Genomic DNA, 57,671 nt, shown 5'->3' on the forward strand with positions numbered 1-57,671 from the left:
GTCCGAGGTTGCTTTTGGTTCCATTGCCCGATGGGATACAACTTCCATTATGATCGCTGTTATCGGATTCCTCTTGCTCGCTGCTGCATACTATGGTCTTCGATCGGGGATACAGCGCTGGGCACAGCGTTCTTGAAGTAGGCTTGTTTATTAATAAGGAAGAACATAGACAAAAAACAGTTCTATACCAGAGGTAGCTGGTAGAAGAACTGTTTTTTCGTTTTTTTTAATAGATTATAAATGCTTGGAAATGACCTCTTCCAGTCCTTGGGCGACCGAATGTGCACCCCGTGCAAGATGTCTCTCATAGAGATGCAGACGAACAAAGCTCTCATCCGTACCCATCGCTTCGGAGAAAATGCCACCGAGCCCACGTGAGCGGCGGTCAATCTGAAGCAGCAGTTCCAGTGAATCTCCCATCGGATAGAACAGTACTTCCAGCTCATCCAGATAGCCGCGGAACTTGCTCGTTGGCACGAATTCAAATTCCTGTACAAATGGAAGATTGCCACCAAGCTTTGGAGCATAGTCGTTGGTCACTTCACGTAACTTAAAACCAAGGAGAGCAATTGCATCAAGCACGGTATTCATATCTTTGGTAGGAACGACGTGTAGTCTATCCCGGTCTGAAGGGTCCATGGCACTTGAAATATCGAGACCGGTCTCAACCCATACCTCTGCACGGTGCAGTGTAATCGGAAGATTTTCGGGCAGATCAAATGAGAAGGATTTCTCCAGTTTGGCTCCAGGTTGTAATAGGAACCCTTCTGTGAGCAGGTATTTGGCTACAACGGCCGTTTCATTTACTTTTCGATCATTGTGCTCCCGTATGTAATGGGTTTTGATCGTAAGGTAGATTCGTTCTACATTCTGTTCCACTTCTCCGCCCTCGATGTACACGATCCCCGAGATGATTCCTCCAGGCGTAACCTCAGGTGTATGTAATTCCGTATTTACTTTGGCTGCTCCAACACCTACACTGGCTAACATTTTCTTGAAAAAAGACATTTGCTCAACCTCCACATCCTATTTGTCTATCCAAGGGGAAAATACGACTTCGAGCTTAATACGGCGCCTGTGAGAAAAGCGTTTCAAATTTTAACAAGCAATATGTTGTGAATAAATAAACTTTTTTGATAGAGAAAAAGTTAACAAGTGAAACAGGAGAATCGGATTGTCCGTGTCGAATATTGTTTAATATGGGATTTTCTTCTGGGGGGATATCTATTGGGTATGGAATGGTATGACATGATTGCACGGCGTAACGGCGGATACAAGGGAAGAGCTGTATTTACCCTGGAAGGCCATTCGGCAGAAGATGTGTTTGAAGCGGGCTTGATGCAACAGCTGCCTCAGTATAAATCTGTGCTCGATGCGGGTTGTGGTCATGGTGAATTTACATTAAAAATGTCGGCCTATACCAGTCATATTACGGGTTTCGACAACTCGAAGGAACTGCTGTGCATTGCCCAGGCTGGGCTTGATGCCAGTGACGTTCACAATGTGAAATTTGTCTACGCCACAACCAAAACGGATATGCCGTTCGAAGACGAACAGTTCGACCTGATCTATGACCGCAGAGGCCCTACGTCCATTATTGAACATGGGAGATTACTGCGAAAGGGTGGCGTGATCTTTGGTATTCATACCGATGTAAGCAAGGTACGAGAAAGATTGCAAACGAATCAGTATGAAAACATCGAGATTGAGGAATTCAATGAGGCCATGATGGTTTTCCCTGATGAAAAAGAGTTCGCTATCTTTCTTTCCGATATCCCCGGCAACCCGGATTACACACGGCCGGAGTTCCATGAACAGCTGCAAGTGAAGCTGAAGGAAAATCAGATGGATGGAAGACTTGCTGTGCGTGAGCATAAATATATCTGGAAGGCCGTAAGGGGTTAAAGAAAGATTATACAATTACAATTGTCTGCCTTTGAATGTATAGATCTGGAGGATGGGAAAGGACCTGAGCTGGGTCTCAGGAGAGCCCCTAGAGATTATTAAGGAGTATGCAGAGTGATGCTAATCTATCCATGGAATGAAATTACGGTACGTTTGCTGGATAAAAAAGATGAGCAATACCTTGTTCAATGGTTGTCTGATCCTGAAGTACTTCAATATTACGAGGGTCGTGATCGGCCGCATGATCTGAATATGGTCAAAGAGCACTTTTATAGGCAAGACGACGCTGCATATCGTTGCATGGTTGAATACGAGGGTAAACCTATTGGCTATATCCAGTTCTATGAACTGGAGGAAGAAGAACGGAATGAGTATGGTTATGGAGACACAGATGAAATTATCTATGGAACAGATCAATTTATTGGAGAGGCTTCTTACTGGAACCGCGGTATTGGCACACAACTAGTACAATCAATGTTGGCCTATCTGGTCAACGAAAAGCAAACCCGGAAAGTGGTCATGGACCCGCAATCGTGGAACGAACGAGCCATATCCTGTTACGAGAAGTGTGGTTTCAGGAAGGTTAGACTGCTAAAAGAACATGAGCTGCATGAAGGACAGATGAGGGACTGCTGGTTAATGGAGTATGCCCCATAGGCAACACTCTATAGTACATTGAACCATCTTAACGAGGAGGAATGAGCCATGGATTTCAGATACCCGATTGGACCATTTGAACATACAGGCGAGGTTACATCGGCGCAGCGGAAACAGTGGATTGAGGATATTGCCGAGTTGCCGGAGCGCGCCCGCGAAGCGGTCAAAGGACTGAGTGAAGATCAATTAAGGTTGCCCTACCGGGAAGGTGGCTGGATGCTCAAACAGGTCATACACCATATGGCAGATAGCCACATGAACAGCATGGTTCGTTTCAAGCTGGCATTGACGGAGGATAGTCCTACGATAAGACCATATTACGAAGAACGGTGGGCTGAATTAAGTGATTCGCGGGAGCTGGATGTTGAGTTTTCCCTGCAAATTCTGGATGCGCTGCATCGTCGGTGGGTAGCGTTATTAAACACATTAACAGATGCAGATTATGCCAAAACCTTTTATCATCCCGCATCCAAAGAAACGACCAGACTGGATTATAATCTGGGCGTATACGCCTGGCATGGAAGACACCATGTTGCCCATATAACCTCGCTTAGAAGCAGGTTGGGAATCTAGCATTGAGATAAATAACTTATTAAGGAGAATACATCGATGAACATACGTATCCGGCTTTTGGATGAGAGCGATCCGGTTGTAATTTCGCAGGCATTTCAGGAACAGGGCTGGGCCAAATCGGCAGAGCAGTATATTCAATATCTTGCAGAACAGCAGAATGGTGAACGGGTAACTTTGGTAGCGGAGCTTAATGGAGTTTTTGCCGGTTACGTGAATGTATTATGGAATTCCTGTTATCCGTCGTTCAGGAAACAGGGCATTCCGGAAATTAATGATTTCAATGTGCTGATCAAGTATCAGCGTCAGGGAATTGGATCACGTTTGATGGACCGGGCAGAGGAAGTTATTCAGGAACGTACTGATACTGCCGGGATTGGTGTCGGGGTATTCTCCGACTATGGTAATGCTCAAATTCTATATGCCCGTCGTGGATATATTCCGGATGGTCAGGGTATTCACAAGCATGATCGTTATCTAAAGTGGGGCGATGAAACGATCATTGATGACGATGTGGTCCTGTATCTAACGAAGAAGTTAAGCTGATCGAACCCTAATGAAAATGACCAAAACGACGTTCAGAAGATAGAGGATTTCTTTCTTCTGAACGTCGTTTTTTGAAATTTAAATAGGCTATTTTCAGCTCGGGTCATACAAGAAAAATAGAGTTATATTGGATGAAAATGTTATAATGGAGGGTAGTAGATTTAGCGCAAAAAACGTGATGCTGCGGACGATTTAAAGGGAAAGAGATCGATACATAAGAGGGAATATACAGGACATTTTGTATGAATTCGAGGAGGAATGTGGTTATGGAGAAGACGATTAAAAACGTCCAGGATCTATATGATATGCTTGATGCCGAGTTCAGATCAGCAAAGCAATTTTGGGAGCCGTTCTATGAAGATCGGAACCGACCGATTCCCTTTTTTCCAAACAAGCCGGATGAAAATCTGGTAGCGCATGTGCACTCAGGAATCCTGACAGGCGGCAAAGCATTGGAGCTAGGTTGTGGCCCGGGAAGAAATGCATTATATCTAACGCGTCATGGTTATAAGGTAGATGCTTATGATCTTTCGGAGACAGCCATTGCCTGGGCGAAGGAAAGAGCGGCAGAAGAACAGCTTTCAGTGAATTTTGAATGCAAATCGGTATTTGAACTCGGGCCTCAGGAAGAGTATGATCTGGTCTATGACTCGGGTTGTCTTCACCATTTGCTACCCCATCAGCGTATTCCTTACATACAGATGATTAACAACGCACTTAAGCCTGGAGGATATTTTGGGATGACCTGCTTTGCGCCGGGGTTTGGCGGTCAAGGTGGACCGGAAATTGTAATGGACGATTGGCAGGTATACCGTGAGAAGTCGATGAAAGGCGGTCTGGCCTTCACGGAGGAAAAGCTTCGCTATTTGCTTGAAGATCCGTTTGAATGTGTTGAACTGCGCCCAATGCGGGAAACCGAACAGGCTGAAACTAATTTTGGCTTGCCCATCCTATGGGTGACGTTGTGGAGAAAACCCAACGCGCAGCCCTGAATTCATAGGGTTCGTAAATTTGATGTTTAACCAATCTTGCACGGAGTGAGAGAAAGGAAGGTAGCATATGGGGAACAGGCACTTTATCATTACAGGTACATCCAAAGGAATAGGCAAACAGCTGGCGGAACTGCTATTGGAAAAGGGAGATTATATCTACGGCATTGCTCGTGGAACGTCTGACTTGGAGGATGCTTATGAGCGTTATAAGCATATTCAGTTTGATCTTTCAGATATCCATAGCATCGACGATCTTGTCTCAAGTATATTGGAACAGATTCCGCCGCAAGAAGTTGAATTCATCGGGCTCATTAACAATGCAGCCATGCTTGAGCCGTTGAAGCCGATCGATCAGTGCATCGCAGAGGAAATCAGCCAACAGCTGGATATCAGCTTGGCGGCGCCCATGATCTTGACTTCCTCCTTTATAAAGCAGACCAGTCACCTGAACGCACGGCGGAAAATTGTCAATGTATCGTCCGGGTCAGGAAGTTATCCGGCACCTTCAATGGCATCTTACTGTACCTCCAAAGCTGGAATGATCATGTTCACCCAATGTGTAGCGATGGAACAATCCGGGCAACCAAATCCCGTTGAAGTGATTGCATTCGATCCGGGGATGGTGGATACGGAGCTACAGGCTGTGGCAAGAAGCAAAAGTGCAGAGGGATTTGCGTTGTCCGAAGTATTCGGTCAGGTCTATGAAGCAGGCCAATTAAGATCGCCACAGGATGTCGCAAAGCAACTGATCGAACGGATGGAAGAATTCAGTGATCCAAGCAAGGTTCTGCACACCATGGAGGGATAACCAGATATACTAATTTGCGCTCCACATGGTCCAGAATTCTATAGATGAATCTGGAGTATGTGATTTGTTTGAGCTCTGACAACGTAGTGAGAAAGAATTATTTTATTTGGTTCGACAATTTTGATTATTCTATAAGCAGCGAAAGTAGTGGAGGGGACGAAATCGATTCTGAAGAAACGGAGTGGTCGCCTTTATCCCCGGATTTTCCCCATTTGAAAGGTGAAATAAAAAAATCCGGGGATAACAGCGATCGGAAGAACGATTCGTATCCGTAACGGTTATTTTGCTCTACTTTTTACAGTTTAATCAGCTCAAGAAGAACAGAAACGTGGTGAAAGTATATGTTTAAAATTATGCTCATTGAAGACGACGAGTCGTTATTCAGTGAAATCAAAGAACGGCTATCCCAGTGGTCCTATGACGTGTATGGCGTGCAGGATTTTGGCAAAGTGATGCAGGAATACAGTGTTATTCAGCCACAGCTGGTCATTATTGATATTCAGCTTCCCCAGTATGACGGATTTCATTGGTGTCGGATGATCCGCGCTCATTCCAATGTGCCGATTATCTTTTTGTCCTCACGGGATCATCCTACGGATATGGTTATGTCGATGCACCTGGGTGCAGATGATTTTATCCAGAAGCCCTTCCATTTCGATGTGCTGATTGCCAAAATCCAGGCGACTCTGCGGAGGGTATACAATTACAATACAGAGCGGATTGAGCTGCGCACATGGCGCGGGGCGACCATTGAATATGTGAAAAATACACTCACCCATAGCAATGAATCTGTCCTTTTGACCAAAAATGAAATGTTCATTCTCAAAGTGCTGATAGAGCACAAAAATCAGATTGTGACTCGGGAAGATCTGATTCGCAGCTTGTGGGATCATGAACATTTTGTGAGTGACAACACGCTGACGGTTAACGTTAATCGACTTCGCAAAAAGCTGGAGCCTTTAGGTCTGGATGGCTATATCGAAACCAAGGTAGGGCAGGGCTATATGGCAACAGAAGAGGCGGAAACATGATTGCCAAATACATACGGGAAAAGCTCAGCTGGCTATTGTTGCTAATAAGTATACAGCTCATCATTTTATTTGTAGCCTATATCGACACGTCCATTCCATTCCGATCTGTAGCCTATATCGTCGTGTTGAATGTGGTGGTATGCATTGTTTTTATGTGGGCGAGATATCCAAGAGAGACCCGTTTCTATAAAAGATTAACCACCTGGGATCATACGTATGATCTGGGGGATTTGGATATCGCTGAAAGCCCATATGAACGGATTGTGCACGACGCGGTGACATCCCAGACGGAGCGTTATCGGAAGGAGTCTTCGTCTCATTTCATTTTGCTGGAGCAGGAGAAGGATGAGATGTTGGCCTGGATTCATGAGGTGAAAACGCCCCTAACCGCGCTGCAATTGATGATTGAGCGTATGCCGGATGACAAACTTCAGGGCCAAATGACGTATGAATGGCTGCGCATTCACCAACTGCTCGATCAGCAGCTTCACCAGAAGCGTATTCCATTTATGCATAATGATTTGTTTGTCGAAGAAACGGAGCTTGAACCGATTTTGAATGGCGAAATTAGAGCCTTGAAGTCATGGTGCATCTCCAAAGGTATTGGCTTCGATATGTCTTTGTATGTGACAAAGGTGCTGACGGACAGCAAATGGTTAGGCTTCATCCTACGGCAGTTGCTCAGCAATGCGGTGAAATATAGTCATTCCTCTGATATTGTTATTGAAAGCAGAGAGCAGGAAGGGCATCTTATACTGACGATTCAGGATTATGGACGAGGCATTGAGGCCCACGATTTACCGCGTATCTTTGATAAAGGCTTCACTTCAACGCAAGGCAGGCTGGAGGGAACCGCAACGGGAATGGGTTTGTATTTGACCAGACAGGTGGCACAAACACTTCATATAGACATTAAGGTACAATCTGCTCCCGGAGAGGGTACAGTCGTCAAACTGATCTTCCCGCGAAAGAATGACATGATCCACCTCGCAGGCGTGTGACAACATTGTCACATGCTTTTTGGTTTTGTTCGGTGAATCGCACGATAAATCGGAGCATCCAGCCTATGATAGAGATATACCAAAGAGGAGTGAGTGGGATATGTGGATACTGGAAGCCAAAAAAATTCATAAAGTCTACGGCAATAAACTAAATAAACAGGAAGTCCTTAAGGGGATTGATCTCGGCGTAAGTAAAGGGGAATTTGTTGGAATTATGGGACCTTCGGGTTCGGGGAAAACGACGCTGCTTAACGTTCTGTCCTCCATCGATCGGGTAAGTCAGGGCACCATTGACATTGAGGGTCAGGAGTTCACGGGAATGAAGGAGAAGCAGCTTGCTGAATTCCGTAAACACCATCTCGGTTTTATTTTTCAGGAGTATAACCTACTGGATACGCTCACGGTGAAGGAGAATGTGCTACTGCCGCTCTCCATTACGAGTATCCCGAAGCATGAAGCACACCTGAAGTTTGAACAAATCGCCCGTGAACTGGGCATATATGAGCTGAAAGACAAATATCCCTCCGAGATTTCGGGTGGACAGAAGCAGCGGACTTCAGCTGCGCGTGCGTTTGTACATGATCCAAGCATTATTTTCGCTGATGAGCCAACAGGTGCACTTGATTCCAAATCGGCTTCGGACTTGCTTGGCAAATTGAGTGATATGAACAGCAAGCATCAGGCCACCATTATTATGGTTACCCATGATCCGTTTGCTGCGAGTTATTGCAGCAGGGTGATTTTTATCCGGGACGGTCAGATCTATACCCAATTAAATAAAGGAGACGAGTCCCGGCAATCCTTCTTCAACGATATTATCAAAACTCAGGGCGTGTTGGGTGGTGTTCAGCCATGAGTCTGAGTTACATCATCTTTCGCAATCTGAGGAAAAACCTGAAGAATTATTACCTGTACGTCTTTGCTTTGATTTTTAGTGTGGCTCTGTATTTTTCCTTTGTAACGTTACAGTATGATCCCTCCATGGATGAGGTTGCTGAATCTACGAAAGGAGCGGCTGCGATAGGCGCCTCCTCCGTGTTATTGATCGTGATTGTGGGTGTTTTTCTGCTTTATGCCAATACGATCTTTATCAAGCGACGTAGTAAGGAGATTGGTTTGTTTCAGCTGATCGGACTCACGAAGGGAAGAATTTTTGGCATCTTGAGTGCGGAGAATTGTATTCTCTACTTCGGCTCTATGGTGATTGGTATTGTGATTGGGTTTCTCGGTTCCAAGCTGATATTGATGATTTTGTTCAAAATTATTGGTGTTGAAGCGATTACGAAGCTGTATTTCTCACCAATGGCACTGGTACAGACGCTTATTGTATTTGCGGCATTGTACCTGCTTATCATGCTGATGAATTACACCTTTATCCGGGCACAGAGTATCCTTTCGCTCTTTCGGGTGTCTTCTACAACGGAGCAGCAAGTGCAGAAGTTGTCTGTGGGGCAGATACTGATGGGCATCTTAGGTGTTGCCCTGATCGGTTTTGGATACGCTTTGTCTGCACGATTGTTCAGTGGCGAGGCGTTGGATATGCAGCAGTTAATGTACACGATGATTTTAATTCTGTTCTCGGTCATTCTGGGGACCTATCTGTTCTATAAAGGTTCCGTCAGTTTTCTCTTTAATCTGATTCGCAAAAGTAAAAAAGGCTACCTCTCCATTAACGAGGTGTTGTCGTTATCCTCCATCATGTTTCGTATGAAGTCGAATGCCTTGCTGCTGACCATTATTACTACGGTATCAGCACTCGCCATAGGCATGTTGTCGCTCAGTTACATTTCCTATTATTCAGCAGAGGCGCAAGCCAAGGAAAGTCTGCCGGAAGATTTTTCATTTGCTCAGGCTGATGTGAAAAATCGTTTTGTAGCCGAGTTGGATAACAAACAAATCCAATATGAAGAAAAGCATAGACAACCTTTGTATATTGAAATTGATGCACATCAGGTGATGGATGATTCCCTGACGGATGAACTATTGTCCAGTAGTGTAGTTAGTGACAATATGGTGGATAACATCGACTTGAAACCAGGTGAAGTGGTCTTTATGGGGTATGGCAATGTTATTCAGCAGTTAATTTCAATTCAGGATGAAGGACCCATCGTTCTGCACGGGTTGAAGCATGGCATTGACCAGCAACTGATTGGAACCACCAAACAGGGAGTTCTTCCCGTATACTATACCAAGGGTACACCCGTAGCGGTTGTAGATGAATCGGTTTATGCTGAGCTCGCGCAGGATCTTGATCCGAAACTTCAGAAAGGACCGACCGATTATTACGGTGTGCACATTACAGATCCAGGACAAGACGAGAATGCGTATGCCATTTTTGCAGAATTGCAATTAGAGGCCCCAAGTTTCTCCCAGATTGAATTCAGAAATAACCAGCGTACCACTATGGGCCTAATCATGTTCATTGTTGGTTTCCTGGGTCTAACCTTCCTGATTACATCGGGTTGCATTCTCTATTTCAAACAAATGAATGAGAGCGAAGAAGAGAAATCGAACTATACGATTCTGCGAAAACTTGGATTTACTCAAGGCAATCTGTTACGTGGGATTCAGTTCAAGCAGTTGTTTAATTTCGGCATCCCGCTTGTCGTGGGTCTGAGCCATAGTTATTTTGCCGTGAAATCAGGCTGGTTCTTTTTCGGTACAGAACTGGTCACACCTACGGTAATCGTCATGATTGTATATACGTTGTTATATTCGATCTTCGGCCTGTTGTCCATATGGTATTACAAACGCGTGATCAAGGAATCGTTGTAGATCAGAGAATTAGAAAAAGAGGAATACATTAAAGAATTCGGACGAAGGGGCAACTGTATGAAATACAGTCTGTCCTTTCTTTTTTGTGCAGGCTATGTTAAATCTTGTAGTTTATCAAAATCATTTTATTGTTTTTGCTATTTCAATTAATGTTTGGTGATCGTATAAGGGTTCAAGATTATTATTTTTTCCTGAAATAAGTGAGTAAGTTAGACCCTCATTTCTCCAATAAATGGCGTTAACATGTTCGTCTCCTTGGTCCCAGGTTTGCGAACCGTCAGCTAATTTTAGTCCTTTTTTCCCATTCGGAGGCGTATTAGCCTTTGAGTTTGTCATCATAAGGATCAGGCTCAATCCTTCATCGGTATTTTCATACGTGATTTCTACGGCATCATATGTACCATTGGTATCTAAAATTCTTGCTGATTTTTGATCAACTTGGAAAGGAACGGACGGCTGTTTCATTTCAAACGGGATATTAGCTTCCGCATCTTCAATTGATATTTCAACTGGAGGACTCCAATCTGAATGATTAGTCGGTTGATTACTTTCCGCGTTTTGTGAGCCGTTCACAGGTTGTTTCCCCATCAGACATCTTTTTTTTTTGGATTATTCAATTATTAACACAAAATTTTAACAAAGCCTTTTGTGAAAAAAAGGAGGATGGCGCAAGGGTGGAGAAATCACAACATATGGAGTGAAGAAGAGGGAGGTTTCCCATGAATCTGGCTAACAAAATCACCTTGGCGAGAATGGCATTGATTCCTTTGTTTATGTTGTGCTTCGTCCCGTTGCCGTCCTGGATTCAGGAGTCGAGTGAGCTTATTCGTTTTCTGGATCAGCATGGTCTGGTGATTGGAGTTATTATTTTTGCACTGGCTGCGGGGACGGATAAGCTGGATGGCTACGTGGCTAGAAAATATAATCAGATTACAAAACTGGGGAAATTACTTGATCCACTGGCGGATAAACTGTTGATCTCGGCTGCGCTGATCATGATGGTTCAGGTGGATATGATCGGTTCATGGATAGCTGTTATCATTATAGGGCGAGAAATTGTTATTACGGCCCTTCGTATGGTTGCTACTGAACAGGGAATTGCCCTGGCTGCTGATCGATATGGCAAGATCAAAATGGTACTGCAGGTGGCTGCTATCATGGCTATATTATTGAATAATGTTCCGTTCAGTTTGCTGACAGATGTGCGAGTTGATATGATTTTATTATGGCTAGCGGCAGGAGTTACGCTGTTATCGGGATTGAACTACATCTTAGTGAATTATAGATTACTGAAATAAAGACAGCCTACGAAATCTAACGGAAAGAGGAACTAATCTCATGTTATCGATTCATAAAGCAGAGTATCAACACAAATCAACATTGCGCAATCTGATGGAATTGTACAAATATGATTTTACTGAATATGACCCGGAGGACGTCAACGAAAACGGGTTATACGAATATGTGTACCTGGACCATTATTGGACAGAAGCGGGCAGGCATCCTTTTTTGTTCCGGGTAGAAGGAAAATTGGCCGGATTCGCATTGATTCGTGAAATCGAGAGTGAACAGGGAACGAGCATTTGGGAAATGGCAGAATTTTTTGTAATGAAAAAATTCAGAAAGATGGGCATCGGCGCGCAAGCCGCCATTCAGGTGTTCAATCTTTTTCCCGGGACATGGAAAGTAGCGGAGATGGAGACGAATGAGCCCGCTCAGATTTTCTGGCGTAAGGTCATTGCACGTTATACCCATAATAATTACGAAGAGGTTAGAGAGCCAGGGTGGGATGGACCCATTCAAATATTTACCATGGAGTAATAACGAGAAGGAGGAGAAGAGGATGTCCCAATTAAACATCAATCCAAGTACTTCAGAGGATTCAGAATATGTTCGCCAGCAACTCATTGCTTTTAATGCAGCTCATGTGAGCGAGGAATTAAGGCATCGTTACGAAGAATTGAATTTCAACATCAAAAATGAGGCTGGCGATATTGTTGCAGGTGTGCTCAGTACACTTTGCTGGAACTGGTTGGAGGTTGACATTCTTTGGGTGGATGCAGAGCAACGGCAACATGGTTACGGTTCCCAATTGCTACGTGAGGTTGAACGCATTGCGCGCGAGAAATCCTGTGATTTCATCCAACTAAATACGTTCTCGTATCAGGCACCGGATTTTTACAAGAAGCATGGCTACCAATTGATCGCAACGATCGAGAATGCACCGACAGGACACAGCCATTATTATTTTAAGAAGGACCTAACTTAAGACAGCATATGTGAAATAGGAGAAAAATCAGGAGGGTCATTATGGTTACCATTAAAGCAATTGAACTTGAAGATTTACCGGCGTTAAGCCAGTTATACAACGAATTGATGGGTAGACCGACCAATGAAGAGCAGATGCAGAAGATGTTCCACTATATCCAGCAAAATGGACACTACTATGTGCTCGGTGCATTTTATAACGGCGAACTGGCCGGATCGGTTATGGGCATTGAATGTATGGATCTGGCTGGTCAGTGCAACCCCTTCATGGTTGTGGAGAATGTGATTGTATCCGATCAGGTACGCAGGCAAGGCATCGGTCAGAAGCTTATGCTTCAGATTGAGTATATTGCGAGAGATCTTGGATGTGAATACATGATTCTGGTGTCTGGCGATCAGCGCAAGGAGGCTCATATTTTCTATGAAAAGCTGGGCTTTAAGGATGAGAAAGTTCAGGGTTACCGGAAGCATTTTAATTAATCCATATAGCACGGAAAATTTCTAGTAGGTAGAAGGAGTACTTATGAAGCAGGGCGAATAAGGCATAGTCTTGAAAGAATTGAACTAATATATGAGGGAGGCACTCTCGTGTTCAAAAAATGGGCTAATGTCTTGATGATTCTGAGTTTAGTATTCGCTGTATGCTCCCCAACATCCTATGCCGCTGCCAAAACGGTTAAAGTGACCGTGACGCTTGTCAGTGCTGAGCTGGTAGAGAACAATTCCGTCGGTAATGAATGGGCCATTGGGGCAAGTGTGAACGGAAAGGACCTGGAGGAGGGTTCGTCGGTCACGTTGAATCTTAAACCAACGGACACGGTGAAATTAAAAGCAAACGCCGAGGAACAGGACAAAATCCCTGATTTGGGAAGCAAAAGCATGAATGTTAAGGTTTCCTCCATTTCCAAATCAATGAACAAGACTTTATCGGTTGTCGTGACGGAGAACAGAGGTCGTTATTCGGGTAACACGGCGACATGGGAGTTCAAGTTTAAGATCAGTAAGAAGTGAAAAAATGGGTAATAAAGAGTAAAAAAAGAGCCGAAGGCTCTTTTTTACTCTTTCGTTTGTTCTTTGGAACCAGATGAGGATGATCGGATATATTGCGGTGGATGAACATCGTCAATCATTAAAATGCCGTCATACTGATCACGTGGGACAAAACTCTCAGGGATCATGCCCCAGCTGTATGCAAATCGTGGTTCGAACATCCAGGAGTTACCTGTTTCCCTGCTCTGATATCGAAGGTCCAGGAAGCTGTAAGGCGTATTCGTAGCGGACATAATGGCCTCAACGGAACCGGGTTCTGCAGGCTCAACGGCATGAACTCCGCCGGCGTTATCAGCCGTTTGACCGCTGGATGCATACAATCCAAGAACATAACTGGATTTCTTCATTTCCTCCGAAAGCATCTCACCCATTAAAGTTACTGGATAAGGTGAGCCCATTACTTCGCTTTGGGCTTTGCGGATGTGATCATTATGTCCCCATACGATGAACTTTTCGTTTGGATATACTTCGGTAGCGAGCCACATGAGATTGTCATGCATCGCCTGATCGCGCCACGCCATTGAATCAAAAAACGACTCATATTTGCCTTCATTCATTTCAGCCATTGAACGGATCGAAAGATCGACATATTCTCTCGCTACACGAATTCGATCATTGAGGCTTCGCTCCAGCAGCATGGAAAGTTTCGGTTGATTCGGATATTCTTTTTGCAGATAAGTCTGGTTCGCTTCGGATTTCAGGGATTGAAGGACATCCTTGTATACCTTGATGATTCCATTTTTCTCAGCGTGGTAGGCTTTCAGATCCGTTCCGGCAGAGAAATTGGACAGCTTTTGTTCCGTTTGTGCGAGACGCTTGGCGAGCTCTTTATCCTTCAGCCAGTTACCGTCCAACAACGGGAATTGCAGCTGCATGTCGAAACCGGTCAGGATGAGAGGCTGTTCGGTTTGTGCGTTTGTTTTGAGATAATCGAACAAGGGTGTGATTTCCTTGGACCACCAGACGCCGAAGATGGAGTTTTTCATCGTTTGTTCCGGACTTTGCTGTTTTATCATGGCATTAGCTAGGGATGTGTTGGAGAGACCGCTTTCAAAGGCAAGAACGTTGTATCCCATTTCCTGATGCAAAAACTGTATCAACCGGGTCTTCGCCAGATTAAATTCGGCAACCCCATGGGAGCTTTCACCCAGAAATACAATTCGCTTGTCATGCAGCAGGGGCTTCAGCATATTCAGATCCGAAAAGGAGTCTCGCTCCTGACCTGTCTTCACAGGCTGGATGCTGTCTAGTCGATACGCATGATCTTTGGCCCATTCATTCCACTCCACAATTTTCTCATCCGACGTTTTCGCGGATTGCACTTGGGTTACCTGACCCTGTATGGTCTCCATGGCGGATGATGCTGCAGCATCTGCATGCCCTGTTGGATAGAGCGAACTCGCCAGTATGGCTGTAGTCAGTGCAAGTACAGCACCCGTTTTTCTTTTCCTGAAATAAATCAAAATAATGCCTCCTTCATCATGTACGTGATCATAAATGATTTCGTATTGGAACCATCCGGCTTAAGTCTGCTCTTCGTCCCAGAACAGGTCATTCAGTGTTCTTGAGAGTGCCTTGCATATGGCAATACATAAGCTGAGGGACGGGTTATACTTTCCAAGTTCTATGAGACCAATGGTTTGCCTCGATACACCAACGATCCGTGCCAGATCGTCCTGCGATAGATCCTTTTCTACCCGGGCGACTTTTAATCGTATATTTTTCATGCCCATTCACCCTTGTATCCTTTCTAAGAATCCCATTGATCTTTTTGTGCTGCTTTTTGACTTGCTTTGTTGGCAAAGTGGTGGACTACGACGTTGAATCCTGCAAAGAACGGAATATAAAGCAGCAGTGAAGTGATAAATACGAGGAAGAAAAACCACCACTTCTCATGCAAAGTCTCGGCAAACAAAACGGAACTTCTTATGCCCAGGAACAAGGCCATTGAAATACCGATAATTAGGCCCGTAATTATGTTGCGCATGCTATATGAAATTTTGCTCGTCTGGTCATGGACTTCAACTTCATCCGAATAAATGCCCAGCATGACGGAACGAACTCCGAAATAGATGCCTCCTGCGAGAAGGATGATCACTTCCGTCAGCATGGAGTAAGTTTCCCAACTGAGAAAGCTTTTGATCATGATGGAGATGCCGCAGATGCACATGATTAAAGTGTAAGCTTCCTTGTACACCTTGTTTTTCAGATTGACGATACGCTCATCCAGATTGCCATTTTTTTTGAACCATTTCATGAGTGATCTCTCCTTTATAAAGATTGTGTACATGTGGGAAATATTTCTTATGCCCTTCATGATAATATTATTTGAGTCTTTTTGCAATATATATATGTCATTTTGTTTGGTATAAAATACAATATGTATGAGGAGTTTGTTTCCAAGCGTGTACAATTTTAGCTTCTTTTTCTTGGTTAAGTCTGTTGATAGGTCTGTAATCTCAATGTCTGTTCTAGAATCCAGCCAATTTCTAACATCTTCAAGTGTGTTTTTCAACGGTGAAAACACCGCTTATCATCTCAATTAGAAAACAATGCCTGAAATATGAGAGAGCCGATAACCCTATTACGCGGTTATCGGCTCTCTGTCTGTACGGCTAGCTTTTTGACATGCGTTTATCTGCACACTCTCGGTTATGTCACTTGTTGCTGGTACTTCTTGATCAAGTCCACGCCATCGTATGCCAGACTTTCCACACTTGCTGCCTTCTGCAGGATGTAATGATCAAAAAAGTTCTTCGTATAGTCTGTAACAAGATTTCGCATCTCCATAGCATCTCGTTCGCCTCTGAGTTCCTCATTAACACTGGTAAACACGATGTCGCAGTAATCTAAATGCGCAACACGATCAACAGAGAAATAATAGGTTTCCCTGCTATTGTTAGCGCCAATTATCGCATTCATGTTGTAGTTGGGTTCACGAAACAGCAGCAGGAAGGGCTTCTTAAGGTCGCTGCCCAGAAGACCGAACGCACCGCTGTCCAAGCCAATCCCGCAGGCGAACCGGTCGTCGTCCCGGCAAACCATCGCCGTCGTAAGCCCTCCATAAGAATGTCCGACGATGCCCATGCCGGTGTCAAGGAGCAATCTGCCTTTAAAAATGGTATTCAGCTCTCCAGCGTCCAGTTTGTACAGATAATCAGCTACATACCGTACATCTTCTGCCTGTAACTCACTATACTCTGTTACCTTGGCAAGTACCGGGAGTGTAAGCACGTTACGGTTCATCTCAACGGCAGTTTCATCGTCAGGCCGCATCTCCATCTTACCAGCCAACGCCTGCATCTCCGGATCTTCAGACAATGCCATTATGACATCCGAAAAACCGTTTGATACATTAAACAGGCGCCCATCTTTACGCTTATACATCGTGCTATTCGGATGGCCGATGCTTACCACAACATATCCCATGCTTGCCAAGTCTGTACAGATCACTGTACCCCATTCCGGAGAACCGCCCCCGCCGCAAACATAGAATAACACCGGATAGCGCTTTTCCTTCCCAGAGAGAGCAATGTCGTCGTAACACCGGGTCTTGATATCTATAGAGAAAAAATCCTTCCCGTTAAGATACCCAGTGACAAGTGGCTGCTCATTTAACATCTCGTAGACTTCAGGAAACATGTACGTTGATGTAGTCTCACCTTCGCTGCTGTCGGACGGATAGTACACAAACGCCGTCAGTTCTCTTTTGGAGTGATCTGATGCCGTGTACTCAAAATCCATCTGGGTTCGACCGACAGTATAGCCGCCAATCGGTTCTGGAAATACGTCATACGTTTTCATTGTCCTGTTCCCCCTAAAAGTGGCGAATGTGAAATACTTACATTGCGCTATAAGCGCTTTTCAAAACGGTGAAACGATTACATCCTATCTTCAGTGAATCATATCTACTCCTTGGCTTTCTTGAGATCGCTAACCATTTCAGAATATTTATGATCTTCAAGCAGTCCATGACCCATAAAGTCAGCAAAGTAATTGCTAATTTTATGTTGCAGCTTAGAGTCCTTAATATCGAATTCCCTAAAAAACATGACTAAATTAAACTGCATTGACTCAAACATAAAAGAAATCAAGTCGTCGTCAATATCAGGTCGGAGATATCCATCAACCCTCATCCGGCGTAAAATGTCCTTGATTAAGGGGAATGACTCGCCCTTTAGCACATTCAGATATACTTTAAGCAAAGTGTTCTCAGGAATGTTTAAAAATGTTTTAGTGAGTTTGATTTCCAACTCATTCAGCGGCTCGGTCACAGTGCCATCAACGTTACCAAGTAAACCTGTAAGGAATAACCGGTAAAGGGAATCTTCATTACTGTTATTAAAATACGCAGCTCTTTTCTGGGTCACATTACGTACTAAGAGACAATAAAGGTCATCTTTGTCTTCAAAATAGCGATAAAATGTTCCGGGGTGCATGGACAAACGATCTAAAACCATCTTCATAGTTATATCCTCGTAAAGATTCTCAACAAAAAGATGCATAGCGCTATTAGATATTTCCTCGCGCCTTGCTTCATCTAAACGAAAGAAAGTATTTTTTGGCATAGATTCCTCCTTAATTTGAAGTGTGAACTCATTCACACCATACTGATAATCGATTCACATGTCAAGTAGATTTCCTGCCCATATGGCATGATTTCTGGTAAAATATACAAAGCGTTTTGATGAGACAGGAGGTTTTACAGATCATGAGAATAGTGGATAACATTAAAGTTTGGGGGGAGCCGCTGGAGAATGCAGTAAGTCAGGCGGTGACTTGCTCGCAGCATGGTGACGTACTGGGCGTGGCTCTCATGGCGGACCATCACAAAGGGTACTCACAGCCCATCGGCGGTGTGGTTGCCTACCGGAACATGATTAGCCCGTCAGGGGTCGGTTATGATATTGCCTGCGGTAACAAGGCCGTGCGTACCAACCTGATGTGGGATGATATCCGGGATCAGATTGCTGTTATTATGGATGACATTAACTCAACCATATCCTTCGGCGTAGGCCGCAACAATCCAACACCTGTGGAGCATGAACTGTTTGAGGATGCTAGCTGGAAGCTGTTTGATTCCATCGAGCCTGGATTACAGCACAAGTTGAAGACACTCGCACGCAACCAGCTCGGGACGGTGGGCAGCGGCAATCATTTTGTGGATATTTTTGTGGAAGAGGCGACGGGTAAAGTATGGATTGCGAACCACTTTGGCAGCCGCGGCTTCGGACACAAGGTTGCGAGTGGTTTTCTGAATTTGGCTGCTGGACGCAAGTTCAGTGGCAAAGCCCCGGGAGAATCGATGGATCAACCGCCGACATTGTTTGACCTCAAGAGTGAAATGGGTGATATGTATTGGGACGGGATGACTCTTGCCGGCCGATACGCGTATGCAGGACGTGATTATGTCATTGAACAGGTGCTTGGAATTCTCGGAGCGAGCGCAGAGTACGCGGTTCATAACCATCATAACTTTGCTTGGAAAGAAAAGCATATGGGCGAAGATGTGGTGGTAGTCCGCAAAGGAGCAACGCCGCTGTCACCGGGACAGCTTGGTTTTGTAGGAGGCAGCATGGGAGATATCTCGGTCATTGTGGAGGGTATCCACAGCGAGGAGAATACCGAGTCGTTTCGCAGTACCGTGCATGGGGCTGGACGCATGATGAGCCGGACTCAAGCAGCTGGCAAAATGAATTATAAGCTGCGCACCCGCATGGGCGGCGAGATCAGCGAGGAACAGATGCAGGCGGCGATTCGTGCCTATGGGGTGGAGCTGAGGGGTGCAGGAACGGATGAAAGTCCATTTGTGTACAAGAAGCTGCAGGACGTGCTGAATGCGCATGCTGATACTTTGAAAATCAACCATATCCTTCGCCCCGTAGGTGTCGCAATGGCCGGAGGCAATGAATTCGACCCATATAAGGACTGAATTATATATGTTCAACTAAACATTTACACAATAACGGAGAGGACAGAAATAACCTGAAGAAACGAAGCTAAAAGCTTTCTGAAAGAAAGCTGCATCGGAAGCATACACCTCGCCTTTATCCCGAGATTTTCCCTGTTGAAAAAGGAATCAAAAAAATCTGGGGATAACAGCGATCGGAAGGTTGTTCTGTCATCGGAGTGTCAGTGTAAATATTGATTAGTTGAGCTTATAAAAAGAAGAAGGTGAATCTCATGAGAAATTGTGCGATATACAGCTCTCAGTTTGACCTGGATCAGCTGTTTGAAATGATTCAATCCATATATCCTCAGGATATAATTGAGCGTAAGGAAGACAAAACCCATATTCAAGTCACACGCAAGAAGTTATTTAGCAAAAAGACGAAGGGCTTCAATATCATGACCAGCCAGACACACCCTGAAGAATTTGCTGCAATGATTCAAGGAATGCTGGGGTTTCTGAGTCAGATTGAGGGAAAGAATGCTTCGTTACAGGAAAAGGTACTGATTAAATGCGCTGCACTGAATATGGTTGTTGGCATCGAGACGGAAGAAGACATCTCGGAGGAATTCTTCAATGAATTATTGACTCTGGCCGATGCCCTGGATGCAGTCATCTTCTGGGGAGGTGGGTCCTTGCTGAATGCGCAAGGTCAGCTGCTGCTGGATGCCAACGGAGAATCCGAAGTGGAGGATTACAAGGTGACAGCGCACACCAGTTTTCTGGACGATGTCAGACCCCCATCGGAATCTGCAACTCTGCGTAAAGAGCGGTCAGAGCAGCTTCTAACAGAGCAAGGAATCCCCTTTAATGTTCATTTGCCCGCAAGAGCGGGGGATGAGCATACAACGATCCGTAGTGTGGAAGAAGTCGCACAGCGCGCGGTAGCGCTTTGCATTGCAGCTCTTAAGGGTGAGTGTCTGGGAGCAGGCGAAAGCGCGGAAGATACTGCAGCGCTGGTCCAGGAAGTGATCGACAAGTATGATGCAGCTTCATTTTTTTCACCTGTGGAGAGAAGATTTATCGAGCAGCATGGGGCAGAGCATCAGGAGGTTATCTCCTTTTCATGGGGATATGAAGCTTATCATGTGATGTTATGGGCGCTTGGCTACGTCAAGGAACTTGGAGCTCCGGTAAATCTGTGTAACGTCGGACAAGATGTAGGGTATTTGCAGCAATGTGACAATGTTGAAGCCTTTGTAGCCGGGGCACGGTTTCGCTCCAAAAGCGAGATTCTGGATGCAGCGGACCTCATTTACCGGTATAACTGGGTGTGTGTGGACAGTCGTGTGAAGGAACAAACACCTCCCGCGGATCTCAATGGCGGAGTTGCCTACGAACGTCACCGGGCATTGAACTGGCTGATTTGTTACCTTGATCAGGACTGGGATGATGTACGGACAGATACGTAGAATGGACTTTTAAAGTTAACTATTTTTATATGACACCCAAACTCAAATACCCCCAAACCAGGTAAGCACTGGTTATGGGGGTGTTTTGGCGTCTCTTGATACCTTACTGTTTATCCGCTATGTCTTCCGTACTGTTCCCGAATCATAACATCAGCGAGAATCAGCTTTTTCTCTACATTACTCTCCGGATTCACAATACGCCATAACATCTGGTCGACTGCGCGTGCACCAAGCAGCTCCTTGTTTACATTAACCGTGGCGAGCACCGGGATATTGTCGTACACATTATCAAAACCGGTGACCACGCACTGATCGGGTACCCCAATTCCCATGCTCTCCAGGGCTTCAATGGTGTAGAGCGCAAAGAAGTCATTGGCACAGACAAAAACCTCAGGCAAGTTCTCCTCGTTAATGACGGACGTAAACGTCTTGCGGAAATCATCCACCTCCGGGCTGCTCAGTTCCGGGATCTGATTCAGATTCAATCCGTGTCCCATCAATACTGAAGTATAGGCCACCCAACGTTCATAGAAGCTGTGAGCATCACTGGTATTTCCAACAAACTGAAACCGTTTGAACCCCTTGCGCAGAAGATAGAGCATAATGTCACGCATGGATGCAAAATTGTCTGTAAAAATACTGTCACTGTGAAAGACGGGGTCCAGATGATCCACCATAACGACGGGAATGCCCAGACGCTTGATTTCAAGCAGAATCGGTGTCGAGATGGAACCGACCGTAATAATGCCCCGAATGGCATCCGGGTTCAGCAGCGTGAACAATTGGTCCGCAGAAGGCTCTGTCAGAGTGAGGATATTGAGGCCTTTCTGATTCAGTCGGGATGATATCCCGTTAAAGACAGGCCCCCAGTATTCGGATTCCTGATTCTGGTAACGAACGTTGGGGAACAGAACCAAAATCGTTCCGCTCCACCGCGTGTTCTGCGGGTCCTGAAGCTCATTGCTGCTATACATATCACCAGATAACATGCTGTTATCTTTGAAATATCCAAGCTTGCCAGCGGCCTTGAGAATAACGTCCCGTGTCTGTTCACTAACACCTGATTTTCCGGACAGTGCTCGTGAGACCGCAAATTTCGACAGTCCTGTAAAATGTGCAATTTCCTGAATTGTTACCTTCGTCTTCATCATACCATCCTTACACTCGTAGTTCAGCCGTATTTTTACCTTGAACAATGAGAAACTGATTCTAGTATATCATGATGTATTTCTCTTAATCTAATAACGGCCGGAGAAGTGGAAATGTTAGTGTTCCATACATGTAACGACGGAAATAGACCTCAGTGATGGACATATTTTCAGGAGAAAAGGCGGATTTTGAAATGTGTATTATTATTTTGTTATTTTGAGAAATAACAAAATATCAAGAATGTTTTCGTTTTGAATATGGAGGTGCTCAGAAATATATCTGGATAATATACTTGCTTGATAAGATTTATAAGCGATATAACAGCATTTTATCAGAATAATTAGAAAATGTTAACAATAAAATGTTGACGCTTACATTGCGCTATGTTAAATTTTGTTTGTGAAAACCAAACATGAAAATAACAAATGGTGGTGGTCGTTCGTTTTTATTAGGTAGATTGAAGTTCAGGAATTATGCTTAGACCATGATTTGTATACACATTCGGGGAGGTTGTTAAAATCATGACTAGAAAATGGAACGTTTTGCCGCTCATGTTATTAGCCGTAATGCTTTTTGTATCCGCTTGCAGTGGTGGGGGGACAGCTCAGCCGGGTACAGATGCAACTACCAATTCAGGCAACAGCACGGGAACTGCCGAGACAGACAAAGAAGGCGGAGCGGAAGAAGTGGCAGTCGATGTGCCGGATTTGGGTGGACGTGTCATCAAGGTTGCGGCCTGGTGGGATTTGAAGCCAGCGGGGGAGACCGCATCGGATAAGGCGAGACTAGATAAAATTGCTGAAGTTGAGAAGAAATACAACGTGAAAATCGAGTTTGTGAATGTGCCTTTCGAAGAATACATGAACAAATTCACAACGACTGCGCTGGCTGGCGAACCGTTCGCAGACATCGTTCAGATGGAGTACAAATCCGCACTACCCGCCATCCTCAAAGGGCAACTGCTGCCGATCTCCGAATTCACCACAGCTGAGAACAACATCAATCAAGAGGCTAACCTGATCACAAAATATCCTGCCATCGCAGGCAACTCCTACGCATTCGATTCTCCGACCAGCATCGGTCTGGGACTTCACTATAACCGTGACTTGTTCAAGAAGCTGTCCCTGCCTGATCCTCAGGAACTGTACAACAAAGGCGAATGGAATTGGGATAAATTCATGGAACTGGCGAAACAGGCTACCAAAGATACGGATAACGACGGGAAAATGGACGTATACGGGTTCTCCGGCTGGGCCATTGACGTGCTTCGCCACTTTACCGCAGCTAATGGCGGCACGATTGTAGATGACGAACATTCAAAAGAAGGATTGTCCGATCCGAAAACAATTGAAGCTGCTGAATTCGTCAAACGCCTGTATAACGTGGAGAATGTCGTGAAAGTCAAAACGGGAGACAAAACAAACTGGGAGGAAAGCAACACATTCAAAGATGGGGATGTGGCCTTGTTCACTGCTGCGGAATGGCAATTGGGCGATATCACCTTTGCTGCTGGAGTCGTACCTATTCCGAATGGTCCTCAGGGCAGCAAGGATGTAACATATGCCAACAATGCGGCTTCAGCCAAATTCATTCCAAAAGGTGTGCAAGACCCTAAGATGGTATACCAAATCTATGAGGAAACGTTCGACATCCCGCAGATTGAAGAGTATCCAGGTCAGGATTACCTGGAAAGCCGCTATACCGACGAGAAGGACATCGCCATGATTCGCGAGCATATCGCGGGAACGGGCCGCATCCTGCTGGATGACGCTTACGCGGGGTATCCAATCGGTGACTATGTAAACGACATTATCAAAAACAATGCTTCCGTTACGGCAACTGCCGAGAAGTACAAAGCACAGGCACAAGCGGCAGTTGATAAACTCGGCAAACAATAACACCAGCATGATTCAGACAGGGGTGCCACGTGTCCGGGCTCGCGCACGGGTACCTCTTTCTCTGTATCACCGAATAGGCATTGCTGGCATCAGCCTTGATGAGGAGGACTCGTAGGATGGCTGGAATTCTACAACGAAAGAAATGGATCCTGCCCACAGTCATTGCAGCAGCGGCAGCCTGCGTCATACTTTTGCTTACTTCCGGTGCAGGTGGAAAGAGTGTGGCTCTGCCTTCTGGCAGTTTGCCTGCTATTGAGGTGGATGCCATCTTGCAGCAGACGAGGCAGAAGAAAGGATATGAACAATATCTGTCCCAAGCAGGCGAGGCCCCACTACCGAATGTGGACATGACCATTGAAGCCGGGGATTACATACGGGCAGAGGGTGAAGAGGTACGCAAGCTGAATGATTATGAGGGCAAGACGGGTGTATCGCTTCATACCGGGGAGACAGGCGAGATTGACTGGGTTGTTGACGTGCCGGAAACCGGGCTGTACAACCTTTCTGCTGTCTATTTTCCCGTAGAAGGCAAAAGTTCGGCAATTGAGCGTGCCTTGTACATAGACGGTGAACTTCCGTTTGCGGAAGCCGCTTATTTGCAGTTTGACCGGGTATGGGGAAATGAGAAGCAGGCCGTTGAACAGGATAACCAGGGCAATGATCTTCGTCCAAAACAAGTTGAGAAGCCCCGTTGGATAGAGGAAACATTTCAGGACTCGGACGGGTACGAACAGGCTCCATTCAAGTTCTATCTGGTAAAAGGAGAACACACGCTAACGCTGAAATCCTCTCGCGAACCCATGGTGATTCGATCGCTACGGCTATTCAATGAGAAGCCAGCCGTTTCTTATTCGGAAACCGCAGGGGCGCAGCAGCTGGACTCATCCGTTCAGCCTAAGGATGTACTCATTCGAATTGAAGGGGAAGCGGCTGTTACCAAATCTTCACCTACGCTATATCCAACCAGTGAAAGATCAAGTTCAGCCGTATCTCCTTACAGCGCTTCCCAGGTGCGTATTAATACGATTGGCGGCTTTAACTGGCGACTGCCTGGACAGTGGATCGAATGGGAAGTGGATGTGCCGGAGAGTGGACTGTATCATATCGGTTTTACCGCTCAGCAAAATTTTGTCAAAGGCATCTATTCCACCCGTAAGCTGACCATCGATGGCGAGATTCCGTTTGCGGAGATGACGAAGGCGCCGTTCCGTTACCAAAGTGACTATCGCATTGATGTGCTGGGCGGTGAGGAAGCATACAAGTTTCAGTTGGAAAAAGGCAGGCATGTCATTCGGCTGGAGAACAGCCTGGGAGATTTTGCACCACTTATTCGCAATGTGGAGGACAGTCTCTACAACCTGAACTCCATGTACCGGAGAATCCTGATGATCACAGGCACCAAGCCGGATGAATTCCGGGATTATCGGGTGGAGAAGCAAATTCCGAATCTGCTGGAGGTGTTCAGCGGGGAAAGCAAACGTTTGAAGGAAGTGGCAAGGCAGCTTCGCCTCCTGTCAGGCCAGTCCAGCGATCAGGAAGCGTTGATCCAAACGATGGCCCAACAATTGGATGAGATGATCGACAAGCCGGATACCATTCCAAGAAGACTTGCCGCATACAAAACGAACACGGGCGGACTGGGCACTTGGGTGCAGCAGGCTCGCGAGCAACCGCTTGAAATAGATGCACTCTATGTAGCTTCATTAGACAGGAGCATTCCCGGCACGGGTATGGGTCCGCTGGCGAAGCTCGGTCATGAAGCGAAGACATTCTATCATTCGTTTTTCATTGATTATAACCAGATCGGGAATGTATCCACATCGGAGGATCAGCGCACGGTGACGGTCTGGATCGGCAGTGGCCGGGATCAGGCGAATACGATGAAAGCAATGATTGATGAGACATTTACCCCGGAGAGCGGTATTAACGTCAATTTGAAGCTGGTCAACATGGGCACATTATTGCCAGCCACTTTATCGGGCGAAGGACCGGATGTAGCAATGCAGATCGGCAATGATCTGCCCGTGAACTTTGCGATGCGGAACTCGGCTGTGGATCTCACCCAGTTTAGTGACTACACCACGGTAGAACAAGAGTTCAGGGACAGTGCCATCGTGCCATATGCCTATGATTCGGGCGTGTACGCTCTGCCGGAGACACAGACCTTTAATATGTTGTTTTACCGAAAAGACGTGCTTGCAGAGCTGGGCCTTGAAGTTCCCCAAACGTGGGAAGATGTGGAGAGCCTGCTGGCGATTCTGAGCAAAAATCATATGGAGTTTGGCATGCCAGTAGTGGCCCAGGCCAACATGCAAGGTGTGAACATTCCGCCTAACTCGCAGTATGCCACGATGCTGTTACAGAACGGCGGCTCCTTCTATCGCAATGACGGCAAGGAATCGGATCTGGATTCCCGTATCGGTATTGAGACATTTAAGAAGTGGACCGAGTTTTATACCGATTACAAGCTGGAGCGGGAGTACGACTTTGCCAACCGTTTCCGGACAGGACAGATGCCGATTGGTCTAACGGATTATACGATGTATAACCAGTTGTCCGTATTTGCACCGGAGATCCGTGGACTATGGGGATTTGTTCCGGTTCCGGGGACGGTGCAGCCGGATGGAACATTGAATCGGGATGTTCCGGGTGGCGGCAGCGCTGTCATGATGCTGGAGAGCGCCAAGGATCAGGAAGCTGCGTGGGAGTTCATGAAATGGTGGACCAGCACACCGGTTCAGGCTGAGTTTGGTCGTGAGATGGAAGGGCTGATGGGCGCGGCTGCGCGTTATCCGACAGCCAACATCAAGGCACTCGATTCGCTTCCGTGGCCTGCGGAGGATTATGCGAATTTGAAGGCACAATTTGAGACAGTGAAGGGAATTCCTGAAGTACCAGGCGGTTATTTTACCGGACGCCATCTGTTCAATGCATTTTACAAGACGGTTGTTGGCCAAGTGGAAGCCAGGGAATCCATCATGGATTACACCCAGTATATTCAGGACGAGATTCGGATCAAGCGTAATGAATTTGGTCTTCCGTAAGCAGAGGGAGGGTTAACAGTGTCACAAATATCACTCCGAGACGGACAAAACAGTCCTCCTGAGAAAACGCCAGGCATGGGCATAAAATCATGGTGGTCCTGGAAGCTCAAGGAAATGAAGGCCAGCAAACATTCCTATGTACTGCTCGCTCCTTACATGATCCTGTTCACCATGTTCACTGTGTTTCCGGTGGTCATCTCCATCATACTCAGCTTCACCTATTTCAATATGTTGGAGTTTCCGCGTTTTATTGGCTGGCAGAACTACACCCGGCTGTTTCTGGAGGATGACGTATTCCTCATTGCCATCAAAAATACGTTGCTGTTTGCCATTATCACCGGACCGATCAGTTATATTGCCTGTTTCGTGTTCGCGTGGATTATTAATGAGTTAACGCCCAAATGGAGAGCATTCATGACACTGATTTTCTATGCACCATCCATTTCGGGGAATGTCTATTTTATCTGGCTGATGATTTTCTCGGGGGATCGCTATGGTATAGCTAATGGACTGCTGATCAAATGGGGATTTCTGCTGGAACCGATCCAGTGGTTGAAAACGGAAGCCTACATTATGCCGATTCTCATTCTGGTGCAATTGTGGCTCAGTCTTGGCACAGGCTTTCTGGCGTTTATCGCCGGTTTGCAGACCGTAGACCGGACGTTATATGAGGCAGGCGCGGTAGACGGAATCAAAAATCGCTGGCAGGAGCTCTGGTATATCACCCTGCCTTCAATGCGCCCACAGCTGATGTTCGGAGCGGTCATTCAACTTACAACCTCGTTTGCCGTGGCAGATGTCTCTATTGCACTGGCCGGATTCCCAAGTGTGAACTATGCGGCGGAGACGGTGGTGACCCATTTGATCGACTTTGGTACAACGCGGTTTGAAATGGGGTACGCGTCGGCGATTGCAACCGTGCTGTTCATGATCATGGTGGGCACCAACCTGCTGGTACAGAAACTGCTTCGAAGGGTGGGAGAATAGCTATGGCTGCAATTGTGACAGGCAAAAAGCGGGTGAACCGCTCCTTATCGGGAAGCCTCTCCCTGTTTGCCCTTCTGCTCATATTTGGTGCTTTCATGGTGCTGCCGCTGATCTATGCGATCAATAATGCGTTCAAACCGTTGGATGAGATTTTTACCTTTCCACCAACGCTATTTGTTAAAAATCCAACGTTCAGCAATTTCTCCGACTTGCTGAATCTGCTGAGTGACTCGTGGGTTCCGTTCTCACGATATATATTCAACACAGTATTTATTACGGGCATTGGCATCGTGGGTCATGTGCTGCTCGCTTCGGCAGCAGCGTACCCGCTCGCCAAGCACAAATTTCCGGGCAAAGTATTCATGTTCCAGGTCGTTGTGCTTTCCCTGATGTTCACGCCTGCCGTGACGGCCATTCCGAATTATATGATCATGTCATGGCTCGGCTGGATTGACACGTATTGGGCCGTCATTATTCCGGCATTCGCCTATTCATTAGGTTTGTATCTGATGAAACAGTTCATGGAGCAGATCCCGGATGCGCTGCTGGAAGCAGCCAAAATTGACGGTGCCAGTGAATACCGGATTTTCTGGTCCATTGTCATGCCGAATGTAAAGCCAGCCTGGCTCACATTGATCATACTGCTGTTCCAGATGCTGTGGGGCAGTGATGGCAATGGATACATCTACAGTGAACAGCTCAAGACCCTGCACTATGCGGCGGGTCAGATCATTCAGGGCGGCATATCCCGGGCAGGCGCAGGTGCTGCGGTGGCACTTATTTTGATGAGTGTGCCCATTACGCTGTTTATTTTCTCTCAGAGCCGCATCATTGAGACAATGGCGAGCTCGGGCATGAAGGAATAAGGGGGAACGATATGGCACGCACAGTGAAAAGATGGCTTGTTCTCCTGGCGGCAGTATCGCTGCTGCTGGTGAATGCCGTGCCTGCGGCGGCCTCCCCGGCGCCGTATGAGAGTTATAACTATAACTACTGGAAGGAGGCCGTTCCTTCACCGGATGCCTATCTGCCTCAGCGAACCATCTCGGGCAGCGACCTGGGCATTGGCGAATTCAAAGACCCCGGTGATGTGAACGTCTCTCCCTCCGGGCAGATTTATATTTTGGATAGCGGCAACAACCGGATTGTTGTGCTGGACGCGGACTATAAGCTGCTGCGGGTGATCGAAGAATTTATGATGGACGGCAGCAAGGAGAGTTTTAATGCTCCAGGTGGATTATTCGTGGATGAAGAGGAACGAGTATACATCGCTGATACGGGGAACAGCCGCGTGGTTGTACTGGATGCGGAAGGCCAACTGATCCATACCATTACGAAGCCGGAGTCCGATATCATCGCAACCAATTTCCAGTTCCAACCGCTGAAATTGACGGTTGACCGGGTAGGCCGGGTGTATGTAGTGGCTCAGGGTGTCTACGAAGGAATTATGCAGTTTGACGAGAGCGGTCAGTTCATTGGATACGTTGGTACGAACAAGGTGGAACGCGACTACGGTGAATACATTTGGCGGATGCTCTCCACCAAAGCCCAGCGGGCGCAGATGGTTTTGTTTGTACCGACCGAGTTTTCCAATGTCGATATCGACGCCAAAGGATTCGTATATGCGACCAATATCGACCCGGGTTCCAGCGAACCGATTAAACGTCTCAATCCATCCGGCGAGGATGTGCTGAAGAGATTTGGTTACTTTGAAGTCAAAGGAGATATCAGGTTCCGCAATAACCCGGGTCCGTCCAAACTGATTGATGTAAAAGTACTGGGGAACGGCATGTACAGTGTGCTGGATGCGACGCAGAACCGGGTGTTTACTTATGATGATGAAGGTCATCTGCTCTACGTATATGGAGGCAAAGGCAATCAGGTGGGCACGCTCAAAACACCAGTCGCCATGGAACAATCCGGGGATCATCAGCTGGTGCTGGATCGGGGGAAAAACAATCTGGTGATCTATGAGCCAACTCGGTTTGGAGCCAGCGTGAATGAAGCGGTTGCCTTTCATTATCAGGGTGAGGATACGCAGGCTGTCCATATCTGGCAAGAAGTGCTGAAGCTGAACGCCAACTATGATATCGCCTATATCGGTATCGGCAAGTCTTTACTGATGGAGAAGAAAAACGAGGAGGCACTAGGTTACTTCGAGCTGGGAATGGATCGCAAGAGTTACTCTGTCGCGTTCAAAAGATATCGGCGAGAGATGATGAAGGAGCATTTCGGGACCTTTCTGACACTTGCCATCGCACTGATTTTTATTCTGATCCTGGTCCGAGTGGCGGTTAAATGGAGACGGAGGAGGCAGATTGAACGTGAAGCAGGATTACATTAAGTTTCCGCTGCATCTCATTTTTCACCCTATCGATGCATTCTGGGATCTCAAGTCGGATCATCGTGGCAGGCTGACCGTTGCTTTTGGAGCACTGATCCTCACGATCATCATTATGATTTTGCAAAAGCAGTACGCCGGGTTTCTGGTCAATTATACGGACCCGCGCACCATTAACAGCATCCAGGAGATGCTGACGATTGCTGCACCATTCTTCCTCTGGTGCATAGCCAACTGGGCGGTCACCACGCTGATGGAAGGGGAAGGCCAGTTCAAGGAAATTGTTTTGGCGACAGGGTATTCGCTTATTCCGGTCATTTTGATCTATATTCCGATGATTATCATCAGCCGGTTTATGGTGCAGGAAGAGACCGCCTTTTATTATTTGTTCACCAGTATCGCCTTCATCTGGTTCCTGCTGCTATTGTTCATCGGCATGATGACCGTCCACCAGTATACGGTGATCAAAACGATCCTTACGATACTGCTGACGATGATTGTAATGGGCATTATCGTGTTCCTCGGAGCATTGGTGTTCAGCATGTTGCAGCAGTTATATGAATTCGGTTACAACATCTATCGCGAGTTGATTTTTCGGACCTAAAGGAGGCGGCATCCGTGAACAAAAGGCAACGAATATATGCGGTGCTGGCCAGTGGTGCAGCTGTGATCCTGCTTGCAGCCGGACTGCTGTATATCAATAACAGGGGAGTACCTGCCGTAGAAGCAACGGCTTATCTGGAAGCCACAACAGAGGCCATACCATCCGAGACGGAGTCACTGCAATTCTTAACCGATTCTTCGCAGGGTGTGCCGGGTATGCAGTTGGTTGCCGAACACCGGGGACTGGCGCTTTATTACAACGAGGAGACGACGGAAATAGCCGTTCGTGATGGAACGAGTGGACAGATCTGGTACAGCAATCCGAACGAACGTAATCAGGATGGGCTGGCTTCCGGTTATGAAAAGGAAGTTCTGTCCTCCCAGCTGAACGTGTCGTTTCGGGATGCAATCGGTACGCTGGAGAACTTCCCGAACTTTAGCTCCAGTATTAGCAACCAACAGTTCGCAGCTGCGAATGTGGATCAAGGGATTCGGGTTACATACACGCTTGGGGATACCTCGCTGGGTATTGATGCCCTGCCCAAACTGATCAGCAAACAGCGTCTGGAGGAGAAGGTCCTTTCGAAACTGGATGCTACGGTCGCAAGATATACGTCTGCCCGTTATTATCCAACCAAGAACAACCCGGATGTGTTGGAACGGTTGGATGGACAAATCTCAAAGCAGCTTGTGCTGAACAAGATGCTGGATGCCTTTGAGGCGGCGGGGTACACCGCTGACGATCTTGCTTTTGACAATAAGGAGAATGGAGTCGAAGGCGGGGGCGTATCGGATAAGCCGAGCTTCGTCATTCCGGTGGAATATCGGCTGGATCAAGGCTCGTTGGTTGTAACCGTGCCGTTAAGTCAGGTGAAAGAGAGCGGACAATACCGCATTCGCAATATCGACCTGCTCGCTTACTTTGGTGCCGCGGATACGAAAGGTGAAGGTTATATGTTTGTCCCGGATGGTTCGGGCAGCCTGATCCATCTAAACAACGGAAAGGTCAAGGAAGAGCAGTACGTACAGCGTGTGTATGGTGCAGATCCGAACGATAATTCGCTCAGTCGTCCTCAGGTGAGTGAATCTGCGCATATGCCTGTGTTCGGTCTGAAGAACGGTGAACATGCCTGGTTTGCCGTGATTGAAAAAGGGGATGGCATGGCCAGTATCTCTGCGGATATTGGAGGCAGGCAAAATAGTTACAACCATGTCTACGGCTCGTTTTCCCTGCGGGGTGAAGATGAACTGGAGATGTATACCTCGCAAAAGATGCAGGAGATTCAGCTATTGAGCGAGGAACCGTTCCGTGGGGATATTCAGGTACGATACCATTTCCTTAATGGAAAGGATGCCACCTATTCCGGTATGGCCCGCTTGTATCAGCAGCAATTGGTGGTGCAGAACGTACTGAAATTGCTGAAACCGCTGGAAGGCGAGTCGGCATTACCTTTTTACGTGGATGTGTTAGGTGCAGTGGACAAAAAAGCTTCATTCCTTGGTGTGCCTTATCGGACCACATTGGCAATGACGACATATGAACAAGCGGCTGAAATGGCTGCCAAGCTGCAGCAGGAGGGTGTGAATCGCGTGCAGATGCGGTATCAGGGATGGTTTGGCGGCGGCTTCAGCCACCATACACCTACCCAGGTCAAGTTGGACAGTGAAGTGGGCAGTCGTTCTGAATTACAGAAGCTGTCTGAACAATTGAATCAGTCTGGAGGAGCGCTGTTCCCTGATGTGGCGTTCCAGCGCGTGTATCACGATGATTGGAACTTTGCTCCATCCTCCGATGCAGCGCGATTTGTAACCAAGGAGACGGCTGAATTGTATCCATACAGTCCTGCTCTCAACCGGATGGATCAGAGCAAAGACAGTTATTATCTGTTATCGGCCGCCAAGCTGCCGTATGTGGTGAGCGAGTTTGCCGGGAAAATCAATAAACTGGAACTCAACGCATTATCGCTGCGTGATCTTGGGCAGGTATTGAGCTCGGATTATCGCGATCATCGTGTCATCCACCGGGAGACCGCGAAGAACATCGTGAAGGAGCAGCTGGGCAAGCTGCAGCAGGAGTATCCGAACATGATGTTATCCTCCGCTAACGCCTATGCGTGGGGATATACGCAGCATATTGTGGATGCTCCCTCAGGCTCCAGTCGGTTCAACATTACCGATGAGGAAGTTCCTTTTTATGAAATGGTCATTCATGGATATATGGATTACGCTGCTTCTCCAATGAATACGTCAGGGGATCAGGATCTGCGCAAACAGCTGCTCCGCAGTCTGGAGTTGGGCTCCGCTCCACAGTTTCAATGGACGTATGCACCATCGTCCAAGCTGAAGCTGACCAGTTATGATTCGGCTTATGCCACTGATTACGCGTATTGGTTAGATGAGGCGGTTGCATTATACAAGGAAGCGAATGAGGTACTAGGTGATTTGCGGAACCAGCCAATGACCGAGCATGAACGAATACAGAATGGCGTTGTGCGTGTCACATACCGTGACGGTGCGTCTATTCTCGTGAATTACAATGATGCTCCGGTAACGATCGATGGAATTACCGTTGGCGGGGCGGATTATGCAGTGGAAGGAGTGAACCGATGAGAACCCTTCGTTTATCACTGAAATCACGTAGAGCGATGCTAGGACTTGCATTTATTTCGCCATGGCTGATTGGTTTCATCTTCCTGTTCGCCACGCCGCTGCTGCAATCGATCCGGTTCAGTTTGAGCAATCTTTCGGTTGCCCCAGGAGGATATGTACTGGACTTTGTAGGATTGAAAAATTTTAAGGATGCCATTCTAGTTGATGCTACATTTAACCGGATCTTGGTGGATTCGGTTGGAGCGATGCTGCTGAATGTGCCGATGATTCTGTTCTTCAGTTTGTTTACAGCGACACTGCTTAACCAGAAATTCAAAGGCAGAACAATGGCGCGTGCGATTTTCTTCCTGCCGGTCATTCTGGCCTCCAGTGCGGTGGCGGCGGCCGAGTCCGCAGGGTTGATCAATCTAATGGGGGACATTAGTGCAGTGGATACGTCGACGGAGGGGGGAGCTTCGTTCAACGTCGTTTCAATCGTGCGGATGCTGAATGATGTGGGGCTGCCGATGGCATATGTGGATTACATCGTGGAAGCCATTATGCGTATTTACGATATTGTCAGTAGCTCTGGCGTGCAGATTCTAATCTTCCTCGCTGCGCTGCAATCGGTACCGGGCTCCATGTATGAAGTAGCCAAAATTGAAGGCGCAACGGCCTATGAATCATTCTGGAAAATTACGTTTCCAATGGTGAGTCCGTTGATTCTGACGAATGTCATCTATACGATCATTGATTCCTTTGCCGGCAGCCCGGTGACCGAGGCGATCTATCAGACCGCGTTCAAAACCCAGAACTTCGGTCTGAGCTCAGCCATGTCCTGGCTGTACACCCTGGTCATCGGTCTTGTCCTGGTTGTTGTCGGATGGGTGCTGTCACGACGGGTTCATTACAACTGAAAGCGAACGAACGTAGAAGGAGGCATGAGACTATGGCAGTGTCGGGAACGGATCGCATGGTGGTGATTCCAAGAGAGAACTACCGCTTGCAGAGGGTGCGAAACAAGACATCGGACCTCCTGTATTCCATATTCAGATATGCACTGATTATCGGTATTTCATTTATTATTTTGTATCCGTTGTTTCTTAAAATCTCGGTTGCGTTCAAGGATAAACAGGATATCTATAATCCGACCATCTATATGATTCCACAGCATTTTACGCTGGATAACATCAGGCTTGCAGCGCAGGTGATGGATTATTTGCCTTTGCTGGCGAATACCCTGTTATTCGTTACAATTACTACGCTGCTTACTGCCATATCCTGTGCGTTAGCCGGGTACGGCTTCGCCCGCTTTTTTTTTCCCGGCAGCAATGTGCTGTTTGTGTTGGTGATTCTCACCATTCTCGTTCCGACAAGCACCCTGATGGTGCCGATGTATCTGCACTTCCGTAACTTTGACATCCTGGGAATGGTTCATCTGTTCACGGGGCGAGAGGGTATTAATTTGCTGAATACGTATTGGCCCTCCATGATTACGGCGGCTACAGCAGGTGGACTGAAGGCAGGGCTGTTCATTTATATTTTTCGTCAGTTTTTCAAGGGCATGCCCAAGGAAATTGAAGAAGCTGCGCTGATCGATGGAGCAGGCGGGTTTCGGACATTTGCTCGAATCATGCTGCCGAACGCGATTTCACCGCTGATTACGGTCATTCTGTTCTCTTTTGTCTGGCAGTACAACGATACATTCTATTCGGCGCTATTTATGAGTGAAAGTCCACTCATCTCACTGAAAGTGGCATCATTGCCTGCGCAGGCGAACCAGCTGATCCCACAACTGATGGGTTTTGGTTCAAACTCGGGCATGAAGGCAGATCCGAACTATGTTGCCATGATCGTGGATACAGGCATTCTGCTGGCGATTGTACCGCTCATTATTTTGTATTTGTTTGTACAGCGCTATTTCGTCGAGAGTATTGAACGTTCCGGGGTTGTTGGATAAGAAGAAGAGGGGCGTTCGCTTGCTGCATTCAACATATCTGGTTGCTGAATCAAAGTTGGATGCTTAATGGGCTTGGACCATGCTATAGAGTGAAGGAGGGAGCTATGATGGAGAGCAAGATTAGCAGTATTCTGGTGAATGAAGCAGCAACTTCGGAGGCCAGAGAACTGATGAAGTACTTGGTGGAGAGTTACGGGAAGGCAGTACTTTCGGGTCAGCAGGATTACGGAAATCTAAACTGGATTAATGAGAATACAGGCTGCAAGCCGGCGGTAATGGGATTCGATCTCATGGAATATTCTCCATCGAGAGCAGAGCGCGGCGCGAGCTCTCACGAGATTCGGGATGCAATTGCGTGGCATCGGCAAGGCGGAATTGTGACATTGTGTTGGCACTGGAATGCACCTACTCATCTGATGGATGCACCAGGCAAGGAATGGTGGAGAGGGTTCTATACCGATGCCACCACCTACGATCTCGCCTCTGCGTTGGATTATCCTGAATCGGAAGAATATACTTTATTGATCCGGGATATCGATGCAATTGCAGTACATTTGCAAGAACTAAAGGATGCAGGTGTGCCTGTGTTATTTCGGCCGCTTCATGAAGCGGAAGGAGGCTGGTTCTGGTGGGGAGCCAAAGGACCTGAACCTGCCAAACAGTTATATCGCCTGCTGTATGATCAATTGGTCAACAAGTATGATCTGGGTAATCTAATCTGGGTGTGGAACTCAGAAAAGCCGGAGTGGTATCCGGGTGACGATGTGGTGGACATTGTGAGTGTGGATGTTTATCCAGAAGCAGGGGATTACAGTCCACTAGCTGAACGTTATGAGAATCTGCGCACACTGGTGAATGACAGCAAAATCATTGCCCTAGCCGAGAACGGCTCCATTCCTGATCCAAAGCAAATGAAAGAGCAGGGCGTGCACTGGAGCTGGTTCTGTACCTGGACGGGAGGGTTCCTGAGGGATGGCATTCATAATACTGTGGCGTATTTGAAGGAAGTATACAATAGTGAATATGTCGTTACGCTGGAACAATTACCGAAGTGGAGTTGGAGATAGGGCTATCATCTGAACTATTACTAAACTATAAATGCGTCAGCAAAGCATAAGGAATTATGCGAATGCTGACGCTTTTATATTGATCATTTTCTTTTGTAAATGGGTGAGTTCCGAATTACATGAGCTACCCAGCAGCGTTGGATACCATGGTGCTGATTTTAGGGAATAAAGCCTCATTTGATGTAAACAGGATATAGGATTGATTGGTTGTACGGATTACGATTGTTTTGGAAGCGCCATAGGCTGCGCCGATTCGAACGGCTGAAGGCTCACTTCCACCATATGTATCATCAAGGGTAACTGCTCTAATATCTGAGATAGGGATTTCTATTTTGGATGAGTTTTTCTGCTACAGTTATTTCCATCCATGTAGGCATGATGTAAACTATGACTATTAAATGTAAGAGACAGAAAGGCGTAATGGGAATGAAAGAAGTTGTGGTTGTATCTAAGTATGACCCGAATTGGGTAGAGGACTATAACGTAGAACGCGAAAAAATCAAGAGGGTTCTAACAAATATCTGTGTGGATCTGGAACACATTGGCAGTACATCTGTGCCGGGTCTGGGAGCGAAACCATTAATCGATATGATGGTGGGGGTACGTGTTTTGGACGATGTACAACCAGTACATATTGAAGCATTGGCAGAACTAGGATATGAATATGTGCCCAAGCCGGAGTTTAAGGAGCGCCTGTTTTTTCGTAAAGGAAAATGGAGAGCAGGTACTCATCATCTTCATGTATATAGGTATAAGAGCAAGGAATGGAATGATAATTTGCTGTTTCGCAATGCTCTCAGGATGGACCCCGAAGTTATGCTAGCGTATTATGCATTGAAAAAGAAACTGGAACAACAGTTCAGACATGACCGTATTGGGTACACTGCTGCCAAGGCTCCGTTTATTCAATCCATCATTCAGAAGGCCAGATTGCAGGAGGAATAAACTCTGTATTCGTGAATGAGTGTGTTTTTACATCGTTGAAAAAGAGGCGGAATCTATATGCCAGACTTGAACGCATATCATTATTTTGAAAAAAGTGTTGGACCATTCCGCAATCTCTCCAGTCTGTCCGAACAGGAGGCAGAAGTCGTTGCGCGGCGTATCCGGCAGGATGGCCGGAATTTTGCCAGTCAGCGTTCAACAGATTACATGATGATTCGCAGAGCGCTTGAGCAGAAAGCGTACGAGCAGTTTATCGCCAAAGGTGGGAAACCGACCGACCGTTATCCTCATTACCTGACGCTTGGTGCATGTGCGTGGTTGGAATCATGGTATACCGATCCTGATTGTGTCACGATCTCATGGGAGGATCTTCCTCCTGATTCCGTCAGTTTTACCTACGGCGATTTGTTTCCAACGATGCGTTATATGGATGATAAACCTTACCGTAAGCAGGTCTTCACCAAAGATGAAATTCTGGACGTTATTCAATCCTATGGATGGCCTCAGGAATGGAATCGACAGGGTGATCTCGGTCCGGAACGTTATATCGAAGTACAGGTCTGGAACGAGGGCATCATCAGACCATATCGTCAACGTTATTGACATGTGAAACGGATGAAGAAATTCAGGCAAATGAAATGTTAAAAAAGTGGAGGCAGGAATAACAGCACCACCGTATCCGATTATTCGCCCTGCCATGTACAATAGGGAGAAGAGTTTTAAACCTACTTATGTAAGGGGATGCTTCTGATGCATGATCAGCTGCCAAAGAAATCTTGTTCCTGCTGCGCTGCAAGCCGGGGCGGCAAGCTAAAGGGAAAGAGTCTGTCGGAGGAAACGGCTGCAGCGGTAGAGAGGGTGGAGGATAATCCATCCAGTCATACCGGTTATACAGATGATTCCGCAATAAACTTAACCGATAGAGAAGTGAAGAAAGAAAGCATTCGTATTGAAGGTGGACGTTTCCTGATGGGTACAAATGACCCCGAAGCTTTTGAAGCAGACGGGGAAGGCCCCGTCAGGGAAGTTCAGGTGAATTCCTTTTATCTGGATGCCTGTACGGTAACCAATGCGGAATTTGCACAGTTTATTCATGAGACGGGGTATCGGACTGAGGCGGAGCGGTTTGGCTGGTCTTTTGTTTTTCATCTGTTCGTTTCTCCGCAAACGGCGGCTCAAGTTCGAACCGTGGTACAACAGACGCCCTGGTGGTGGGTTGTTGAAGGTGCAGACTGGGCTCATCCCGAAGGACCCGATTCTCATGTAAATGATCGCTCTGGTCATCCAGTTCTTCATATCTCATGGAATGATGCCAATGCCTATTGCCGCTGGGCGGGTAAACGTCTGCCGACAGAAACGGAATGGGAATACGCAGCCCGGGGTGGCCTGATTCAGAAAAAGTATCCCTGGGGCGATACGTTAAGGCCGGATGGACAGCACTATTGCAACATCTGGCAGGGAGTATTTCCGACGAAAAATAATGCAGCCGACGGTTATGCAGGCACTGCTCCATCCCAATCGTTTTCTCCCAATGCATACGGACTTTATAATATGTCAGGCAATGTATGGGAGTGGTGCGCAGACAACTACGTTACAGATCACGAGAAGGCTGCGGTTGCCGACACGGAATTATCTCCTCATGAAGATCGCAAGGTGTTAAAAGGCGGTTCCTACCTATGCCACCGTTCCTACTGCAATCGCTATAGAGTGGCGGCGAGAATCCCCAACACGCCTGATACATCTACCGGGCATATCGGTTTCAGATGCGCAGCGGATGTATAGCCTGTTGGTTTGTAAAAATCAAGACACAGGGTGCTTCACCCGAATGAGTAACCCGAACAGACCCAGTACAGCAAAGGCCAGAAATGCAGTGGTATTGGAGAATGTTTCAATGGTATAGCCCGCTATGGATGAACCCAGAAACTGCCCTGCTCCGAGAGCCAGAAAAGCAAGGCTGATCCCGATGGACGTATTGGGGCTGAATAGTCTTGTAGCCCAAACAATGAATATACTGGTCAGGAAAATATAGGTGCTGCCAAACATAACGGCTGAGACCAGGCTGGCGGCCATCCATGGAAGAAGGATTACGCCAAGTGAAACAGACAAGAGCAGAATGCCTATCCGATAGGACCATCCGATCCCAATGCGTTCAATAATGCGACCAGCACATCCGCCGAGAATCCCCATAATCCCCATCACAATCCAGAACAGTACGGCTTCCGAATCGGAGGCCCCTTTTTCGTCTGTGAGGAAGTTACGGGCAAAGGTCCAATAGATCGCAGAACTGATGCCTGTAAGAAGGGTGGCCATAAGCAGAGCGACACCCGGTCTGGTCGGCTTCATGCATGTCCAGAGGGACTTGGCACAAGGCTCTGTTTTGCGTGGGGAAAGAACGCGACTATTCCACAGCACCACCACAACACCGAGAACAGCGAAGAAGATGTAGGTCAAACGCCAATACTCAGTGAATAGCCAGTAGATCGGACCAGATACGATAATGCCAAAGCTGGTACCTGTGTTAATCCAGCTGTTCCCTCTGGCTTGCTGATCAGGCGCAAGCTCAGCATAGACGGTGTTACCCAATGCAGGAGAGGCTAAGCCTGTACTTAATCCGGCAAGAAATACCCCTAGTGTGAGAACAAACACGTTTGGAGACAAAGCAATGCCCAATAAACCGAGCACAGCACTAACACCCGCTATTTGAATAACATGATAGTGCCCCATGCGATTAATAAGAAGTGGAGCACTAAGCAAGGAAAGGCAGTACGCAATGTAGGTTGCGGAATTGATTGCTCCGGACTGGGCATCGTCCAGTTGCAGTGCTTCCGAAATTTCCGGCATAAACAGCCCATAGCTGAATCTCCCGAATGCATAACATACAGCGATAAGTGCCATCCCTGGGAATATTACTTTTTTCATCAAATCCACCACCTTTTAGATAGAACGATCATTATATTTTATTTGAAATAAAAAAAGTGAGTTGAACTACTAACTCACCCTATCTGGGATCACTTGAAACTATTTTGCGTCATGTGAATGAGTTCCCGACATACACTATTTACATTTTCTGTCTCAGCGAGTGCGGTAGAACCCTCCAGCAGCAGGACAAATTGCAACAGGGAACGGTCACTTGCAGCAGGATCAAGATTTTTAATCAGGGTCATGACATGTTTTTTATGCGCATTAACGGTTTGTACAATGACGTTGTCTGGATCTCCGCCAAATTCCTCCTTCGCACGCAAAAACAAACAACCTCTCGGCTCATGCTCCATCAGCCAGCGAGCATGTCCTTCCGCCAGATTGAGCAATACGGGCTGCGCTTTGTTGTCGGCATACTGCCGCAGCTGTTCCAAATAGCGCTGTTCGCGTCGCCGAAGCACTTCAACAATGAGATCATCCTTGGAGTCGAAGTGATTATATAACGTCATGATGGCAATCCCGGCATCTGTGATGATTCGCTTCAAGCCGATGGAGTGAAATCCGTGCAGGTAGAACAATTTCTCCGCCACGTTCAACAGCATTTCCTTTTTGCTGCTCATAAGGAGTAATACGCTCCTTTCAAAATAAGATAGAACGATCATTATACTTCTAAAATATAGAAAATGGCTCACATTGTCAAATGCTGTGAACCATTTCGATTTCCATTTGATGAAGAGCCTTTACCCATTCTGTGGGACATCCAGAATCTGTAATCACCATGGATATTTGATTTATAGGTGCAATCTGGGCGAAGGTTGAACGTCCAAACTTGGTATGATCAGCGACCAAAATGGCTTCCTCCGCGCGCTCCATCATTTTACGAGAGATGAGTGCTTCTTCCAGCACATAATCGGTGATGCCATCCGTTAACGAAACGCCGCCTGCTGAGATGAACGCCTTGTTGACTTTGAATTGACTCAGCAATCTATGAGCAATGGGTCCGGTAGAAGCCAGAACGGCTGTATTGATTTCGCCTCCGGTGAAAATGATCTTGCCTGCAAAATCCTCCAGGGCACAGTTCAGAATGGGAACAGAGTTGGTAATGACGGTCACCTGAGACCGATGTCGCAGCTGTCGCATGATTTCCAGCGTTGTTGTGCCGTTGTCCAGCATTACGGTCTCTCCATCCTCAATCAGAGAGGCCGCTGTTACGCCGATGGCCTGCTTTTCGTTCAGTTGAAGCTGCGCACGCTTTTGAAAAGGGGCTTCAATCATTCCCGAGCGTATACGAACGGCTCCGCCATACACTTTACGTAATTCCCCCTCTTTTTCAAGCCGATCCAGATCCCGCCGAATCGTTTCCGTGGATACCTGAAACAGGTCCGCCAGAATTTGCACTTGAACCTTGCCTTGGGTAGCCAGTTGAGAAAGGATGGTGTGCCTGCGTTCTTCATATGTTAAAGACATGGGTTGTGCCTCCTGAAATTAGATCTAAGTTATGTATATCTTTGAGTTGTGAGATGGTGTGGATTGTTGTTGTTTTAATAGTTTAATTTGGCAAGAGGAGCTTGTCAATTTTGAGATGGTAATCGAAGTGTAAATTAGATTTAAATTCGGTTCTTAATATGTATTGACAGTAATATGATGTGACGATAAGATCATATAAAACCACGAAAAACAACAACAAACAACATTCGTAATTGGGTCCATAGTGAAAGGATCATCAGGGAGGAAAAAGGGTGAAACGTCAGCTTACTTTTCAAGAAAATGGAACATTTAAAATCGTGCAGTTCACAGATCTGCACTGGAAGGACGGGCGGCCTGAAGATCTTCGGACCGGGAAATTAATGAAAACAGTAATTGAAGCGGAACAACCCGATCTGGTTGTATTTACAGGCGATGTGATCTACACGGGACCGGTTGATCCTGGGAATAGGGAATGTGAACACCCGGAGCAGGCATTCCGGGATGCCGTGTCGGTGGTGGAAGAGCGTGGGATTCCGTGGGCTTTTGTGTACGGCAATCATGATACAGAGAATCGGATTACCCCCGATGGATTAATGGATGTCATTCAGCAGCATGCACATACCGTGACGGAGCCTGGGCCGCGTGAAATTGCGGGATTGGGCAATTACACACTGGAGATTGCCGGAGCGGATGGCCATCCGGCGGCAGTGTTGTATTTACTCGATTCAGGGAACTATTCCCCGTTCGAGTCGATTCCCGGTTACGGCTGGATTCAGCCCAATCAGATCCAGTGGCTGATGTCTGAATCCACACGCGTTAATCCCGGCCGCAGCCGCGGGGATAAGCTTCCAGCCCTGGCGTTTTTCCATATCCCGATTCCTGAATATCAGTCCATGTGGGACACACAGATCTGTTACGGCAGCAAGTATGAACCTGTCTGTTCTGCCCAAGTGAACTCGGGTCTGTTCTCTGCACTGCTGGAGATGGGCGATGTGATGGGGACCTTTTGCGGACATGATCATGTGAATGATTTTCAGGGGACGTACCACGGTATTCGTCTCTGCTACGGGCGTTCGAGTGGACACAGTACATACGGGAGGGGAGGCATGCTGCGCGGAGGACGGGTCATTCAATTGCAGGCGGGACAACGCAGCTTCGATACCTGGCTTCGCTTGGAGGACGGTTCAGTTGTGAGGGAACAGCCAGAACATCAACCTGAGAGCGGTTTGGCGCAATAGAGAATAGCAAGGGATTAGAGAGGAACGTTTTGATTATGATTTTACCTATATTTCTGGTGCTCGCCTCCGGGATGGCTCACGCGGTCTGGAGCATGTTCACCAAACGCAGTTTAAACAAAAGTGTGTTTTTATGGTCCATCATGATGATTCCGGCCGTAATTCTGCTGCCTGTGCTTATCGTGGAGTTAGTACGAGAACCTTTATCCATGCCAGCCTATGCACTGCTTGTGCTATCCATGGCGCTGCAAGCGTTGTATTCCTGGCTGCTGTCGCAGACGTATGAATTGGGCGACTTGTCGCAGATTTATCCGATTATGCGGGGAACGAGCACCTTGTTGGTGCCATTGATCGGGGTTGTTTTTCTAGGTGAAACGTTGTCACTGTTTGGCTGGGTCGGTATTGCCTGCATGATAGTTGGATTTGCGGTGCTGAGTGGTGTGGGAAGCAGAGACGGCAATTCTGGATCAAGGGTAACAGGGTCAAAGCCGGTTCTGATGGCCTTATGTGTCGGGTTATGTACAACCAGTTATGTGTTCGTGGACAAATTGAATCTGCAGCATATTTCACCCTTGTCGTTACTTGAAGTGACGAACATTGGTTTTGTGGCCGGACTGACTCCGGCGCTGCTTGCTTCCCGCCAACTGCGTCAGGAGTGGAAGAAGAACCGATCGACCATTATGCTGGGAGCGTTGCTAAATCCGGGATCGTACCTGTTATTTCTGTTCGCATTACAGCAGGCGCCGATGGCGAGACTGGGCCCGCTTCGGGAAGTGGGGACGGTATTTGCGGCCTTCCTCGGTATTTTGTTACTGAAAGAACAGCAGGGGAAAAAGCGTATTCTCTGTTCTATCGTTATTTTTGGCGGCATCTTGCTGATTGGCATGTGGGGGTAAGTTCCCCAACCTATGGAGAATACGTGATAATCTTTTGGACGTTTTTTAATCCCCTCAGGATAAGTAATCTTAAGGAGCATCTGTTCAGATGAGCTTAAGGTAACAGCCTGAGGGGATTTGTTTATTTTATCGCATGGACTCAAACATGATATATTGGAAACAAGCAGTGTGTCGGTAAAGTAAATGTGAGCAAGGATCGCTCTACGATTAAAAGGACAGAGTAACAAGGAGAGGCGCTATATGCTGCATGAGGAAAAGTTGATCCAGGCGATTACGGAGCATGAACAATTAATGCACGACCTGCGGTGGGTTCGCAGTCTTGATCTGCCTCAGTGTTACATAGGTGCGGGGTATATTCGCAATTATATCTGGGATGTGCTTCATGGCTATTCTCTTCGCGAGCTGCACAGCGATATTGATGTTGTGTACTACGATACGGAAGACATGCGTGAGGAGCGGGATCTGCTGCTGGAACAGCGGCTTCGCGAGGAAACAGGCAATTCCAAGTGGTCGGTGAAAAATCAGGCGAGGATGCATCTGCGCAACGGAAATGAACCCTATCAATCCACAGAAGATGCTCTTCGATATTGGCCAGAAATCGTCACAGCCATAGGTGTGCGGTTGGATGAACAGGATCAACTGGGCATCTGTGCCCCGCATGGGCTGGAGGATCTGTATGGGTTAATTGTACGGCAAAGTCATTTTTTCAAGGATGCGCACTATTATAATCAGCGTGTAGAGAAGAAATACTGGCAACAACAGTGGCCCAAGCTTACGATCATAAGATCCTGAATGAAGGGTATGTGACGGAGGTGAAGGCCCGAGAAGGAGTGTTACTGGATTTATGAAAAAGTTTATACAAGAAAAAGGCTTGATCCTTGATCTTATTTTCATTGCATGTTTTGTGTTCTTTCTGGTTTTCTGGGGCTGGAACTTCGCGGTGAAGTTTTTTGGCATGATCACTGTCGCTTTTATCGTGTTAAGGCGGATTGATTATCAAAAGCATATTCTGCTGAAACGCATTCTGCTTACCGGTTTCGGGATTGCTGCAGTTTCATTTGTCATTATCGAAGCGCTTGTTTTTACTCAGCTTAATTCGAATGATCTGGAAGAAGCGGACTATGTCATTATTCTGGGGTCGGGCATCAAGGGAAAAGAATTATCATTAACCTTAAAACAACGGCTTGATGCCAGTCTGGACTATATTCGCAGCCATCCTCGGACGCCAGTGATTGTATCCGGCGGGCAGGGGCCGGGGGAATCTATACCTGAAGCACTCGCCATGAAAAATTACCTTGTTGATCAGGGGATAAGCCCCACACAAGTCATTATGGAAGATCGATCAACGAGTACCCAGGAGAATATGGCTTTTTCCAAAAAAATCATTGATGCATCCGGGCTAGAGCATCCCGAGATTATGATTGTCACAAGTGACTACCATATGTTCAGATCCAAGTATCTGGCGGCCAAGAACGGTTACGCCGCCGAATATGGCATATCGGCTCCTTCACCGGGTTATCTGAAACCGATTAATATGATCCGTGAATATTTTGCAGCGGTTAAAGCTTTTATCTAATGGATAATGTGCGAGTTCAGAGATGGATTGCAATTCCTAAGAGATATCGATCCAAAAAAGGCAACGATCAACTCCTAATCGAGTGAACGTTGCCTTTTAGTTATTTCTTATCGTACGTTTTGAAAATTTCAGTGATCACATTGAGAGCCATAGCTATTTCTTGCGGTTCATGGGTTCTCAGAATGGTAATCAGTTTCTGGATGTTAGTATCTTCATAGGAGAGTGCCTCATTTTCATTCACATATGTAAATAATTGATTAACACCGACATCGAGAGCATCCGCGATTCTATCCAAATTTTTTAAAGAGATGTTACGCTCCGCCCGTTCAATGAATCCGATATAACTTGTATTAAATCCTGCCTTTTCAGCTAGCGCTTCTTGAGATAGATCCCTGGATTTCCGAAGATCTCTTATTCTTGCACCAACTAACTCCAAAAGTTCTGACATATGTACACCTCTCTTTAATTAGAAGTGTAGAGAAAGAATAGAGGTTGATTAACCAATACTTAATAAGTAATTTGATTAAAAAACTACTATATAGTAATATTTTATCTATATCTTGCCCAAAACATAAAAAATACACACCATTTTGTTTTGTACAGAGAGTAAAAATGAATAAAGGAGTTGATGGACTTGAATGAAATGTACTCCTTCATGAATCGGCAGATCGATAAACCTGTAATTCACTTAACTGATGAGAGCTCCAATTTGAAAAGAGATGTGCTCGATTATCAAAAACTGGCTGGGTATCATATGAAATTGGCTTTAATCATGCGTAAGCATAACCAAAGTAAAGCTTGCCTGATCCTCTGTGATTGGGCTTTGACTGCTATGATCAAGGCGTTGTATATCCATGAGAACCAAACCACAATCTTACCTGACGAATGGACTATGAACGAAATTCTTCCGCTTGTGCATACAGGTCAGAATCCCGGACTGGATATTGTCTTATTCATCGGCACGATGCAGTATATGTCATTAATAGAAAACGGCCCAGACTCTTTTGCAGAGCCAATCAACCTCGACAAACTGCTTGAACGAACAGAACAAGTGTTGAGTGAACTAACCGTCCGAATTCTCAGTGAAACGAACTCTCCACCTATATAGAACACCATCAATCAAAAAGAACCTTATACAATGAGGAGTATATATTCAGATCCTGCAGATATGGAAGAAACGATTCAAGTATTCAAATATTTCAACGCTAAATCATGATATAATTTATGTCATTAATAGAAGAACGAAGTGGAGTGAATCATCATTACAGCATATCTGTTACCGGCTCTCTATGAGCAAAAGAAAGTTTCAACGCATGACATGGAAGAGATTGTACGTCTGTTGGCACAAGCACCTTTATTATATGATGACGGACTAAGCATCCAGGCTCAGGACTTCATGGAAGGAGTGGAGATCGAGCTTGAACATGAGATACGGCGCGCAGTAATCGAGTTGTATGAACTGGCGGTGCAAGCATGCCGGCCGTTCTCCGATCCATTTGCATATGAGCAGCTTCAGGATGCACTTGGATTACAGGCCGAACTATGGCAGGAAGAAGTACTAACGCTTGCCGAATGGATGGAATGGTTGAAGCAGATCGGTAAAGGCCAAAGAAAACTGCCGGAATACGATTTTACAGCCATGCTGGGAAATCTGCCCGAAGGGTTCATGATTCATGATTTCCATGATGAGCTCCGGTACCAATTGGAGCAAAACCCAGCGAACGCATGGGCGATCGAAGAACGCAATCGCTTATACGCAGCATTGGGCGCGAATTAAAATCAAACAAAACGGTCGCAGACGGTGTTAGTCCATATATAGCGTACTTGCTTTACCCAGTATGGGGAAATGAGGGGATACCGTGAAAAAGGTTGTGTTAGCGGGTGGAACAGGGTTTGTTGGTCAGGATTTTGCCCAAAGATTCATAAAGCTTGGTTATGAGGTGCTCATTATCTCACGTCAGCCCAGTCACATTGCCTGGGAGAACCAGGCTGAAATCAACCAGGCACTTGAAGGTGCAGAATTGCTGATTAACCTAGCCGGAAAATCCGTAAACTGCCGTTACACGGACGAGAACCGCAAAATCATTCTGGAATCCAGAACCCGGACAACCCGCATTTTGGGCGAGTCTGTTCTGGCCTGTAGCAACCCTCCTGAACTATGGATTAATTCGAGCACGGCCACAATATATAGACATGCAGAAGATCGCCCCATGACGGAGAAGGAGGGCGAGATTGGCTCCGGGTTCTCGGTGGATGTCGCCAAGGCGTGGGAAAAGGCTTTTTTTGAATTCAGTCTGCCGTCTACGCGTCAGATCGCATTACGGATTGCCATTGTGCTGGGAGAAGGTGGTGTCATGGAGCCACTGACCAATCTGGTCCGTTTTGGCCTGGGTGGATCACAAGGACCGGGAACCCAGCAGTTTAGCTGGATTCATATCGAGGATTTGTTCCGCATGGTGCTCTATGTTCAGCAGCGTCCGCAACTGGAAGGCGTATTTAATGCTTCTTCTCCGCATCCTGTCACGAACCGCCAGCTTATGGAGAGTCTGAGGCGGCAGATGGGAGTTCGGATCGGACTTCCTTCGCCTCGCTGGATGCTTGAACTGGGAGCGCGATTCATTCGGACCGAAACAGAACTGGTTCTCAAAAGTCGCTGGGTTATTCCCGAGAGGCTTGAACGGGAAGGATTTACGTTCAAATACGATACGCTTGATCTTGCACTGGCTGAGATTTTGAAGCAGGGGAAATAGTAGCGTGTGCTAGATTCATTAAATCAAAATAACATTAAAAAGGGATGTCCCTCGTCATGCTCATGACTTATGGTACAGCCCCTTCTGCCGTATGTTCCCTTTTCAAAAAGGGATCAAAAAAATCTCGGAATAACGGAGATCAGAAGGTTGTTATGTCATCGGAGTGTCCGTGTAAATATCCATTAAGTTGAACTTATATCGATCAGTCAGAAGAAGAGAAAGAGGTCAGTCATATGCAGCTTAGAAGAGTGAGAATTGTTGGAACAGGCAAGTATTTGCCTGAACAGGAAGTGACCGACGAGGAGCTGGATGAACGTTTGCACGTGCCTGCGGGCTGGGTCAACAAAGCAACAGGAGTAGGAGTGCGTCACTATGCTTCGGGTGCAGAGACCTCTTCATTTATGGGAGCGAGGGCTGCCGAAGCCGCACTTGCGGATGCAGGATTGACGTTTGCAGATATAGACTGTCTGGTGTGTACGAGCGGTACGAAGGAACAACCTTTGCCCAGTACGGCAGTATTTATTCAGCAGGCCATGGGGGAGCAGGATTCAGGCATACCGGCTTTTGACATGGATGCGACCTGCTTAAGTTTCCTGAACGGGTTGGATGTCATCTCTTATATGGTACATGCCGGGCGTTATAAAAGGGTGTTGCTTGTAGCTACGGAGATCGCTTCCAAGGGATTGAATTGGTCGGACAAGGAAAGTGCTGCCCTGTTCGGTGACGGAGCCGCTGCCGTTATTATTGAACGCACTGCTGAAGGGGAGTCTTCGCAGATTGTACATGCTTCGCTTAAAACATACAGCCGTGGCGCGCGGTTTTCGGAAATAGCCGGTGGAGGCACGCGGCTGCATGCTTCGAATTATGTGGCTGAGCAGCCGGCGCCCTACCTTTTTCATATGGATGGACAGGCGATCTTCCGCATGGCTTCCCGATTGCTGCCAGCATTTATTGACGATATGTTGCAGGCAACCGGTAATCAGATGGAGGATTTCCAGTTGGTGATTCCGCATCAGGGAAGTGCGATGGCGATGCGACTGATTCGCAAAAAGCTGGGAATTGAAGAGAACCGTTTTATGGACATTACACGAAATCACGGCAATACGATTGCCGCTTCCATTCCGATGGGGCTGCATGAAGCGATCAAGCAGCAGCGTATTCAGCGGGGAGATCGGGTGTTAATGATCGGAACAGCCGCCGGATTGTCACTGGGAGGACTCATTTTTGATTACTAGATTCACGAAGAATGGACAACAGGCATCCGCATCCTTAAATGTGCTGCTCACGGGCGGCCGTGCCCCGGTAACACTGGATCTGGCACGTATGCTTCATCGTGCGGGTCACCGGGTTTATGTCGCGGAGAGTGCGGGGCGCCATCTGTGCAGATTGTCCAGCGCGGTGGAGCGGTGCTTTATTGTCCCATCCCCACGTCATGAATCAGAGAATTACTTATTCGAGATGGAGCGTCTGGTTCAAGTCTGGCAGATCGACTTGTTGATTCCGATGTGTGAAGAGATTTTTTATATTGCTCAAGGAGCAGAGCGATTGGGCGATCACTGCCGTGTACTTGTCTCGTCTTTGGAGCAACTGCATAAATTGCATCATAAATATGACTTTGTCCAAGTTGCAGCGTCGCTTGGTCTTTCGGTCCCGGATACCCGTCTGATCAACAGTCGGCAGGAATGGATGGAAGCGCAGGCTGTTCTGGAAATGGAGGGGGAATGGGTGTGGAAGCCCGTGTACTCTCGTTTTGCTGCCAGAGTTCGTATGCCGATATGCTCCACAGCGGACTTGGATGGGGGAGCATCTGATAAGAAGATATATAGGGGTAAAATGAAGCAGCATCGTTTACAGAACGATCCTCCTGATGATGCGGAAATATCCGCGGCTTCTCCTTGGGTCGCGCAGGTCTATGTTGCCGGGCAAATGTTATGTACATACAGCGTAGCTTATGAAGGGAATATCGTTGCACATACCACCTATGACAGCCGCTACCGAACGGGCAGCGTTGGGGCCAGTGTTTACTTTGAACATGTGGAGCATGAAGGAGTTTACGAGTGGGTAAGGCAATTTGTACAAGCGACCGGGTTTAGCGGGCAGATTGGGTTTGATTTTATCGAAACAGAGGCCGGGCACTTGTATGCCATTGAGTGTAATCCGAGGGCGACGAGTGGAATTCATTTGTTTCACCCTGGAGACGAGTTGGTGCAAGCGCTGACTGCGCCTGATGAGCCAGTGAAAGAAGGAAAAGTGGTCATTCCCAAGTTGGGCAGTAAGGCGATGTTAATGCTTCCGATGCTGGGAAGTGGATTGCAGCAACTCTTGCAGCCGGGCAGCTTGCGAGCATGGATGACAGCTTGGCGAGGAACGAGGGATGTGGTGTACCTGAGACATGATGCGAAACCGTGGTTTGAGCAATTCGCGGTTGTACTGTCCGCCTGGCGGCTGGCAAGGAAACATAAACTTTCGCTGACTGAAGCTTTGACTCACGACATAGAATGGAACGGTGAACAACGATGAATAGAGCATTGGTTACAGGAGCAACCGGATGTCTGGGCAGGCATCTGGCGATACGGCTTGTCGAGCAAGGCTGGGAAGTTACGGGTATGGGACGCCAGCAACAGCACGGTGCAGAGCTTGAGGCGGCAGGCATCCGATTTTACAACGGAGATATACGGGATCAGGCGGCAGTGAATGAGGCCTGTTCGGGCCAGGATGTTGTGTTTCACTGTGCGGCATTATCGTCGCCATGGGGGAAATACCGGGATTTTTACAGCAGCAATGTGGAGGGGACACGGCATTTGGTGGATCGTTGCATGCAAGGTGGTGTACAGCGATTCATTCATGTATCGACGCCGAGTCTATATTTTAACTACAGTCCCCGATATAACATACATGAGAATGACCCCTTGCCATCTAAACCAGCTAATCATTACGCAGCCACCAAGCGGCTTGCCGAGCAAGTGGTTTGGCAGGCTCATGCCAATGGACTTCCATCGATCATGATTCGTCCCAGAGCCATATTTGGCCCGTATGACCAGACGCTTTTTCCTAGAATCGTTGCCGCGAACAGTAAATCAGGCGTGCCCATGATCGGAGGCGGACAGGCATTAATCGACCTGACTTGTGTAGATAATGTGGTGGATGCGCTGTTGTTATGCCGGGACGCCAATGCTGAAGCGCTGGGTCGTGCCTACAATATCTCCAATGGAGATCCGAGGCCGTTCCAGGATTTGGTGAGCAGGTTGTTTGGAATGCTGGAAATGCTTTTACGCCGTCGAAACATTCCCTACAGAGCAGCATACGGAGCAGCCGCAGTGTTGGAACGTATACACCACTTGATTCCTGCGCTCGGTGAACCTCAACTGACAAGGTATACCGTGGGCACCTTATCCATCCCGCAGACGCTGGATATTACAGAAGCCCGGGAGAAGCTGGGGTACGTGCCTCGGGTGTCCATTGATGAGGGGTTACAACAATTTGCAGACTGGTGGAGGGCTGAATCATGCTGACAACCACATCGGTAAAACTTCATCTGGGCGCAGCAGGTTACTGCACCCATCCGGAGTTTCTGACGCTGCGTGGAGGACGTTTGCGTCCGGTGGCTTTTCCGGCAGGCTTTGCCTGCATCATTCACCCTGTACATGGTCCGATTCTGCTGGATACGGGATATAGCTCCCGTTTTTTCAAGGAAACCGCTCACTTGCCAAATGCGCTGTACCGTCATATTACACCTGTGGTATATCGTGAAGAAGACAGTGCGGTACACTTTTTGGCCCGTATAGGGCTGAAAGCTTCGGATGTCCGGTACATCATCCTTTCGCACTTTCATGGGGATCATATCGCAGGTGTGCGGGATTTCCCACAGGCGCAGCTGATCTATCTGCCAAGTGCCTACGACGCCGTGCGTTCACTTGGACCCATTGCGGCTGTAAAGGCCGGGTTTCTGTCCGGATTGCTGCCAGAGGACTTTGACGCCCGATCAATGCCTGTTACGAAGCCGTCGGAGCGATGGATGAGAGCGGGCGAGAATTTTCCTTTTTCCGAGGTATACGACATTTTCGGTGATGGCAGTCTGTTGGGGGTTGACGTATCTGGTCATGCGGAAGGCATGATGGGCATTTTGCTCCGTACGGAGGCGCATGACTATTTTCTGTGCGCGGATGCGGTGTGGTCGAGTCGTGCTTTCCAGGAACAACGCAGACCTCATGCGCTGGCTGGAATCATTATGTCGGATCGTCTGACGTATCGAAGAAATTTTGATAGACTGTTTCAGCTGCATCAGCAGTTTCCGGCGATTCGAATTGTGCCCAGTCATTGCCGCGAGGCGCTGAATGCTTGGGGTACAGGGGCTGAGGATGTATGAGTAATACACTGCGTATTGTCTATCATTATGCACTTGCACGGGGATTGAGAAAATGGAAAACACGAGCGCAGCTTGAGCGCTGGCAGGAACGCCAGATTATTCGGCAGATTGAACGGATTCGTGAAAAGTCACCGTTTTACCGGGAGTGGTGGGGTGATGTTGATGCATCCAACTGGAGAAGCTTTCCACTGATCGACAAATCGATCATGATGCAGCATTTCGATGGACTTAATACGTTGGGCATTTCCAAGGACGAAGCGATGGCTCTTGCCGGAGAAAGCGAAGAAACGCGTGACTTCAAGCCATCCGTTCAGGGGGTGACGGTAGGTTTGTCCTCAGGCACATCAGGCAACCGGGGGCTGTTTCTAGTGAGTGATCGGGAGCAGGATGCGTGGACAGGAACGGTGCTGGCCAAGCTCCTGCCTGGCGGACTGTGGAAGCCTGCCAAGATCGCCTTTTTCCTGCGGGCCAACAGTAATCTGTATGAATCAGTGCAGCGGGGTAAGCTGCAATTTCAATATTTTGATCTGTTGGAACGTGTGGATACCTTGGTTGAACGTATGGAAACATACCGACCCACCGTATGGGTAGCGCCGCCCTCCATGCTGAGAATGCTGGCTGACGCCTATACGTTAGGCACCTTGACCGCTGTACCGGACAAAATCATTTCGGTTGCCGAAGTACTGGACCCGCTGGATCGCAAGGTATTGGAGCATGTCTTTGAACAGACGGTTCATCAGGTCTATCAGTGCACAGAAGGGTTCCTGGGCGCGACCTGTCGCTTCGGCACACTGCATTTGAATGAAGACATCGTTCATATTGAAAAAGAGTTCATTGATCCTGGCACCCGGCGGTTCGTGCCCATTATCACGGACTTCTCCAGAACCTCACAGCCGATTATCCGGTATCGGCTGAACGACATTCTGACCGAGGCAGCGGTTCCTTGTGACTGCGGTTCTCCGTTCACTGCCATTGAGCGGATTGAAGGCCGCTGTGATGACACGCTTTATTTTCCGCATCGACTCACGGGTGAAGCCGTACCTGTATTTCCGGACTTTGTTACGCGTGCGGTGATTGCAGCCTCTCCGGCGATTGAACATTATCGTGTCGTCCAGCGAGGTAACGGGGTGTTGGAAGTATCGCTTCGGCTTGGAGGAGGAGAAGGAATGCAGCAGGTTGAAGTTGATGTGCAGGGTGAGCTGATGAAGCTGGGTGAGCGACTGGAATGTACCGTACCCGAGATCAGATTCGTTCCCTATACGTTCGAACCGGGAATAACGAAGCTGCGTAGAGTGGAGAGACAGCTTGGGTAAAGCGTAATGCTGACGACTGCTGGCATGCACTGCTGTATCCTGTGTCGGGAGCTGCGTGTGTATGTGGGAATGCTGATCAATCCGCCGAGGGAAGAGGTGAAGCAGATGACAGTACAGAAGATACAGACAGAGGATGAACATATACGGGGCGAAACAGGATCAACAGTGAAAAGGTTGAAGCAAGTTGACCCGAACGCTCCCGTGGCGTTAATTACAGGAACATCAAGTGGATTCGGCATGCTTACAGCGATTACGCTGGCTAAACAAGGATATCGTGTTGTGGCAACGATGCGTGATCTGAGTCGAAATATAGAATTGGCAAGGCTGGCAGAGCAGGAAGGTATCTCGGAGTGGTTACAGATTATTCGTCTGGATGTGACCGATGCTGAATCGGTGCAGGAGGCTGTGAAGACAGTGCTTCAGGACAATGGGCGGATCGATATGCTGGTGAACAATGCGGGATTTGCGCTTGGTGGATTTATTGAGGAAGTATCCATGGACGATTGGCGTAGACAAATGGAAACGAATTTCTTTGGCTTAATTGCCGTTACACGTGCGGTCCTGCCTGTAATGCGTGAGCAGAAGCGGGGATTAATCATCAACTTATCCAGCGTTAGTGGGTTGTCCGGTTTTCCGGGTTATGCGCCGTATGCTGCATCCAAATTCGCTGTGGAAGGTTTCACCGAAAGCTTGCGTCATGAGATGTCCTCTTTCGGCGTTCGGGTTGTGTTGGTAGAGCCAGGTGCTTATCGCACACCCATCTGGGATAAAGGTTTGGGTGAAATTCACAGGAGCGTTCATTCTCCCTATAAAGATAAGCTGGACGCGGTTCTTCGCTATTCCCAGCATGCTGGAGAGACTGCGCCTGACCCGCAAGAAGTGGCCGATTTGATTGCCCGTATCGCACGGATGCGTGCACCAAGGCTTCGTTATGCACTGGGCAAAGGCTCGCGTTTGCTTATCATCGGCAAATTACTGCTTCCATGGAAATGGCTGGAGTGGATTATCGCTCGTGGGCTGAAATAGGACCCACTAAAAAACTTTAAAAACAATGGAGGATTTTATATGAAGATCGCTTTTGTTTTGTTTGATGGTTTGACTTTCCTTGATTTTGCAGGGTTTTATGATGTGATCAATCGGTTGAATTTCTTTGAACAAACCAAAGGCACGACGTGGGAAACATGTGCGATGACAGAACAGGTCACGGACGAATCAGGCCTAACGTTGAAGGTGGACCGGGTGAAGCCCAATTTGGCGGAATATGATCTCGTTTTTGTACCTGGTGGCATGGGAACCCGCAAGCTTCGATTCGATGAGGCTTTCATAGGGTGGCTACGACAGGCTGAGAATGTTCCGCTGAAGGTGTCCGTGTGCACAGGCTCTTTGCTGATGGGGGCGGCGGGGTTTTTATCAGGTAAAAAAGCAACGACACATCCCAATGTCTATGATCTGCTTGAGCCTTACGTTGCCGAATTGATTCAAACCCGGATTGTCAAAGACGGAAATGTGATTACAGCCGGAGGGGTGGCAACGTCCATTGATTTGGGGATCTATGTCGTAGGTTTGCTTGCAGGCCAGGAAGCCGCGGCGAATGTAAAGCTCCAGATCGATTATCCTTATGAGATGCAGGGAGTGGTTGAAGAATGAAGGAAGGTCAACAGGAGAACTTATTCATCCTTCGCAATATACACAGAGATGAGGCAGACAAATATTGGCCTTTACGCCTGGAAGCGCTGAAAAATCATCCGGAAGCCTTCGGGGCTTCATTTGAAATGTCGATTCAGCTTCCCATGAGTGAAGTTCAGGAACGCATACATACGGAACCCGATGATTACATTCTGGGGGTATACACAGAAGAAGGAATCCTCGCAGGAACGATGGGATTCAAACGGGAACATGGTCTTAAACTAAGGCACAAAGGATACATCTGGGGAGTCTATGTCTCACCACCATATCGTGGATGTGGACTTGCTTCCCGGTTGCTCCGCGAAGTGTTGGATCGGGGCAGGGATCTGGAAGGCATAGAACAAATCAATCTCAGTGTGGTTACCACAAACGAGTCCGCCCGACGATTGTATGAGCATTACGGTTTTGAAACCTATGGCATTGAGCGTAACGCGCGGGTTGTTCAGGGAAAGGGCTACGATGAGGCTCATATGACCTACTTCTATGCAGAGCGTTCGGAATCCAATCAGGAGAACGTTGGAACAGGTGGTGACATATGACGGACACGGTTCAGCTTGAACTTGACGGCATTTCTTTTGTGCTAAAAGAAGCTCATCCATTCGAGTGGATCGCGCGGCTGGGTACTGTATTTCGTGTGTTTGATCAGCAGGATTCCGGCAATTTGTCCTTTGGTGTTCTGAGTCAGGACGGAGAGAGGTACTTCGTGAAATATGCTGGAGCACGCACGATCCATGCGAACAGCTTATCGGCACCTGCCGAAGCGATTAATTATTTGAAATCATCTGTTTCCATATATGAAGATTTGGCACATGACACATTAATTCATTTAAAAGACCATTTTGCAACGGAACATGGCTACGCCTGTGTATTCGATTGGGTGGAAGGGGAATGTTTGCATTCCCATTGGGATTATCCGCCTCCAGCCAAGTATGAGGACCCTCGTTCCCCCTATTATCGATTCAGACAGCTTCCGGTAAAGACACGCATTCGGGCGATGGAGCAGATTTTGGATTTTCATACCGAAGTGCAGCAGAGAGGATATGTGGCCGTTGATTTTTACGATGGCAGTCTGATCTATGATTTTGACAAACAAACGATGAAAATATGTGATATTGATCTGTATCGAAAGGGTTCTTTCATGAATACGATGGGACGGATGTGGGGTTCATCCCGCTTTATGTCTCCTGAGGAATTTGAGTTGGGTGCGCCAATGGATGGAGTCACGAATGTGTTCAATATGGGAGCAATGGCTTTCTCACTGCTTGGTGGAGAGCTGGATCGTTCGTATGCCCGATGGGATGCTGGAGAAGCGTTGTACCAGGTGGTTGTTCGTGCGGTAGCCCCTGAGCGGGCAAGTCGCTATGTGTCGGTTGCTGAATTGGGTGCTGCATGGAAAAAAGCTGCGTTGCAGGATAAATAAGCTGTATTGGATCGTCTGGCTCGTAAAATCCCCACGTATATCACACATTCGCAATTGCGCAATCTTCATTCGTATCTGGAAGGAATATACCGTATAATGGAAATTAATGAGGGGGTGCTTGTTAATGTGCAGATACACATGTCAGGACCGTACAAAGACATTTATGCCTGTTTTGATCGTGATAAATCACCAAACAAACCTCCTGGCATGATTTGACTGCTGCAGGGTTAAGAAAATGGATATGCTTGAATTTCTGTAAAGGATGATTCGGTAAATATGAAGAGCTTGTCCAACATTTCACCCATGGATATGATGAAAATACAGGCAAATACATTGTATACGATGAACGACCAGCACCGTCTCTTATGCATTAACGAACCGGATGGCGGGCAGGCTCCAGCCTTATTTATTGGTATAACGTCTGCCGGGCAATGTTCCTATTACCATGAGCAGTTGCCATCCAATCTGATTAAGGAGCTTGGCTGTGACGCTGAG

At 47.2% G+C, this 57,671-nt stretch carries 60 protein-coding genes and 1 pseudogene (2 of these 61 running past the window's edge); 48 read left to right on the plus strand and 13 right to left on the minus strand.

The features are described from left to right. A protein-coding gene (locus P5G61_RS22980; RefSeq protein WP_301248548.1) for a hypothetical protein crosses the window boundary here: on the plus strand, positions 1-136 show its 3' portion. It extends 155 nt beyond the left edge of the window; 136 of the gene's 291 nt are visible here — the last part of the coding sequence; the start codon falls outside the window, past its left edge; it ends in the stop codon at positions 134-136. Positions 137-234: 98 nt separating this feature from the next. On the opposite strand, the gene P5G61_RS22985 is transcribed toward P5G61_RS22980, so the two are convergent. Continuing rightward, positions 235-1,008: a sporulation protein gene (locus P5G61_RS22985; RefSeq protein WP_301248549.1), complete on the minus strand. Its 774-nt coding sequence runs from the start codon at positions 1,006-1,008 to the stop codon at positions 235-237. 225 nt (positions 1,009-1,233) lie between these two features. Here P5G61_RS22985 and P5G61_RS22990 point away from each other — a divergent pair, with 225 nt between their 5' ends. The 10 genes from P5G61_RS22990 (at position 1,234) to P5G61_RS23035 (ending at position 10,285) form a co-directional block, all read left to right on the plus strand. After that, positions 1,234-1,905, plus strand: coding sequence for a class I SAM-dependent methyltransferase (locus P5G61_RS22990; RefSeq protein WP_301248692.1), 672 nt, complete (start codon positions 1,234-1,236; stop codon positions 1,903-1,905). Between the two features lie 117 nt (positions 1,906-2,022). Further along, complete coding sequence (locus tag P5G61_RS22995) at positions 2,023-2,562, plus strand: GNAT family N-acetyltransferase (protein WP_301248693.1); 540 nt, start codon at positions 2,023-2,025, stop codon at positions 2,560-2,562. A 48-nt stretch (positions 2,563-2,610) separates the two neighbouring features. Further along, positions 2,611-3,135 carry a YfiT family bacillithiol transferase gene (locus P5G61_RS23000; protein ID WP_301248550.1) on the plus strand — a complete coding sequence of 175 codons (525 nt, stop codon included), beginning with the start codon at positions 2,611-2,613 and terminating at the stop codon, positions 3,133-3,135. A gap of 36 nt (positions 3,136-3,171) precedes the next feature. Further along, complete coding sequence (locus P5G61_RS23005) at positions 3,172-3,678, plus strand: GNAT family N-acetyltransferase (protein WP_301248551.1); 507 nt, start codon at positions 3,172-3,174, stop codon at positions 3,676-3,678. Positions 3,679-3,944: 266 nt separating this feature from the next. Continuing rightward, positions 3,945-4,670, plus strand: coding sequence for a class I SAM-dependent methyltransferase (locus tag P5G61_RS23010; protein WP_301248552.1), 726 nt, complete (start codon positions 3,945-3,947; stop codon positions 4,668-4,670). A 67-nt stretch (positions 4,671-4,737) separates the two neighbouring features. Continuing rightward, positions 4,738-5,478 (plus strand): SDR family NAD(P)-dependent oxidoreductase, encoded by a 741-nt coding sequence (locus tag P5G61_RS23015; RefSeq protein ID WP_301248553.1) that lies wholly within the window; start codon positions 4,738-4,740, stop codon positions 5,476-5,478. A gap of 341 nt (positions 5,479-5,819) precedes the next feature. Then, on the plus strand, positions 5,820-6,509 hold the full coding sequence (locus tag P5G61_RS23020) for a response regulator transcription factor (RefSeq protein WP_301248554.1): 690 nt from the start codon (positions 5,820-5,822) through the stop codon (positions 6,507-6,509). After that, a complete protein-coding gene (locus P5G61_RS23025; protein ID WP_301248555.1) occupies positions 6,506-7,510 on the plus strand; it encodes a sensor histidine kinase in 1,005 nt (334 codons plus the stop codon). The genes P5G61_RS23020 and P5G61_RS23025 overlap by 4 nt, the downstream gene beginning before the upstream one ends. Positions 7,511-7,610: 100 nt before the next feature. Further along, on the plus strand, positions 7,611-8,366 hold the full coding sequence (locus P5G61_RS23030) for an ABC transporter ATP-binding protein (protein WP_301248557.1): 756 nt from the start codon (positions 7,611-7,613) through the stop codon (positions 8,364-8,366). Then, on the plus strand, positions 8,363-10,285 hold the full coding sequence (locus P5G61_RS23035) for an ABC transporter permease (RefSeq protein ID WP_301248558.1): 1,923 nt from the start codon (positions 8,363-8,365) through the stop codon (positions 10,283-10,285). The genes P5G61_RS23030 and P5G61_RS23035 overlap by 4 nt, the downstream gene beginning before the upstream one ends. Positions 10,286-10,405: 120 nt before the next feature. Here the strand turns inward: P5G61_RS23035 and P5G61_RS23040 are convergent, their stop codons facing one another. Beyond that, a complete protein-coding gene (locus P5G61_RS23040) occupies positions 10,406-10,858 on the minus strand; it encodes a hypothetical protein (protein ID WP_301248560.1) in 453 nt (150 codons plus the stop codon). A gap of 146 nt (positions 10,859-11,004) precedes the next feature. Here P5G61_RS23040 and pgsA point away from each other — a divergent pair, with 146 nt between their 5' ends. The 5 genes from pgsA (at position 11,005) to P5G61_RS23065 (ending at position 13,564) form a co-directional block, all read left to right on the plus strand. Further along, a complete protein-coding gene (gene pgsA, locus P5G61_RS23045) occupies positions 11,005-11,583 on the plus strand; it encodes a CDP-diacylglycerol--glycerol-3-phosphate 3-phosphatidyltransferase (protein WP_301248561.1) in 579 nt (192 codons plus the stop codon). Positions 11,584-11,623: 40 nt separating this feature from the next. After that, complete coding sequence (locus P5G61_RS23050) at positions 11,624-12,106, plus strand: GNAT family N-acetyltransferase (protein WP_301248562.1); 483 nt, start codon at positions 11,624-11,626, stop codon at positions 12,104-12,106. Positions 12,107-12,128: 22 nt separating this feature from the next. Beyond that, positions 12,129-12,554, plus strand: a complete 426-nt coding sequence (locus P5G61_RS23055; RefSeq protein ID WP_301248564.1) for a GNAT family N-acetyltransferase — start codon at positions 12,129-12,131, stop codon at positions 12,552-12,554. A 41-nt stretch (positions 12,555-12,595) separates the two neighbouring features. Then, the gene (locus tag P5G61_RS23060; protein WP_301248565.1) at positions 12,596-13,033 is read left to right on the plus strand and encodes a GNAT family N-acetyltransferase; all 438 of its coding nucleotides are present in this window, start codon (positions 12,596-12,598) and stop codon (positions 13,031-13,033) included. A 108-nt stretch (positions 13,034-13,141) separates the two neighbouring features. After that, positions 13,142-13,564: a hypothetical protein gene (locus P5G61_RS23065; RefSeq protein ID WP_301248566.1), complete on the plus strand. Its 423-nt coding sequence runs from the start codon at positions 13,142-13,144 to the stop codon at positions 13,562-13,564. A gap of 44 nt (positions 13,565-13,608) precedes the next feature. Here the strand turns inward: P5G61_RS23065 and P5G61_RS23070 are convergent, their stop codons facing one another. From P5G61_RS23070 to P5G61_RS23090, 5 genes are all read right to left on the minus strand, one after another. After that, positions 13,609-15,066, minus strand: coding sequence for an erythromycin esterase family protein (locus P5G61_RS23070; protein ID WP_301248567.1), 1,458 nt, complete (start codon positions 15,064-15,066; stop codon positions 13,609-13,611). A gap of 60 nt (positions 15,067-15,126) precedes the next feature. After that, the gene (locus P5G61_RS23075) at positions 15,127-15,330 is read right to left on the minus strand and encodes a helix-turn-helix transcriptional regulator (protein ID WP_175399435.1); all 204 of its coding nucleotides are present in this window, start codon (positions 15,328-15,330) and stop codon (positions 15,127-15,129) included. A gap of 23 nt (positions 15,331-15,353) precedes the next feature. Next, positions 15,354-15,860 carry a DUF6773 family protein gene (locus P5G61_RS23080; protein ID WP_301248568.1) on the minus strand — a complete coding sequence of 169 codons (507 nt, stop codon included), beginning with the start codon at positions 15,858-15,860 and terminating at the stop codon, positions 15,354-15,356. A 395-nt stretch (positions 15,861-16,255) separates the two neighbouring features. After that, on the minus strand, positions 16,256-17,407 hold the full coding sequence (locus P5G61_RS23085) for an alpha/beta hydrolase (RefSeq protein ID WP_301248569.1): 1,152 nt from the start codon (positions 17,405-17,407) through the stop codon (positions 16,256-16,258). Positions 17,408-17,511: 104 nt separating this feature from the next. Further along, positions 17,512-18,171 (minus strand): TetR/AcrR family transcriptional regulator, encoded by a 660-nt coding sequence (locus tag P5G61_RS23090; RefSeq protein ID WP_301248571.1) that lies wholly within the window; start codon positions 18,169-18,171, stop codon positions 17,512-17,514. Positions 18,172-18,314: 143 nt separating this feature from the next. Between P5G61_RS23090 and P5G61_RS23095 the strand changes: the two genes are divergently transcribed. Both P5G61_RS23095 and P5G61_RS23100 read left to right on the plus strand, forming a co-directional pair. Continuing rightward, complete coding sequence (locus tag P5G61_RS23095) at positions 18,315-19,535, plus strand: RtcB family protein (RefSeq protein WP_301248572.1); 1,221 nt, start codon at positions 18,315-18,317, stop codon at positions 19,533-19,535. 251 nt (positions 19,536-19,786) lie between these two features. Further along, complete coding sequence (locus P5G61_RS23100; protein WP_301248573.1) at positions 19,787-20,965, plus strand: DUF4272 domain-containing protein; 1,179 nt, start codon at positions 19,787-19,789, stop codon at positions 20,963-20,965. 110 nt (positions 20,966-21,075) lie between these two features. On the opposite strand, the gene P5G61_RS23105 is transcribed toward P5G61_RS23100, so the two are convergent. Continuing rightward, the gene (locus P5G61_RS23105) at positions 21,076-22,113 is read right to left on the minus strand and encodes a LacI family DNA-binding transcriptional regulator (RefSeq protein WP_301248574.1); all 1,038 of its coding nucleotides are present in this window, start codon (positions 22,111-22,113) and stop codon (positions 21,076-21,078) included. 522 nt (positions 22,114-22,635) lie between these two features. Here P5G61_RS23105 and P5G61_RS23110 point away from each other — a divergent pair. From P5G61_RS23110 to P5G61_RS23155, 10 genes are all read left to right on the plus strand, one after another. Then, positions 22,636-24,012, plus strand: coding sequence for an ABC transporter substrate-binding protein (locus P5G61_RS23110; RefSeq protein WP_301248575.1), 1,377 nt, complete (start codon positions 22,636-22,638; stop codon positions 24,010-24,012). 116 nt (positions 24,013-24,128) lie between these two features. Next, the gene (locus P5G61_RS23115) at positions 24,129-27,056 is read left to right on the plus strand and encodes an extracellular solute-binding protein (RefSeq protein ID WP_301248576.1); all 2,928 of its coding nucleotides are present in this window, start codon (positions 24,129-24,131) and stop codon (positions 27,054-27,056) included. A 75-nt stretch (positions 27,057-27,131) separates the two neighbouring features. Continuing rightward, entirely contained in the window at positions 27,132-28,043 is a 912-nt protein-coding gene (locus tag P5G61_RS23120; protein WP_301248694.1) for a carbohydrate ABC transporter permease, read from the plus strand. Between the two features lie 2 nt (positions 28,044-28,045). Continuing rightward, complete coding sequence (locus tag P5G61_RS23125) at positions 28,046-28,909, plus strand: carbohydrate ABC transporter permease (RefSeq protein WP_301248577.1); 864 nt, start codon at positions 28,046-28,048, stop codon at positions 28,907-28,909. 11 nt (positions 28,910-28,920) lie between these two features. Continuing rightward, positions 28,921-30,387 carry an NHL repeat-containing protein gene (locus P5G61_RS23130; protein ID WP_301248578.1) on the plus strand — a complete coding sequence of 489 codons (1,467 nt, stop codon included), beginning with the start codon at positions 28,921-28,923 and terminating at the stop codon, positions 30,385-30,387. Further along, entirely contained in the window at positions 30,368-30,988 is a 621-nt protein-coding gene (locus tag P5G61_RS23135) for a Yip1 family protein (protein WP_301248580.1), read from the plus strand. The genes P5G61_RS23130 and P5G61_RS23135 overlap by 20 nt, the downstream gene beginning before the upstream one ends. Before the next feature lie 14 nt (positions 30,989-31,002). Next, positions 31,003-33,597: a DUF5696 domain-containing protein gene (locus P5G61_RS23140; RefSeq protein ID WP_301248581.1), complete on the plus strand. Its 2,595-nt coding sequence runs from the start codon at positions 31,003-31,005 to the stop codon at positions 33,595-33,597. Next, positions 33,594-34,493 (plus strand): carbohydrate ABC transporter permease, encoded by a 900-nt coding sequence (locus tag P5G61_RS23145; protein ID WP_301248582.1) that lies wholly within the window; start codon positions 33,594-33,596, stop codon positions 34,491-34,493. The genes P5G61_RS23140 and P5G61_RS23145 overlap by 4 nt, the downstream gene beginning before the upstream one ends. A 32-nt stretch (positions 34,494-34,525) precedes the next feature. After that, positions 34,526-35,536, plus strand: coding sequence for a carbohydrate ABC transporter permease (locus P5G61_RS23150; protein WP_301248583.1), 1,011 nt, complete (start codon positions 34,526-34,528; stop codon positions 35,534-35,536). 107 nt (positions 35,537-35,643) lie between these two features. Further along, positions 35,644-36,603 carry a glycosyl hydrolase gene (locus tag P5G61_RS23155; RefSeq protein WP_363325761.1) on the plus strand — a complete coding sequence of 320 codons (960 nt, stop codon included), beginning with the start codon at positions 35,644-35,646 and terminating at the stop codon, positions 36,601-36,603. 124 nt (positions 36,604-36,727) lie between these two features. Here the strand turns inward: P5G61_RS23155 and P5G61_RS32085 are convergent, their stop codons facing one another. Next, on the minus strand, positions 36,728-36,934 hold the full coding sequence (locus tag P5G61_RS32085) for a SunI/YnzG family protein (RefSeq protein WP_435874282.1): 207 nt from the start codon (positions 36,932-36,934) through the stop codon (positions 36,728-36,730). Between the two features lie 95 nt (positions 36,935-37,029). Here P5G61_RS32085 and P5G61_RS23165 point away from each other — a divergent pair, with 95 nt between their 5' ends. The 3 genes and pseudogenes from P5G61_RS23165 to P5G61_RS23175 form a co-directional block, all read left to right on the plus strand. After that, entirely contained in the window at positions 37,030-37,548 is a 519-nt protein-coding gene (locus P5G61_RS23165) for a GrpB family protein (RefSeq protein ID WP_301248584.1), read from the plus strand. A 57-nt stretch (positions 37,549-37,605) separates the two neighbouring features. Continuing rightward, positions 37,606-38,151: a hypothetical protein gene (locus P5G61_RS23170; RefSeq protein WP_301248585.1), complete on the plus strand. Its 546-nt coding sequence runs from the start codon at positions 37,606-37,608 to the stop codon at positions 38,149-38,151. Positions 38,152-38,502: 351 nt separating this feature from the next. After that, a pseudogene (locus P5G61_RS23175) lies at positions 38,503-39,330 on the plus strand (formylglycine-generating enzyme family protein); the annotation flags it as partial. 18 nt (positions 39,331-39,348) lie between these two features. Here the strand turns inward: P5G61_RS23175 and P5G61_RS23180 are convergent. The 3 genes from P5G61_RS23180 to P5G61_RS23190 all read right to left on the minus strand — a co-directional run bounded on the left by P5G61_RS23180 (position 39,349) and on the right by P5G61_RS23190 (position 41,934). Then, positions 39,349-40,467, minus strand: coding sequence for an MFS transporter (locus P5G61_RS23180; protein ID WP_301248587.1), 1,119 nt, complete (start codon positions 40,465-40,467; stop codon positions 39,349-39,351). 89 nt (positions 40,468-40,556) lie between these two features. Then, positions 40,557-41,087, minus strand: a complete 531-nt coding sequence (locus tag P5G61_RS23185; protein WP_301248589.1) for a TetR/AcrR family transcriptional regulator — start codon at positions 41,085-41,087, stop codon at positions 40,557-40,559. A gap of 76 nt (positions 41,088-41,163) precedes the next feature. Next, complete coding sequence (locus P5G61_RS23190) at positions 41,164-41,934, minus strand: DeoR/GlpR family DNA-binding transcription regulator (RefSeq protein ID WP_301248590.1); 771 nt, start codon at positions 41,932-41,934, stop codon at positions 41,164-41,166. Between the two features lie 272 nt (positions 41,935-42,206). On the opposite strand from P5G61_RS23190, the gene P5G61_RS23195 reads away from it, so the two are divergent. The 4 genes from P5G61_RS23195 (at position 42,207) to P5G61_RS23210 (ending at position 45,641) form a co-directional block, all read left to right on the plus strand. Then, entirely contained in the window at positions 42,207-43,172 is a 966-nt protein-coding gene (locus tag P5G61_RS23195; protein WP_301248591.1) for a metallophosphoesterase family protein, read from the plus strand. Positions 43,173-43,207: 35 nt separating this feature from the next. After that, positions 43,208-44,065: a GRP family sugar transporter gene (locus P5G61_RS23200; RefSeq protein WP_301248592.1), complete on the plus strand. Its 858-nt coding sequence runs from the start codon at positions 43,208-43,210 to the stop codon at positions 44,063-44,065. 240 nt (positions 44,066-44,305) lie between these two features. Beyond that, positions 44,306-44,857: a nucleotidyltransferase family protein gene (locus P5G61_RS23205; RefSeq protein WP_363325762.1), complete on the plus strand. Its 552-nt coding sequence runs from the start codon at positions 44,306-44,308 to the stop codon at positions 44,855-44,857. A 52-nt stretch (positions 44,858-44,909) separates the two neighbouring features. Continuing rightward, positions 44,910-45,641 (plus strand): YdcF family protein, encoded by a 732-nt coding sequence (locus P5G61_RS23210; protein ID WP_301248593.1) that lies wholly within the window; start codon positions 44,910-44,912, stop codon positions 45,639-45,641. A gap of 100 nt (positions 45,642-45,741) precedes the next feature. On the opposite strand, the gene P5G61_RS23215 is transcribed toward P5G61_RS23210, so the two are convergent. Continuing rightward, a complete protein-coding gene (locus P5G61_RS23215) occupies positions 45,742-46,089 on the minus strand; it encodes a helix-turn-helix domain-containing protein (RefSeq protein ID WP_301248594.1) in 348 nt (115 codons plus the stop codon). 186 nt (positions 46,090-46,275) lie between these two features. On the opposite strand from P5G61_RS23215, the gene P5G61_RS23220 reads away from it, so the two are divergent. The 13 genes from P5G61_RS23220 to P5G61_RS23280 form a co-directional block, all read left to right on the plus strand. Beyond that, positions 46,276-46,749, plus strand: coding sequence for a hypothetical protein (locus P5G61_RS23220; protein WP_301248596.1), 474 nt, complete (start codon positions 46,276-46,278; stop codon positions 46,747-46,749). A 210-nt stretch (positions 46,750-46,959) separates the two neighbouring features. Continuing rightward, a complete protein-coding gene (locus P5G61_RS23225; protein ID WP_301248598.1) occupies positions 46,960-47,418 on the plus strand; it encodes a hypothetical protein in 459 nt (152 codons plus the stop codon). Between the two features lie 82 nt (positions 47,419-47,500). After that, entirely contained in the window at positions 47,501-48,391 is an 891-nt protein-coding gene (locus P5G61_RS23230) for a TIGR01777 family oxidoreductase (protein WP_301248600.1), read from the plus strand. A 233-nt stretch (positions 48,392-48,624) separates the two neighbouring features. Continuing rightward, complete coding sequence (locus P5G61_RS23235; RefSeq protein WP_301248602.1) at positions 48,625-49,626, plus strand: beta-ketoacyl-ACP synthase III; 1,002 nt, start codon at positions 48,625-48,627, stop codon at positions 49,624-49,626. After that, on the plus strand, positions 49,616-50,911 hold the full coding sequence (locus P5G61_RS23240; protein ID WP_301248604.1) for an ATP-grasp domain-containing protein: 1,296 nt from the start codon (positions 49,616-49,618) through the stop codon (positions 50,909-50,911). Before P5G61_RS23235 ends, P5G61_RS23240 begins: the two co-directional genes overlap by 11 nt. Further along, positions 50,908-51,903, plus strand: coding sequence for an NAD-dependent epimerase/dehydratase family protein (locus P5G61_RS23245; RefSeq protein WP_301248605.1), 996 nt, complete (start codon positions 50,908-50,910; stop codon positions 51,901-51,903). The genes P5G61_RS23240 and P5G61_RS23245 overlap by 4 nt, the downstream gene beginning before the upstream one ends. Then, on the plus strand, positions 51,897-52,757 hold the full coding sequence (locus P5G61_RS23250) for an MBL fold metallo-hydrolase (protein ID WP_301248606.1): 861 nt from the start codon (positions 51,897-51,899) through the stop codon (positions 52,755-52,757). Before P5G61_RS23245 ends, P5G61_RS23250 begins: the two co-directional genes overlap by 7 nt. Beyond that, on the plus strand, positions 52,754-54,070 hold the full coding sequence (locus P5G61_RS23255; RefSeq protein ID WP_301248607.1) for a F390 synthetase-related protein: 1,317 nt from the start codon (positions 52,754-52,756) through the stop codon (positions 54,068-54,070). The genes P5G61_RS23250 and P5G61_RS23255 overlap by 4 nt, the downstream gene beginning before the upstream one ends. A 105-nt stretch (positions 54,071-54,175) precedes the next feature. Beyond that, a complete protein-coding gene (locus tag P5G61_RS23260) occupies positions 54,176-55,096 on the plus strand; it encodes an SDR family oxidoreductase (protein WP_301248696.1) in 921 nt (306 codons plus the stop codon). Between the two features lie 39 nt (positions 55,097-55,135). Continuing rightward, positions 55,136-55,717 carry a DJ-1/PfpI family protein gene (locus tag P5G61_RS23265; protein ID WP_301248608.1) on the plus strand — a complete coding sequence of 194 codons (582 nt, stop codon included), beginning with the start codon at positions 55,136-55,138 and terminating at the stop codon, positions 55,715-55,717. Next, positions 55,714-56,295 (plus strand): GNAT family N-acetyltransferase, encoded by a 582-nt coding sequence (locus P5G61_RS23270; protein ID WP_301248609.1) that lies wholly within the window; start codon positions 55,714-55,716, stop codon positions 56,293-56,295. Before P5G61_RS23265 ends, P5G61_RS23270 begins: the two co-directional genes overlap by 4 nt. Beyond that, on the plus strand, positions 56,292-57,176 hold the full coding sequence (locus P5G61_RS23275; RefSeq protein WP_301248610.1) for a serine/threonine-protein kinase: 885 nt from the start codon (positions 56,292-56,294) through the stop codon (positions 57,174-57,176). The genes P5G61_RS23270 and P5G61_RS23275 overlap by 4 nt, the downstream gene beginning before the upstream one ends. A gap of 309 nt (positions 57,177-57,485) precedes the next feature. Next, positions 57,486-57,671 carry the 5' end (the start) of a GNAT family N-acetyltransferase gene (locus P5G61_RS23280; protein WP_301248611.1) on the plus strand. Its footprint extends 474 nt past the window's final position, so 186 of the gene's 660 nt are visible here — the first part of the coding sequence; the start codon lies at positions 57,486-57,488; its stop codon lies off the right edge, out of view.

This window comes from Paenibacillus vandeheii, from assembly GCF_030433635.1.
GTDB classification, from domain to species: domain Bacteria; phylum Bacillota; class Bacilli; order Paenibacillales; family Paenibacillaceae; genus Paenibacillus; species Paenibacillus vandeheii.

What these genes read in the sequence shown, in the direction of transcription:
- P5G61_RS22985 (WP_301248549.1), bottom strand. Translation starts at nt 1,008, where the DNA reads ATGTCTTTTTTCAAGAAAATGTTAGCCAGTGTAGGTGTTGGAGCAGCC.
- P5G61_RS22990 (WP_301248692.1), top strand. Translation starts at nt 1,234, where the DNA reads ATGGAATGGTATGACATGATTGCACGGCGTAACGGCGGATACAAGGGA.
- P5G61_RS22995 (WP_301248693.1), top strand. Translation starts at nt 2,023, where the DNA reads ATGCTAATCTATCCATGGAATGAAATTACGGTACGTTTGCTGGATAAA.
- P5G61_RS23000 (WP_301248550.1), top strand. Translation starts at nt 2,611, where the DNA reads ATGGATTTCAGATACCCGATTGGACCATTTGAACATACAGGCGAGGTT.
- P5G61_RS23005 (WP_301248551.1), top strand. Translation starts at nt 3,172, where the DNA reads ATGAACATACGTATCCGGCTTTTGGATGAGAGCGATCCGGTTGTAATT.
- P5G61_RS23010 (WP_301248552.1), top strand. Translation starts at nt 3,945, where the DNA reads ATGGAGAAGACGATTAAAAACGTCCAGGATCTATATGATATGCTTGAT.
- P5G61_RS23015 (WP_301248553.1), top strand. Translation starts at nt 4,738, where the DNA reads ATGGGGAACAGGCACTTTATCATTACAGGTACATCCAAAGGAATAGGC.
- P5G61_RS23020 (WP_301248554.1), top strand. Translation starts at nt 5,820, where the DNA reads ATGTTTAAAATTATGCTCATTGAAGACGACGAGTCGTTATTCAGTGAA.
- P5G61_RS23025 (WP_301248555.1), top strand. Translation starts at nt 6,506, where the DNA reads ATGATTGCCAAATACATACGGGAAAAGCTCAGCTGGCTATTGTTGCTA.
- P5G61_RS23030 (WP_301248557.1), top strand. Translation starts at nt 7,611, where the DNA reads ATGTGGATACTGGAAGCCAAAAAAATTCATAAAGTCTACGGCAATAAA.
- P5G61_RS23035 (WP_301248558.1), top strand. Translation starts at nt 8,363, where the DNA reads ATGAGTCTGAGTTACATCATCTTTCGCAATCTGAGGAAAAACCTGAAG.
- pgsA (WP_301248561.1), top strand. Translation starts at nt 11,005, where the DNA reads ATGAATCTGGCTAACAAAATCACCTTGGCGAGAATGGCATTGATTCCT.
- P5G61_RS23050 (WP_301248562.1), top strand. Translation starts at nt 11,624, where the DNA reads ATGTTATCGATTCATAAAGCAGAGTATCAACACAAATCAACATTGCGC.
- P5G61_RS23055 (WP_301248564.1), top strand. Translation starts at nt 12,129, where the DNA reads ATGTCCCAATTAAACATCAATCCAAGTACTTCAGAGGATTCAGAATAT.
- P5G61_RS23060 (WP_301248565.1), top strand. Translation starts at nt 12,596, where the DNA reads ATGGTTACCATTAAAGCAATTGAACTTGAAGATTTACCGGCGTTAAGC.
- P5G61_RS23075 (WP_175399435.1), bottom strand. Translation starts at nt 15,330, where the DNA reads ATGAAAAATATACGATTAAAAGTCGCCCGGGTAGAAAAGGATCTATCG.
- P5G61_RS23080 (WP_301248568.1), bottom strand. Translation starts at nt 15,860, where the DNA reads ATGAAATGGTTCAAAAAAAATGGCAATCTGGATGAGCGTATCGTCAAT.
- P5G61_RS23085 (WP_301248569.1), bottom strand. Translation starts at nt 17,407, where the DNA reads ATGAAAACGTATGACGTATTTCCAGAACCGATTGGCGGCTATACTGTC.
- P5G61_RS23090 (WP_301248571.1), bottom strand. Translation starts at nt 18,171, where the DNA reads ATGCCAAAAAATACTTTCTTTCGTTTAGATGAAGCAAGGCGCGAGGAA.
- P5G61_RS23095 (WP_301248572.1), top strand. Translation starts at nt 18,315, where the DNA reads ATGAGAATAGTGGATAACATTAAAGTTTGGGGGGAGCCGCTGGAGAAT.
- P5G61_RS23100 (WP_301248573.1), top strand. Translation starts at nt 19,787, where the DNA reads ATGAGAAATTGTGCGATATACAGCTCTCAGTTTGACCTGGATCAGCTG.
- P5G61_RS23105 (WP_301248574.1), bottom strand. Translation starts at nt 22,113, where the DNA reads ATGAAGACGAAGGTAACAATTCAGGAAATTGCACATTTTACAGGACTG.
- P5G61_RS23110 (WP_301248575.1), top strand. Translation starts at nt 22,636, where the DNA reads ATGACTAGAAAATGGAACGTTTTGCCGCTCATGTTATTAGCCGTAATG.
- P5G61_RS23115 (WP_301248576.1), top strand. Translation starts at nt 24,129, where the DNA reads ATGGCTGGAATTCTACAACGAAAGAAATGGATCCTGCCCACAGTCATT.
- P5G61_RS23120 (WP_301248694.1), top strand. Translation starts at nt 27,132, where the DNA reads ATGGGCATAAAATCATGGTGGTCCTGGAAGCTCAAGGAAATGAAGGCC.
- P5G61_RS23125 (WP_301248577.1), top strand. Translation starts at nt 28,046, where the DNA reads ATGGCTGCAATTGTGACAGGCAAAAAGCGGGTGAACCGCTCCTTATCG.
- P5G61_RS23130 (WP_301248578.1), top strand. Translation starts at nt 28,921, where the DNA reads ATGGCACGCACAGTGAAAAGATGGCTTGTTCTCCTGGCGGCAGTATCG.
- P5G61_RS23145 (WP_301248582.1), top strand. Translation starts at nt 33,594, where the DNA reads ATGAGAACCCTTCGTTTATCACTGAAATCACGTAGAGCGATGCTAGGA.
- P5G61_RS23150 (WP_301248583.1), top strand. Translation starts at nt 34,526, where the DNA reads ATGGCAGTGTCGGGAACGGATCGCATGGTGGTGATTCCAAGAGAGAAC.
- P5G61_RS23155 (WP_363325761.1), top strand. Translation starts at nt 35,644, where the DNA reads ATGGAGAGCAAGATTAGCAGTATTCTGGTGAATGAAGCAGCAACTTCG.
- P5G61_RS23165 (WP_301248584.1), top strand. Translation starts at nt 37,030, where the DNA reads ATGAAAGAAGTTGTGGTTGTATCTAAGTATGACCCGAATTGGGTAGAG.
- P5G61_RS23170 (WP_301248585.1), top strand. Translation starts at nt 37,606, where the DNA reads ATGCCAGACTTGAACGCATATCATTATTTTGAAAAAAGTGTTGGACCA.
- P5G61_RS23180 (WP_301248587.1), bottom strand. Translation starts at nt 40,467, where the DNA reads ATGAAAAAAGTAATATTCCCAGGGATGGCACTTATCGCTGTATGTTAT.
- P5G61_RS23185 (WP_301248589.1), bottom strand. Translation starts at nt 41,087, where the DNA reads ATGAGCAGCAAAAAGGAAATGCTGTTGAACGTGGCGGAGAAATTGTTC.
- P5G61_RS23190 (WP_301248590.1), bottom strand. Translation starts at nt 41,934, where the DNA reads ATGTCTTTAACATATGAAGAACGCAGGCACACCATCCTTTCTCAACTG.
- P5G61_RS23200 (WP_301248592.1), top strand. Translation starts at nt 43,208, where the DNA reads ATGATTTTACCTATATTTCTGGTGCTCGCCTCCGGGATGGCTCACGCG.
- P5G61_RS23205 (WP_363325762.1), top strand. Translation starts at nt 44,306, where the DNA reads ATGCTGCATGAGGAAAAGTTGATCCAGGCGATTACGGAGCATGAACAA.
- P5G61_RS23210 (WP_301248593.1), top strand. Translation starts at nt 44,910, where the DNA reads ATGAAAAAGTTTATACAAGAAAAAGGCTTGATCCTTGATCTTATTTTC.
- P5G61_RS23215 (WP_301248594.1), bottom strand. Translation starts at nt 46,089, where the DNA reads ATGTCAGAACTTTTGGAGTTAGTTGGTGCAAGAATAAGAGATCTTCGG.
- P5G61_RS23225 (WP_301248598.1), top strand. Translation starts at nt 46,960, where the DNA reads ATGGAAGAGATTGTACGTCTGTTGGCACAAGCACCTTTATTATATGAT.
- P5G61_RS23235 (WP_301248602.1), top strand. Translation starts at nt 48,625, where the DNA reads ATGCAGCTTAGAAGAGTGAGAATTGTTGGAACAGGCAAGTATTTGCCT.
- P5G61_RS23245 (WP_301248605.1), top strand. Translation starts at nt 50,908, where the DNA reads ATGAATAGAGCATTGGTTACAGGAGCAACCGGATGTCTGGGCAGGCAT.
- P5G61_RS23250 (WP_301248606.1), top strand. Translation starts at nt 51,897, where the DNA reads ATGCTGACAACCACATCGGTAAAACTTCATCTGGGCGCAGCAGGTTAC.
- P5G61_RS23255 (WP_301248607.1), top strand. Translation starts at nt 52,754, where the DNA reads ATGAGTAATACACTGCGTATTGTCTATCATTATGCACTTGCACGGGGA.
- P5G61_RS23260 (WP_301248696.1), top strand. Translation starts at nt 54,176, where the DNA reads ATGACAGTACAGAAGATACAGACAGAGGATGAACATATACGGGGCGAA.
- P5G61_RS23265 (WP_301248608.1), top strand. Translation starts at nt 55,136, where the DNA reads ATGAAGATCGCTTTTGTTTTGTTTGATGGTTTGACTTTCCTTGATTTT.
- P5G61_RS23270 (WP_301248609.1), top strand. Translation starts at nt 55,714, where the DNA reads ATGAAGGAAGGTCAACAGGAGAACTTATTCATCCTTCGCAATATACAC.
- P5G61_RS23275 (WP_301248610.1), top strand. Translation starts at nt 56,292, where the DNA reads ATGACGGACACGGTTCAGCTTGAACTTGACGGCATTTCTTTTGTGCTA.